We start from the raw sequence: 49,933 nt of genomic DNA, 5'->3' as shown, positions 1-49,933 counted from the left end.
GGGAGGTAAAAGACTTAACTGCGACTGGTCATAGGTCTTAAATACTGCTTTGGCTTTCATTACATGAAAATACTAAAAACCAGAAAATAATACAACAAAAAAGGCTGCCTTTTCAGACAGCCTCTTTGTTTTAAAGGTTGTTTGGTAAACTGTCGATTAATTTACTTCACTTTTTACAAGTCTTATAAATTCAGCTCTATAACCTTCTTTATCCTCTCCACGACCTTTTTCGGCGAGCTCCAAAATCAATTCAGTATTTTGATTTTCCACAAATTCTGAATCGGTTAATTTCATTCCATAAAGCGCAACGGCGGAGGCAAACTTAAAATCGGTACTGGCTTCTTCAAAATCTTTTTCTGTATCCTTTACCGTCTTTGTAATAAGCTTACTCTTTGAACCTTCAGGATTCTTATACCTGAATTTCACCGTAAATAACTCATTGCTATTATTTTTTATTTCGGTGTTAGTATACTTCAGTGAGTCTATTTCTTTCAGATATTCACTTTCAACTCCTACAGGAATTAGTTCATAAAGAGCTGTAACGGTATGGCCACTCCCGAGTTCTCCGGCATCCTTTTTATCATCATTAAAATCTTCAGCATTTAGTAATCGATTTTCATATCCAATTAAGCGGTAAGCCTGGATTTTTGCGGGATTGAATTCCACCTGGATTTTTACATCTTTGGCAATGGTGTGAAGTGTTCCGCCAAACTCGGTTCCCAGCACTCGTCTAGATTCCTGCATGCTATCTATATAAGCATGGTTGCCATTGCCGGCCTGGGAAATGCTTTCCAGTTTCGAATCCTTATAATTTCCCATTCCATAACCTAAAGCAGTTAAAAATACACCGCTTTCCCTTTTCTCTTCAATCAATTCTTTCATTGCGCTATCACTGCTGGCGCCAATATTAAAATCTCCATCTGTTGCGAGTATCACCCTGTTATTTCCGCCTTCAATAAAATTCTCTTTTGCAATTTTATATGCTAATTGTATGCCTTCACCCCCAGCAGTAGAGCCTCCGGTATTTAGATTATTAATCGCTTCCAGGATCTTTATTTTTTCACTGCCAGGTGTGGATTCTAAAACTACCCCAGCAGCACCTGCGTAAACCACTATGGCCACTCGATCTTTTTCTCGTAACTGGTTAACCAGAATTTTAAAAGATGATTTTAGTAAGGGTAATTTGTTAGGAGAACTCATAGAGCCTGATACATCTAGTAGAAATGTAAGATTAGATGCCGGGATATCTTCAGTAGGAATATTTTTCCCCTGTAACGCAATTTTCGCAATTTTTGTCTCTTGATTCCACGGAGATTTAGCTACTTCTGTATGTATGGCAAATGGATGTTCATCTTTAGGACCCGCATAGTCATAGTTGAAATAATTGACCATTTCTTCTATTTTAACGGCACCTTTTGGGATCTCCTGCCCATTGTTGATCATTCTCCTAATATTGCCGTAAGAAGCACGGTCTACATCTATAGAAAAGGTAGAAAGTGGTGCGGTCTTAACGCTCTTGAAGATATTCTCGTTTTTTTCTTTATAGGATTCGGTGTTATAAGCAGCTCCAGGCTTTAAACCTGAAGTTCCTCGAATTCTTATTGTTTCTGAATCCGCTATTGCTACTGCTACTACCTCGTTTAAAACATTATTATCCGGCTCCAAGGAGATATTGATTACCTTTTTATCTTTAACTTTAATCTCTTTGGTTTTATAACCAATAAAGCTGAATGTAAGAAGATCTCCTTTTTTAGCTTTAATGCTATAATTTCCGTCGTAGTCGGTTTGTGTCCCGGAATTAGTGCTCTTATTAATAATGTTAACCCCGGGAAGAGGTGTTGAATTTTCATTGCTTATCGTTCCGGTTATTGTTTGTGCCGAAATCGAGTTGCAGAGAAATAGGCTTAGAATAAATAGTAAATTATACTTCATAAATTGAATTTATAGGTGTAGTAGTAAGTTGATCTTTAATTTTGAACCTGAAAAATTATTGGTAGGGCATAGTTTACATTAACAGGTTTTCCGCGTTGCTTTCCGGGCTGCATTTGTGGTAAAGATTTAATGATATTTTTGGCTTCCTCTTCTAGCTTTGGATGTGGTGCTCGTGCCTGAATATTTACGATATCTCCTTCAGTATTTATTTGAAAAAGTATATTGATGCGGTTAATTCCTGAGAGCCCTAATTCCCTTCCAAGGTCCTTATTGAAGTTTTTGTTTACGTAAGCGGTGATTTTCTCGCTCATACAGGTTTTTCTCGCTGCATTATCCTCAAGCGCTTCACAACCCGGGAATATAGGTACATCTTCAATTAAAGTGAAAGGTATTGTTTCTACTTCTTCATCCGGCTTATGCTCAATTATTTCATCAGGTTCTACAATGTCGTCGAGGTTTGTCTCAGTAGACTCAATTTCGTTTTCTTTAACTTCCGGGTCATCTTTTACTACATCTATTACATCGGGAATTACAGGCGGTTTTGGTGGTGGAGTGGTTACTAACTCGGTAATAGGAATTACTTCTTCTTCAAAATCATCCAAATAGACCTGATCTTTTGAAAACTCTTCCTTATCATAAGTTTTCATTCTATTAAGAGCAAACTGGCTAGTAAGGCCATGATAAGTCCGAATGATAAAAACAAGTTTGATTTTTTCCGAAGATCGGCTTTGGCATTTTTCTTAGGTTTCATAAGATATTAGATTAATAGTTAGTGAATAAATAATAAGAAACTTAATAGAATGATTGGTATTTTAAATAGTTATCAATTAAAATGCCAAAAAACTGAATAATGATTTTAAATATTGAATTTTAGTTATATAATATAAAAATGCTTCAAACCTATGTCAAACTAAGAAGTACATTTAAGTTGCATTTTTATAGAAAATCCTATCTTTACTAAAAATTCACTTCTATGTATCCAACTGTACAATTCATACATTCTTATTGGGCTTATTTAGTACTTATTGTTTTATTCGTGGCTTCTATAAATGCAATTATAGGTTATGCTTCAAATAAAGAATATGGAGCGACTAATTTTAGGATTGCACTTTTCACCCTTATCACCTCGCATATTCAGCTTTTAATAGGAATTGTTTTATACTTTGTGTCTCCTTATTTTTCGGTACTTCTGGAAGAAGGAATGGGTACAGTAATGCCAGATTCAACGCTTAGACTTTATATTGTGGAACATCCCTTAATGATGATTATTGCTGTTGCACTAATAACCATTGGATATTCAAAACACAAAAGCAAACTCACTTCAAAACCTAAGTTTAAAACGCTTGCTATATTTTATACTTTAGGTTTATTGATTATGCTATCCCGAATTCCCTGGAGCGCTTGGTTCTAGAGTTTTCTAAATTTGAATTGAATTCTAATTCGCAAATTTGTGGATTACTCTCTGGCGTCAAGAGAGTTTGAAGAGACTTTTTTAATCAGGTAAATATATACCGGAAAATGGTCACTGTAGCCACCCTGATAACCGCTATAGCCATAACTTCGGAAGGGATAACCCTTGTATTGCCCGTTTTCAGTGATTAGATATTTCTTGTTAAATATTCCTGCTTTATAAAACTGAAAACTAGAATAGTCTTTCCCGGTTAAACCTCCTGAAACTAGAATCTGGTCAAATAAATTCCAGCCATCACGGTAGGCCAGCGTGCCCATTCCTTTTTTCAACATATTCTCCATAGGATTATATAATTGATGAAGATTTAAATCATTTTGTTCTGCCTCTGTTTTCAGTATTTCCTTGAAACTTTTATTGACAGGATCATCGTTAAAATCACCCATACTTATAACCTTTGCTAAAGGTTCCTGTTTAAAAATTGAATCGAGTATAGTTTTATTCAGGGCCGCTGCTTTTTCCCTCTTGTAACTACTCGCTGCTTCGCCGCCACTCCTGGACGGCCAATGATTCACTATAAAATGCAATTTCTCTCCATCAATTTCGCCGCTCACTACCAATTGGTCCCGGGTATACACACGCTTATCAGGTTCTTTGCTGTTATAGATCAATAACTCGTGAGAAACCGAATTTTCCAGTCTAAAAACATCTTTTCTATATAATAAAGCCGCATCAATACCACGGCGATCGGGCGAATCGTAATGTACTATACCATAGTTATATTTCTTCAGTTTGGGTTCGTTGATTAGATCCTCTAAAACTCGTCGGTTTTCAACTTCACAAATGCCGAGAATTGCCGGAGGCTGTTTTGTGATTTCAGCGCCTATTTCAGCCATAACTCCAGACAGTTTTTGCAATTTATCACGGTATTTTTCCTGGGTCCAAACATCATCACCTTCAGGGGTACGATCGTCATCAAAAGTGAACGGATTGTTTTCTGTATCAAAGAGATTTTCAACATTATAGAATGCAATACTCACAATTTTATAATCTTTTTTAGTCTGTGAGAAAACACTTTCAACCGAAAACAAGATTATAAGACAAATGCTAAAAAGGGGAAAAATACGGGTAATCATAAACTTACAAATTCTTTAAAATATTCACATAAAACACTGATCCTTTGTTTCTTATATCTAATTTATCTAAACTTATAATAAATATGGAAATAAAACCCAATGAAATTTTTCTTTTTTCTTCTCATTTTGGGACTGCGATTCTCAGCCTCATTTGCCCAGGAAATTTCCCTGAGAGGAAAATTGGTAGATGCACAAACCTATAAAGAATTGCCCGGGGCTAAATTACTTATAGAAGGAAGTGTTTTTGAAGCAATTTCAGATGAAAACGGTGATTTCTTATTTACGTCGGAAGAACTTCCCTTTGGAGAACAGGTTTTAAAAATTACCCTGTCCGATTATAAGGAACTCCGACTGCCGGTAGTTATTGAAGCTGAAACCAACAAAGATCTCGGTTTGATGCTGATGCAACCCATCCTTACTGATTATGCCAATCAAATAGGCACTATTAGTCTTTCTGATGCAGAGCTGGATGAAGATGAAGCGCATATTGATAATCTATCCGGGCTTTTACAAGCTTCCCGCGATGTTTTTCTTAATGCTGCGGCTTTCGATTTCAGTCAGACGTTCTTTCGTCCTCGAGGTTTGGACAGCGAACACGGCAAGGTTTTAATTAATGGCGTAGAAATGAATAAAATTTATACCGGACGGCCGCAGTGGAGCACTTGGGGCGGATTAAATGATGTGCAGCGCAACCAGGTTTTCTCTATGGGATTAAGTCCGTCCCAGGTGAGTTTTGGCGGACTGGCGGGGACAACAAATATTATAATGCGAGCTTCAAAATATGCTAAAGGCGGAAAAGCATCTATCGCCGCCGCCAACCGAAGTTACAACGGCCGATTAATGGCCACGTATGGTTCAGGAGAATTAAAAAATGGCTGGGCTTATGCAATTTCTGGGTCGCGGCGGTTTGCAAAAGAGGTCTATGTTGATGGCACTTTATACGATGCTAACGGATTTTTTATTTCTGTTGAAAAGACTTTTAATGAAAAACATAGTTTAAACTTTACCGGATTTTACACACCAAATATCCGCGGAAAATCTTCACCCAATACTGCTGAAGTTTTCGAATTAAAGGGAAGGAAGTATAATGCCTATTGGGGCTATCAGGATGGGGAAATGAGAAATTCCAGGATTAGGGAAATAAAAGAACCAATCTTGATGCTGAATCATTTCTGGAAGTTGTCAGAAAAAGTAAGTATCAGTAATAATTTTGCTTTTCAGTTTGGGAAAACCGGAAATTCCAGGATCGATTTTGGGGGCACCCGACTGGCTGAAATTAATGATCAGAGTAGTTATGTTGGTGGTGGCACAAATCCAGATCCTACCTATTACCAAAAGCTTCCCAGTTACTATTTACGCTTTGCCGACAATCCTAATTATGAAGCTGCATACCTAGCGCAGCAGGATTTTAAAGAAAACGGGCAGTTAAATTGGGAACAGCTTTACAATGCAAATAATGCTGCAGGTTATACGATTTACGCTTTAGCTGAAGACCGCAACGATGATCTTAAATTTGATATTAATTCCATAGTTTCAGCTAAAATTAATGACAATATAGATCTGGACGGAAAGCTGGCATTTTCTTATCTGGATTCCCATAATTTTGCTTCGATTAAGGCTATGCTGGGAGGCGAAACCTTTCTCGATGTCGATTTTTTTGCTGAAGGGGATGAGGAAACTTCCCTTGAAGAAAGAGCCCAAAGTGATCTCCAAAACCCAAACCGAAGTGTTTCAGAAGATCAACCTTATAAATATAATTTCAGGTTATACGCGAATACCGTAAAAGCTTTTGGCCAGGCAAATTTCGATTATGATCGGTTGGATTTCTATGTTGGACTTACGACTTCCCAAACTGCTTATCAAAGAGAAGGATTGTTTCAAAACGGAAATTTTCCCGATAATTCCCTGGGTAAAAGTGAGCAACTGAATTTCCCTGATTTTGGAGGAAAAATTGGAGCAAATTATAAACTCACCGCAAAACATTTATTTGCGGTTAACGCGGCCTGGTTTACCAAGCCTCCAAATTTACGCAATTCCTTCTCTAACTCACGCCAGAATAACGAGGTGGTAATTGGGCTTACGAGTGAGCAAATTCAGAATGTAGATTTTAGTTACAGGTATAGATCAACTAATATCAAAGCAAGACTTTCTGCCTATTATACCCAAATTAAAGATGCTACCGAAATTTCCTTTTACTACGCCGACGGACTTTCCGGATTGGGGAGAAATAGTACTACCGCATTTGTACAAGAGGTTTTAAGCGGAATTGACAAACAGCATTTAGGTCTGGAAATGGGAATTGAAGCGCAATTAACTTCAGCCATAAAATTAAAGGCTGCAGCAGCAATGGGACAATTTACCTATAACAATAACCCAGAACTCTATTTGACTTCAGACGATTTTAATGATATCGTAGATTACGGGACTTCTTATCTAAAAAATTACCGCATTGCCAGGGGTCCACAAAGAGCGGCTCAAATAGGTTTTGAATATCGGGATCCCGATTACTGGTGGTTTGGAACTACGGTCAACTTTTTCTCTCAGGCTTTTTTAGATATCAGTCCGTTAACGAGAACCTCAAATTTTCTAAACGATACCGATGGTTTGCCAATTCTTAATTATGAAGAAAATATTGCAGCAAATCTTCTTAAACAAGAACAGTTTAGCGATTATATGCTGGTAAATGCTATCGGCGGAAAATCCTGGTTGGTGAAAGGTAAGTTTATTGGTTTTTTTTGTTAGCCTGAATAATATTTTTGATAAGCTCTATAAAACCGGTGGTTTTGAACAGTCCCGAAACGCTAATTATCGTACCCTCAAACAAGACCGTGAGAGGGAAATCCCCATTTTTGGTCCTAAATACTGGTATGGCACCGGTGCTTCCTATTTTGCTATGATCTATGTTCGATTTTAAAACTATGGTTATGAAAAACTTTAATTTAATTGCAACTATTTTATTCATTTTTTCAGTTATTTCTTGCGTAAAAACCGACGATTTTCAGCTGCCGGAATCCAAAACTGAAGAGATGAATATTGAAGGAGATATCACAGGAATTTCGGCTGTAAAAAGCAATTTTAAACCTGAAACTGAAGATATCTATGTTTTTTCAGAAACTAATACTTTGATGGAAGCTTATGTGGTTTCCAGCGATGAGGGTGGGAACTTTTATAAAGAATTGGTGTTGCAGGATAAACCAGAAAACCCGATAGCGGGAATTTTACTTCTGGTTGATGATAATTCGCTTTTTGAAACCTATAATTTTGGTAGAAAAATTTATGTGAAACTAGACGGACTCGCTTTATGGTCTAACAATGGCGTACACCAATTGGGAATCCAGAATAGGGGAGATGTGTTGGCAATCCCTCCTTCCAGGATAGACGATCATATAATTAGGACAGAGGAAACGGCGGAGATTGTTCCGCTTAAGATTGAGATTTCAGAATTCACGGAAGTACACGAAAATTTATTTATTGAGATTGAGCATGTTCAGTTTAACCGAAACCTTCTCCGGGAACAACATCATTATACTTTTGCGGGGGAAGTAACCGATGAGTATGATGGGGAACGGCAGCTGGAAAGTTGCAGCACCGGAGCCAGCGCTATGTTAAGCACCAGCACCTTTTCGGGATTTAAGTCTTTGTATTTGCCAGAAAATTCCGGAAGCGTAAAAGGAATTTTAAGCCGAAATTTTTACGATGATTATTTTGTGATCGCGGTAAATTCTCCCGATGATTTTAGCTTCGAAGGAGACCGTTGCGACCCGGAATTTCTAAACTGTGAAAGTAATACTACTACAAGAAGTGAGATTTTCTTTGAGGAAAATTTCACCAACCTAAGCAGTCTTTCTGCATTGGAAAATAATGGATGGACTAACATAAATGTAAACGGAGGCAAAGCTTTTGAACCAGGAACATTTGATGGTAATCGGTATGTTCGGGTTTCTGCATTTAATACCGAAGAAACTCCTATGGAAGCCTGGCTGGTGAGTCCGCCAGTAGATTTAGAGAGTGTTTCAGGAGCACGTTTATCTTTTGAAATTATGTCTTCTTATGATAATGCAACCATTCTAAGTGTGCTTATCACAGAAGAATTTACCGGAAATGTACTAACCACACAATGGACACCTTTAGATGCGGTTATTCCAATTGGACCTACAAATCAGTATGGGAAGGGCTTTGTGAAAAGTGACATAGATATTTCCTGTTTAAAGGGAGCTATTAATTTTGCCTTTAGATATTTAGGTGCCGCGCCAGATAAAAGCACAACTTATGATATTGATAACATACGTATAAGCGGGAATTGAGTAAATTGTTTATCATTTTAAAATCGGAATATGAAGCAAACTTTACTCTTTCTGTTTTTACTTACTACCAATTTAGGATTCGCCCAGTTTTCCCAGGATTTTGCCGGTAATTGGTTTTGGGAGTCTCCAGATGGACAAAACACCATGGAATTAGAGCTGGAATATGAAAGTCAGGGAAGTATTAAAGGCAATCACTGTGTAATTTTCGCACAGGGAGAAAATACCGATTGTCAAAGAAAAAATGGAAATGCATTTACAATTAGTCTTATTAAAATTGCAGAAGGAGTTTACGATGGCACCATAGAAAGTGCTGTGAGTTATACTTCCGGGAAAATACGTTTACAATATATAGACAGCGAAAAAGCGATTCGGTTTTACCTAAAAGAAGTTCCTCAGGGCGAATTCTACATGCCAAAAGAGGCTTTCTTAGTGAGGTGATTTTGAATAATATTTTTGAAAGTTATTTCTGATAAGCCTCGCTGTATGGCGACCAGATTTCATAAATAGGATCTCCTTTAGAACTTTTTCCTTTGTGATGCCATTTGCCATTTTTCACTTCATATTGAAATTCTAAACTGGCACCTACACGACTGACATCTCTTGAGAAGAACTCAATATTTTCAATGTATTTTCCATCTTCGGCGGTATAGGTTCCTCCGCCGGTTCCGTTAAATTCTTTGGTAGCCGAGTTAAATGCGATCCATTGAAACCTGCCACCACTTAAGATCTTTACCGTACGCCTGTCGCCTGGAGTCATCGTGTTCATCTCGCCATCTCTTTCACGGCCGGTAATTACCCAAGTACCGGTTAGGGCATCGGTTTTATCTGCAACTCGTTCCCAAATTTTAGTGGTAATTCCGTCAGAGATTTCCATTTTATTATCTCCTTCCCAGAATATGTTATATTCGTGTTCTGCGCCAATTTTTTCAGGATCATAAGTGTCAAAATCCCTTTTTTCAGTAAGGGTTTCATCTTTGAGGCTGAGTTCCCCTCCGGCGGCACCCAAAAATTCATCATCACTAAGATTTTTAGATCCTAAGGCAAAATAACCATCCTGTATAATTTTAATCACTTCCCGATCATTAACAGCTTTACCGTCCTTTTCGATTAATTTCCAGGCACCATCCAATTCCTGAGCGGTCATTATTCCGAAGCAAAAAAGCAAGGCTAGTAAGATTAAATTTTTCATTGTAGTAAGTTATTGGTCTACTCTAATTTACTAAAAAAAACATATAATTTTTTAGAAGATTTTAAGTCGTAACCCTGAATTTATTTCAGGGTCTAAGGTTTTAGATATTGAAATCATATTAGAAGCTGAAACCCGTTCAGCTTGACGTCCCAAGTTTTTCACCCGAACTCTATTTTTCCTCTCCATATTTATCATATTCCGGATAGAGAAAATTATTATAAGGGAAACGGGTAATATGGATTTTACGAACCGCTTCATAAACTTTTCTGCGGAAATCCTCCATATTCTCATTGTTCAAAGCTGAAATAAACAAGACATTATCGCCCATTTTGTTCATCCAGGTTTGCTTCCATTCTTTAAGTGTGTAATGCTCCTTCGTTTTTTCAGTAATTAAATCGTCCTCTTCAATTTCTTCAGCTTCATATTGATCGATCTTATTAAAAACCATAATGGTTGGTTTGTCATTACTCTTAATCTCGCTCATGATCTGGTTAACAGACTCTATATGATCTTCAAAATTGGGATGTGAAATATCTACTACGTGCAGTAACAAATCGGATTCCCTAACTTCATCTAAGGTCGATTTAAAAGACTCTACCAGTTGCGTGGGAAGTTTCCTTATAAACCCAACCGTATCCGTTAAAAGGAATGGTAAATTGCGAATCACGACTTTTCTTACCGTAGTATCTAAAGTTGCGAAAAGCTTATTTTCTGCAAAAACCTCACTCTTGCTAATGGTATTCATTAAGGTAGATTTTCCAACGTTTGTGTAACCTACTAATGCCACCCTAACCAATTGACCGCGGTTACCGCGTTGCACTTCCATTTGCTTGTCTATAGTTTCCAGTTTCTTTTTTAAAAGCGCAATTTTATCCCGAACAATCCTACGGTCAGTCTCTATTTCTGTTTCCCCGGGTCCACGCATTCCAATACCACCACGCTGGCGTTCAAGGTGAGTCCACATACCGGCAAGTCTTGGTAGTAAATATTCATATTGTGCCAGTTCTACCTGTGTCCTCGCGTAGCTGGTTTGTGCCCGTTGGGCAAAAATATCGAGAATAAGCGTAGTTCTATCTAATACTTTACACTTTAAGATTTTTTCAATATTCTTTTGCTGTGCAGGAGAAAGTTCATCATCAAAAATAGCGGTACCTACATCATTTTCATCAACGAATTCTTTTAATTCATTCATTTTCCCTGTCCCAATAAATGTTTTGGGGTTGGGCTTGTCCATATTCTGGCTGAAACGCTTAATCACTTCCCCGCCGGCGGTATAGGTTAGGAACTCTAATTCGTCCAGATATTCTTTTAATTTATCGTGCCCCTGTTCTTTGGTTACAATACCAATTAGAACAGCTTTTTCGTGGGTTAGGTCGGTTTTTTCAATCATAAATACAAAGTTACACAATAGATTGCTACTGCGATTTTTGCGGAAATTATTTCAACATATATTTAACTAAAAAATCTAATAAAATAACAAACCTGCCGTATTAGGGCAGGTTGTTTTTAGTTTGTTTACAGTCACGCTGTTTATTTCAGCGTCTAAGTAGTTTCCAGATCAGGATAGATGCTGAAACGAGTTCAGCTTGACGTTACGGGCTAGTTTATTTGTAATATTTTAAAATCCATAGTTAAATCCTAAACCGAAAACCTCCCTGATTTGGAAGCCTTTTACAGCATTATCATCATAAATAGCCTGAAAAATAAGATTTGTAGAAAGGTAATCGTTAATCTTCATTTTCATGTTCATGGTATAATCGATATCTACGTTCTGCGGGTCTTCGAGGTAATTGGAATATAAGTTAAGTAGATTTTCCATCGTTACATTTTCAATAACATCAAATTTAGCGTATCCAGAAACCGAGGCGCCAAATTCAAAACGCATCGCTTTATTAGCATCTACTCCAAAATAATCGCCATCTGTATAATCTGGCCCCGAAGTGAAATCTTTATCAACAAAAACCATTCTACCGGTAGCCGGTGCAATATTTACATAGAAATTTTCACTTTTTTTCCACATCATCCCGGGGCCAAACTGAAGGTAGGCGGGTGATAAAAAGTTAGTATATTCTGTTCGGGTAGTTTCTCCGGTTTCGTCTTCACCAAATTTATAACCTTTGGTAATTTGTGTTCTAAAATTAAGAAAAAGTGAATAATACCAGTTGGAGTCCTGTACTTGCTTCCCTGCGATTGAGTTAAGTTCTAAACGGTCACTTGTTTTTCTTGCAAACTCATCACTACGTTGCTTGGTGATTCCATAGTCCAAAAGCAACCTATTGTCCCAGGTAAAATCGTCTTTTAGATAATTGAAATTATAATCAAAAAGTAAATTCCCTGCAAGGTTTGAAGTCCCCCCGCCAGTCCATTCTTCGTTAAAGGCCGATTGATTAAAAAGCAAGGAAATGTTTCCTTCTTTAGTCCATCCTTGTTTTTGTTCTTCTTCCTCTTCCTGAGCCGATAAATTAAAAATTCCGCCAAATAGGACGAAAGCAAGTATTAATTTTTTCATTTTCTTATAATTCTGAATGTCACCTGAACGCTAATACAGGAATATAACCACTTCCTGGTATTGTTAATTTTGCATCCAGCATCATACTGGTTCATCTTAATTTTTTGGTTTTTTATACAAGGGTACCGATGAGCAGGCCTCACCATACATTAAACTTTTAACTACGGGTTGTAGTTTTTCTATTAAAAGCAAATAAGCATTTTTAGGCACCGGTTTGTGGGAACAGCCTTTGATAATCACAGGTTTATCTGTAAGATCGTTAAGATCCATTTTCTGAATAACTTCCGTATATAGCACGGTTTCCAGTGTTTCCAGATTGCCGGTTATTACTTTTTTTGCGTAAGGCTGTAAATAGGTAGCCAATAACATAAATGCCCAGGCCGGGATAATCGCATCGCTGGAGCAGGTAAGTGCAATGAATTTGCCTTCGTACTGGCTCCAATCGTGGTTTTTAGCCTGTTGCCTAAACTCACCCTCGCGCAGTACAAAACCTTCCAGAAGCCAGTCTTTAACATCAAACAACACGCGTTCCCCTTCAGGATAATAATCCTCAAGATTAAACGTGATAAGTTTGCTATTGGCTATCCGGTTTACAATTTCTTCAGCCATAAATTAAAGTCGAATTTAATGATTAAAAATTATAGCTTATAAAAGTCCTAATTCCAGTTTTGCTTCTTCGCTAATAAGATCCTGGTTCCACGGCGGATCGAAAGTAATTTCTACCTCGGCATCTTTCACCGTATCGATAGAAGCTACCCTTTCCTTTACTTCCTGCGGTAAACTTTCGGCTACCGGGCAGTTAGGTGTGGTTAATGTCATTAAGATTTTTACTTCGTGATCGGTATTTACCATCACATCGTAAATAAGGCCTAATTCGTATATATCTACAGGGATTTCAGGGTCGTAAATGGTTTTTAAAACCTTTACGATTTTTTCTCCTAATTCCTCGGTGTTTATTTCTTGTTCCATCTTAATTGAGTTGTGTTTGGTATGCCACGGCATACATTTTAAGTTGTTTGATCATACTCACCAAACCATTGGCGCGGGTAGGAGACAAATGCTCTTTCAAGCCAATATCATCAATAAATTTCGTGTCGGCTTCAATAATTGCCGAAGGATGATGATTGGAAAAGGCCCTGATCAAAATAGCTACAATTCCTTTGGTGATTATAGCGTCGCTATCTGCGGTAAAAACCAGTTTTTCATCTTCCAGCTCGGCGTGAACCCACACTTTACTTTGGCAACCTTTAATAAGGTTTTCGTCAATTTTGTATTTTTCGTCAATTAAAGGAAGTGCTTTTCCAAGCTCTATCATATATTCATAACGCTGCATCCAGTCCTCGAACATCGCGAACTCGTCTACAATCTCTTCCTGTATTTCCTGTATCGTCTTACTCACTGTCTTCTGTTTTTTGCAGGTTTAAAAGCTCCTGATTTTCTCCAGATAAAAATATTAAATCTTTATCGCTAATTCTAACATTTCTAATTTCTGGGATTACTTCATTAAAAATCTCTTCATATTCCATCTGTCCTTCGCAGTACATTTTTGTTCCCATCGGAGGATTGAATTTAATAATGGAATCTTCAATTTTATAAGTCGCTACAAAATTATTGCAACCTGTTTTTCCCGAAAGTCTTTGTTCTTCTCCATTAAAATTTAAAATAAAACCTTCGGAAGAAATATCTTCCCCATCCATCTCCAACAATTCATAATCGCTATTAATGGATTTTAAATCTGCAGGATCTTCTGAAATCTTTTCTTCTGAATTTCCGCATGAAACTATTAAAAACACACTGATTAAGAATAAGATCTTTTTCATTCTTTATTAATTAAGAGAGCATTGATTTAGCTTTTTTAACCGCATCGATAAACCGGTCAATTTCTTCTTTTGTATTGTAAAACGAGAAAGAAGCCCTTACAGTGCCCGGAATTTTATAAAAATCCATAATAGGCTGGGCACAATGATGTCCCGTTCTTACCGCTATACCCATTTTGTCGACAAGCGTACCAATATCATACGGATGAAGCCCTTCAATATTAAAGGAAATCACGGCGGTTTTTTCTCTCGAAGTCCCGTAGAGTTCCATTCCTTCAATTTCCTGAAGTTTTAAAGTGGCATAATCCAGCAATTCCTCTTCGTAGTGGGCAATAGCTTCAAAACCGATAGCGTTCATATAATCTATGGCTGCGCCAAAAGCGATACCACCACATATATTGGGCGTGCCGGCTTCAAATTTATGCGGAAGTTCAGCATAGGTTGTTTTTTCAAAACTAACCGTTGCGATCATTTCGCCACCACCTTGATAGGGTGGAAGTTTATTGAGCCATTCTTCTTTCCCGTATAAAACGCCAACTCCGGTTGGACCGCACATTTTATGGGCAGAAACCACGTAGAAATCAACATCGAGTGCCTGCACATCTGCTTTGATATGCGGAGCAGCCTGCGCGCCATCTATTAGAACAGCGGCGCCTTTTTCGTGGGCTTTATCTATAATTTTTTTGATAGGATTAATGGTGCCCAAAGCGTTTGAAACGTGATTTAGGAAAACCACTTTAGTGTTTTCTGAAAGCAATTCTTCAAAAGATTCATAAATGAGTTCGCCCTGCTCGTTCATGGGTATTACCTTCAAGATTGCTCCCGTTTTTTCACAAAGCATTTGCCAGGGCACAATATTGGAATGGTGCTCTAGTGCTGAAACAAGGATTTCATCCCCCTTTTTGAGAATAGAAGCGAAACCACTTGCCACAAGATTAATCCCGTGAGTGGTTCCCGAAGTAAAAATAATTTCATGAGCTTTTTCAGCATTAAAATGTTGCTGAATTTTTATTCTTGCTCCTTCATATTTATCGGTTGCTTCCTGAGAAAGACTGTGCACGCCGCGATGAATATTGGCATTGTAGTTAGAATAATAATCTACAATAGCATCCATCACCTGTTTTGGAGTTTGCGAAGTTGCCGCATTATCCAGATAAACCAGGGGATAACCATTAACTTCCCTATTCAGAATAGGGAAGTCTTTTCTAATATCTTCAACGTTAAATGCTATATTATTAGTAGCAATGCTCATTTTTATACTGATTTGAGGATTCTTTTAAAGCTACTTTAGATAGCGATTTACAAGTTGAATCCTAATTCTACGCCCAGTTTAAGGGCTATAAGTTTATTGATTCTCTTTTTAATTTCCGGAATTTTTACACTTTCCAATACATTATTGGCAAAAGCGTACATTAAAAGTCCGCTGGCTTCTTTTCTTGGAATCCCACGAGACTGAAGATAAAATAAAGCATCTTCGTCTAACTGCCCAATAGTACAACCGTGGCTACATTTTACATCATCTGCAAAAATTTCCAGCTGAGGTTTTGAGTTTATGGTTGCTTTGTCGTTTAATAAAACATTGTTGTTAGACTGGTATGCGTTTGTTTTTTGCGCTTCTTTTTCAACCACTACTTTTCCGTTAAAAACACCAACCGATTTTTCATCAAAAATACCTTTGTAATCCTGGTGGGATTCACAGTTTGGTTCAATATGGTGTACCAAAGTGTTATGGTCTACGTGCTGTTTCCCTTCAATGATGGTTATACCTTTCATTGTAGAATCTATGCGCTCTCCTCTTTGATAGAAGTTAAGATTGTTTCGGGTTAATTTCCCGCCAAAGGAAAAAGTGTGTACCGAACAGAAACTTTCAGATTTTTGTTCGATGTAAGTATTGTCAATTAAAGAAGCCGAAAGTTTATCATTCTGAATCTTGTAGTAATCTACAATAGCACGTTTATCGGCAAATATTTCAGTAACCGAATTAGTAAGTACCGGTTGTTCGGTTAAACTCTGGTGACGCTCAATAATTTGGCAGTGTGAATTCTCGTCTACCACAATTAAATTACGAGGCTGCACCAATATAGAAGATTCATTTCCGGTAGAGAAATTTATGATCTGGATTGGCTTATCAGCCATTGTATTCTTATGAATATGAATAAACGCACCTTCTTTTGTAAAAGCCGTATTCAACGAGTTTAGTCCGTTTTTTGGAGCAATTTTGTTGAAATAATTATCAATTAATGGCTTGTAAAGATCTTTATTTAAAGCCGAAGACATTAAGCAAACGTCAATCTTATCGTGCGTAGTGCTGGATAAGTGCGATGAATAAATACCATCTATAAATACCAGGTCGTAAGTATCTATCTCGTGAATAAGGTATTTTTTAATGTCTTTGTATTCTATAGCGTTTTCCTTCTTCGGAAAAAGACTGTAATCTTCTTTTAAAACCGATTTAAGGGAAGTGTATTTATAATCTTCCTCCTTTCGGCTTGGGAAACCTATAGTTTCAAAGTCCTTAATCGCCTGATTTCTTATCTTATGAAGATCATCGTTAGCTCCTGTGTACTCTTCTTCAAAAGCCAGGAATGATGATACTAATTTTTCTTTCAATTCCATTATACTGTATTTTGTCTTTCCCGCCTAGGCGGGAAACTTTTAGCAGTCTTTAAAAGACTAAATAACTTTTTAAACTGCTTTTTCAGCTTTTACCCATTCGTAACCTCTTTCTTCCAGCTCGAGTGCTAGTTCCTTGCCGCCAGATTTTACGATTTTACCGTCTATCATTACGTGAACCACATCTGGTACAATATAGTTAAGCAAACGCTGATAGTGAGTAATTAACAATACCGCATTGTCTTTGCTTCTTAACTTGTTCACTCCGTCGGCAACAATTTTTAATGCATCGATATCCAAACCTGAATCGGTTTCATCAAGAATAGCTAATTTTGGTTCTAACATAGCCATTTGGAAGATCTCATTTCTTTTCTTCTCTCCTCCTGAAAACCCTGCATTTAAAGATCTTGATAAAAATTTACGATCTATTTCTAAAGCTGCAGATTTCTCGCGAATCTTTTTCAGCATTTCATTGGCCGGCATATCTTCCAGTCCGTTAGCTTTTCTATGAGCATTGATCGCAGTTCTCATAAAATTCGTAACTGAAACTCCCGGAATTTCCACCGGATATTGAAAAGAAAGAAAGATGCCTTTATGTGCTCTTTCTTCAGGATCCATTTCTGAAATCTCTGTGTTTTCAAAAAGTATTTCACCCTGGGTTTGTTCAAATTCCTCTTTCCCGGCAATTACCGAAGAAAGCGTGCTTTTTCCTGAACCGTTAGGCCCCATAATAGCGTGAACTTCTCCCGGATTAATTTCAAGATTAATTCCTTTTAGGATTTCCTTATCTTCTATACTCGCGTGTAAATTCTTTATTTTTAGCATAAATTCTCTGTATGCATCCCGAATAAACTCGGGATTGGATTATTATTTTTCTTCCTGTTCTTCCAGAACCTTTTCGGCATCCAGAATTTCAATAATTTCTCTTATTTCTATATTCTCGTCCCAACCTTCCTGTCGTGGTTTTGGAACGATTTTACCTTTTACTCTTACGGTAACCAAATCAAATTCTTCTTTTTGAAATGGTTGTATCTGCTCGGCCAGTGTTTTAGACATTGAATCTATAGTTACGCCGTAAACAAAATCGCTTCCTCTTAAAATCGCTGCATCTCCGGCATAGATAAATTCCCCGGTTAGCGTTTGAATACTGTCAGGAACTTTTTCTGTTTCATTTTGATTCATAAGATCCTGACGGCTTTCGTCCTGACAGGAAAAAGCTGTAATAGCTAGAGCAAGAATTAGCAAAAACTTCTTCATTTGTTCAATCATCATTTTCCCTATTTATCCTACAGATCCTTCAAGGGAAATTTCTAATAGTTTTTGTGCTTCCACTGCAAACTCCATAGGTAATTTGTTCAATACCTCTTTACTAAACCCATTTACAATAAGGGCAATAGCTTTTTCGGTATCAATACCACGTTGGTTACAGTAAAAAATCTGGTCTTCCCCAATTTTACTGGTGGTAGCTTCGTGTTCTACCTGCCCGGTTTTGTTTTTAACTTCAATATACGGGAAGGTATGCGCGCCACATTTATTCCCCATTAAAAGGGAATCACATTGTGAAAAGTTACGGGCGTTTTCTGCTCTACTGTTAATTTGAACTAATCCACGGTAGGAGTTTTGCGACTGTCCTGCCGAAATACCTTTAGAAATTATGGTACTCTTAGTATTTTTACCAAGGTGTACCATTTTTGTGCCGGTATCTGCCTGCTGGTGGTTATTGGTAACCGCGATAGAATAAAATTCACCAATAGAATTATCTCCTTTTAAAATACAGGAAGGATATTTCCAGGTTACTGCCGATCCAGTTTCAACCTGCGTCCAGGAAATCTTCGCTCCTTTTTCGCAAATTCCACGCTTAGTTACAAAATTGTAAACCCCGCCTTTTCCTTCTTTACTTCCTGGGAACCAGTTTTGAACTGTACTGTATTTAATTTCGGCGTCGTCCATTGCAACCAATTCTACCACCGCCGCATGTAATTGATTTTCATCACGGGTTGGGGCAGTACAACCTTCAAGGTAACTTACGTAACTTCCCGGTTCTGCAACTACTAGCGTACGCTCAAATTGCCCTGTACCAGCCTGGTTAATTCTAAAATACGTTGAAAGTTCCATTGGGCATCTAACGCCTTTTGGAATGTAGCAAAACGAGCCATCACTAAATACTGCGGAATTTAATGCCGCGTAAAAGTTATCTGTGGTAGGTACCACCGATCCGATGTATTTTTTTACAAGCTCAGGATGTTCCCTTATAGCTTCAGAAATAGAACAGAATATAATTCCTTTTTCAGCAAGCGTTTTTTTGAATGTAGTGGTTACTGAAACAGAGTCCATTACGATATCAACGGCAACACCGGCAAGTTTTTTCTGCTCATCTACAGAAATACCAAGTTTTTTAAAGGTTTCCAGCAATTCAGGATCTACTTCATCTAAACTTTCGTATTTCGGTTTTTTATTGGGAGCCGAATAGTAAGAAATATTCTGAAAATTAGGCTTCTCGTAATGTACATTAGCCCATTCAGGTTCTTTCATGGTTTTCCAGTGACGATATGCTTCCAGTCGCCACTCAGTCATCCATTCGGGTTCTTCTTTCTTTTTGGAGATCGCTCTAACAATATCTTCATTTAATCCCACGGGGAATGTATCCGATTCAATATCGGTGTAAAACCCATACTCATATTCTTTCGTTTCGAGCTCTTTTTTTAAATCATCTTCAGTATATGCCATCTCAATTTTTTCTAAAATTATTCAAGGTTCAAAGTTTAAAAATTCAAGGTTTAAGTCCTGTTTTTAAATTTGTTCCTTCTAAATCTATTACAGAGAAAAACTTTCTCCGCATCCACAGGTTCTTTGGGCGTTTGGATTGTTAAAAACAAATCCTTTGCCGTTTAATCCACCGGAAAATTCTAAAACGGTTCCCGCCAGGTATAAAACACTGCGTTTATCTACTACTATTTTTATATCGTTATCTTCAAAAAGTTTGTCGTCTTCGGCTTTAGATTTGTCAAAATTCAATTCGTAAGACAAACCGGAGCAGCCTCCGCTTTTTACACCTACTCGAACAAAGTCTTGCAAATTGTCAAAACCCTCTTCACTCATAAGTGCGGCAATCTTTTTTTTAGCGCTTTCGCTTACTTTTATCATAGCTTAAAAAGATTAATTCTAAATTGGGTACAAATATACTATAAAACAAGCGGTTTACCATAGCGCTGGTATATGTTTTAAGAATACATTGATAAGTCCTGCCAATTCTAATTTTTGAAAGGTTAATAGCATATAAATAACTGAAAACTAATGCGTTTTGCATTTAATTATCATTTTTTATTAAATAAGTAAACCGGCGTTTTTTTAATCTATGCCTATCTAAATAATGGCAGTTGAATAATATTCAGTTATTTTGCAAATTAAAATAATAAGTTATGTTTCAGGATAGTCAGGATATGCGTACAAACCTTTCAGAATTAGGTGAATTTGGATTAATAGATCACCTTACTAAAGGGTTTAGGCCCAAACTCTCTTCAACCGTAAAAGCAATAGGCGACGATGCTGCGGTATTGAATTTTGAAAATATGCAAACCGTGGTTACTACCGATCTTTTGGTTGAAGGTGTGCATTTTGACCTGGCGTATATGCCGCTGAAGCATCTGGGTTATAAAGCTGTAATGGTGAATTTATCTGATGTTTACGCGATGAATGCAAAAGCCACTCAAATTACCGTTTCTATAGCTGCTTCCAACCGGTTTCCGGTAGAAGCTTTGGAAGAATTATACTCCGGGATTGAGCTGGCTGCAAAATTATATAATATTGATGTGGTTGGTGGTGATACTACTTCTTCAACCTCTGGATTGTTAATTAGTATTACCGCAATTGGTGTAGCCGAAAAAGAAGATATTGTTTTCCGCAGCGGTGCGAAACCCAACGACCTTTTGGTGGTTACCGGCGATCTTGGTGCCGCCTATATGGGCTTGCAAATTCTGGAACGTGAGAAAGAAGTTTTTAAGGCTAATCCAAACGCTCAGCCAGATCTTGATCCTTATACTTATTTAATCGAAAGGCAATTAAAGCCGGAAGCTAGAAAAGATATTGCTCCTCTATTGAAGGAACTCGGTGTGAAACCAACTTCCATGATAGACATTAGCGACGGACTTTCTTCTGAAATTATCCATTTGTGCAAAAACTCTCAGGTTGGTGCGAATTTATTCGAAGAGAAAATTCCGCTAGATCCTGCCGTAATTTCGGTTTGTGAGGAATTTGATATTGACAGCACGACCATCGCGTTAAGCGGCGGAGAAGATTATGAATTGCTTTTTACTATTTCTCAGGACGATTATGATAAAATAAAGGCAAATCCCAATTTAACCGTTATTGGGCATATGGCAGAAGAAAAAGAAGGAATGCATTTAATAACCCGTGCTAATCAGAAATTACCACTAATTGCACGTGGCTGGAATTCGATGGATGATAAAAATGATAATTCTGAAAATAAGGAATAAGATTTCGAAAATTTAATTTCGAAATAGGATATTAAGAAGCGTGGGCAAAATGCTTGCGCTTTCTTTTTTGATGTATTTTCGAAATATAATTGTTGGTTTCTTTAAATTTTGGGGTTAAACGAGCCAAAAAACCATTTGCGGTATCGGTCATTTCCATACCGCATTTCTCGCATTTGTATTCGTGTACGTGGTCTGTAACATTTTTTGATACACGTAGCCTATGTCCGAAAATGCTGCAAAAAACTTTTCCGAACGAAAATCTTGTAGGGGTTCTTTCTTTCATAAAAGCTTGATTTTCTTGTTTCTGAAAGTCTAAAGTATAAAAAAAAGTTAAACTTTCGGCAAAAAGTTAAAATTAATCGATTAAATGCAAAATTCTTCGAACTTCTGTTTTGTTCTCCAAAAAGGACAAATGCCCATCTGGAAGATTTTCGAACTTAGAACCACAGCTTAAAGCTATGGTTTTTATCGTGTTAAAATCTAAAACAGGATCCTGCTTTCCTGCTACAACAATTTTTTGTCCTTTAAATTTTGCAAAAAGCCCGGCATGATCTGTACGAATTTTCATACCCTTTATGGCGGCGTAGATTCCTTGAGTAGAAAACTCCAGGGCGCGGTTTTTTATTAATTCAATTTGAGATTTGAATACCTTATTGTTTTCTGGCGTTAACAAATTTGAGATCGCCATACTCACAAAAGCCTTTTTGTTTTTTAGAACCAAAGCAGCCGCACGATCGCGATTGACTTTACGTTCTTCAGAATCTGCCTGCGGGGTAGAATTTACCAGCACCAGACTATTGCACATTGTAGGAAAAATATTTTGGATTTCCAAACTTGCATAACCACCCATAGAATGACCGGCGAAAGAAGCTTTTTCAATTTTGAGTTCATCTAGAACAGATTTTACTGCTTCGGCCATAACTGCCATTGTATGAATCTCGCAGATATTTCCGGATTCTCCGTGTCCGGGGAGATCTATGCAGATTATTTGTCGCTTTTTGGAAAATTCTTCGGCAAATTCTTTCCATATTTCTTTAGACTCTAAAAACCCGTGAAGTAGCACAAGCGGATTTCCGGTTCCCTGACTTGTAAAAGAGATAGGAGTATTTTTGTAGGTTGTTCTCATTGTTTTTAACAATACAAAAAGCCACGAATTTTCAAATAGATTCGTGGCTTTGGTTTTAATATTTTGATGAAATTGTAATTGGAAGGAGGTGACGACTGAAGCAATCTCTTCTTAAAACAGAACGAGCTTTTAAGTAGATCCATTTTCCAACAAAAGATTACCGCGCTCCTAACGTCGCTTGTAATGACCTTGAAAGTTTTGAAAACTAAGAATTCATAATCTCTTCAATTTCTTCAATTTCAATGGGGATATTACGCATCAGGTTAAAAGGCTCACCTTCTGGCTGAATTATCACATCGTCTTCCAAACGAATTCCAAAGCCTTCATCGGGTAAATAGATTCCCGGTTCTACGGTAAAAACCTGGTTAGGTTTCATAGGTTCGGTTAAAATCCCGTAATCGTGGGTGTCTAATCCGATATTATGCGCGGTACCGTGCATAAAATATTTTTTATAAGCTGGCCATTTTGGGTCTTCATTTTGGACATCGGCTTTATCCAGCAGGCCTAAATCTAATAATTCTGAAGTCATTAACTTACCAACTTCCTTGTGGTATTCTGCCCAAATAGTTCCTGGAACTAACCATTTTGTGGCTTCTTTCTTTACCTTGTTTACCGTATTGTAGATCTGTTTCTGGCGATCTGAAAACTTTCCTGAAACCGGAATAGTTCTGGTCATATCACTCGAATAATTAGCATATTCTGCACCGGTGTCTATAAGGATTAAATCTCCTTCTTTACATTGCTGGTTATTCTCAGTGTAATGTAGCACGTTAGCGTTATTTCCGCTGGCAATAATTGGCGTATAAGCGAATCCGCGGCTACGATTTCTAATCATTTCATGCCAGTATTCAGCTTCAATTTCGTGTTCCCAAACTCCGGGTTTTGTGAATTTCAAAGCTCTGCGGAAAGCCTTTTCGGTAATATCACAGGCTTTCTGCATCAAGTCTAGTTCGATGGGATCTTTTACCGAACGTAAACGCTGTAAAATAGGATTGCTTTTCGCAACCTGGTGCGCCGGATATTTCTCCTTGCACCATTTTATAAATCGATCGTCACGAGTTTCAGTCTGCACATTCGCACGATAATGTTCGTTGGTATTGAAATAAACCGTTTCGCATTGCGACATCACTTCAAAGAAAATCTTCTCAAAATCCTGAAGCCAGTAAACGGTTTCTACACCGCTAACTTCCAGTGCTTTTTTCTTGTCTAATTTCGCGCCTTCCCAAACTGCGATATGCGGATTGGTTTCTGTAAGAAATAAAATCTCACGATGTTCGGGTTTTGGAGCATCAGGAAAAAGTACTAAAATAACTTCTTCCTGGTCTACACCACTTAAATAAAAAAGGTCGCGGTTTTGCTGAAAAGGCATTGTGCTGTCGGCGCCAATTGGGAAAATATCGTTGGCATTAAAAACCGCAAGACTGTTGGCTTTCATTCCGGCCATAAAGCTTTTACGGTTTTTTATAAATAATTTACTGTCTATTTGATCGTATCTCATATTATTATATCTATTGTTTCTTTTTCTTATTTAATGCAGGTTTTATATTCCAGTAGTAGAAAAAAAGACCGACAAAAACTCCAATGAAAAGACTGTGGGGTATTGAGTCTAAGAATTCAGGGATATCGTCATTTATAAAATATTCCCATCCATAATCCCAAATTATAAAAAATATGGAAAACAAGAGTATACAGGTAAATGGGTTCTGAACCAATTTCGAGAAAGTTGTTTTCATTCTTTTTTCTAAACTGAAATCGGAAACCGAGTTAATTAAAAATTAGTTTCTTCGATTTGGTGCAAAGTTATCAATATCTAACAGAGTAAAAAGTTCTCACATTATTCATATAAGCCCAATCGGTTTTTAAGCTTGCGATTTTGCTTTTGCAGTTTTTTTACCTTTCCAATTAAATGTTGAATTGCTTCCAGGCCTTCTAGATTAATGTCCAGATCGTAATGCAATCGCCTTAACCTTTCAAATTCTGAAATGTCATCGCAATGCACATATTGAGTTTCTTCAATGGTCACGACTTCAATCAAACCGCTTTCGTACAAGGAGCTTACAAAAGTGCGTTCAACTTTATATCGAATACAAATCTCATCGGTGGGGATTAAATCTTCTAAATTCATGAGCGTAATTTTTGAAGTTCTCTAAATAATTCTTTTTCTCGGCTGCTTAAGTTGGTAGGCATTCTTATGTGGTAAGTGATAATTAAGTCCCCAAACTGATCTTCCTTTTTATATTTAGGGAAACCTTTCCCTTTTAATTTTACTTTCGTGTCGGGCTGGGTTTCGGGTTTCACGTTTAATTTTACTTTTCCGCTAAAAGTGTCTACGGTTATTTCTCCACCAAGCAATGCAGTATATAGATCGATGTCTATGGTAGCGAATAAATTCTCTTTTTCTCTTTTGAATTTTGTGTTGTTTATAATATTAAAAGTGATAAAAAGATCGCCTTTGGGGCCGCCCTGAACACCTGGGCCGCCATGACCCTTAATTTTAATGGTTTGCCCATTCTCAACTCCGGCGGGAATTGTAAGTCGAATATTCTTCCCATTTACCGTGAGTGTTTGTTTGTGGCTGGTGTAAACATCGCTTAAGTTTAGTTGAAACTCAGCATTAAAATCCTGCCCTTTAAAATGTCGGTCGCGACCCGAACCGTGAGCTCTTGCGCCACTGCCAAACATTTCCTCAAAAAAGTCTGAAAAAGTATCATCGTCAAAATTTCCTGAATAGGAATGACTGCTTTGGCCGCCACCAAAGCCCGAACCTCCATAGCCACCACCGGAATGGGCTCTTCCGCCTGAAGCTTGTTGTTGCTTTTTGGCTTCCTCGTAGGCATCTGCGTGTTGCCAGTCTTTCCCGTACTGGTCGTATTTTTTTCGTTTTTCAGGATCGCTCAACACTTCGTTGGCTTCATTTATTTGTTGAAACCTAAGCTGAGCTTCCTTGTTATTTGGGTTGAGATCTGGGTGATATTTCCTGGCCAGCTTCCGGTAGGCTTTTTTAATATCAGCCTGGCTGGCAGATTTATCTAATTCCAGCAGTTTGTAGTAGTCTATAAAATCCATGAAAACTTATGAATTAATGGTGAAATTCTATCTCCTGAAATTACTAAAAACCTGGCTTACTTCCCATTAAGTTTTTGCAAAATCGGAAAAATTCGACAAAAGTTGATTTTTGCAATTTTCAATTTTAGGAATAATATTTTTAATGCTTTCCAAAAATTTTACTGCTGAAATTAAATCGTAATTATTATTAAATTTAATTTTTAATATGGAGTTAATATGTAATTTTAAATTTTCATATGTAACCAAATATCCTATATTGGCTTTTTTTATGAAATATTAATTCAATATTTGTTTCAATATTAATACTTAAAATTTTAAAGCTGTGTGTGGAATTGTTTGTGCTTTCGATTTAAAAGAGAGGTCTGAAGACTTAAGACCTCAAATATTAGAAATGGCTAAATGTTTAAGACATCGTGGCCCAGACTGGAGTGGAATTTATAGTGATGAAAAAGCGATTTTGGCACATGAACGCCTGGCCATTGTAGATCCCATTTCTGGTGGACAACCATTATTGTCTGATGATAAACAACTTGTGCTTGCTGCAAATGGAGAAATCTATAATCATAATGAATTAAGAAGTCAGTTTCCAAATTATAACTTTCAAACAAAATCTGATTGTGAAGTTATCCTCGCGCTTTATAAAGAAAAAGGAGATAGCTTTTTAGATGAATTAAACGGGATTTTTGGTTTTGCTATTTATGATGTCGAAAATGATGAGTATTTTATTGCTCGCGATCATATGGGTATAATTCCTTTATATGTAGGCTGGGATCAAAATGGAACTTTTTATGTAGCTTCAGAACTTAAAGCTTTGGAAGGTAAATGTACTAAGATTGAATTATTTCCTCCCGGGCATTATTTATCTAGTAAAAAGGAAGGTTTCCAAAAATGGTATGAGCGCGACTGGATGGAATATGATGCCGTAAAGGATAATGAAACCAGTATCGAAGATTTAAAGGAAGCTCTTGAAAAAGCGGTACACCGGCAGTTGATGAGTGATGTGCCTTATGGTGTTTTACTTTCAGGTGGCTTAGATTCTTCAATTACTTCTGCAGTTGCCAAATTATATTCAGAAAAAAGAATAGAGAGTGACGATAAAGATGCGGCATGGTACCCAAGATTACACTCTTTTGCCATTGGGTTAGAGGGGTCGCCAGATCTTGCTGCTGCACAAAAAGTGGCCGATCATTTAGATACGGTGCATCACGAAATAAAATTCACCATACAGGAAGGGTTAGATGCGATTAAAGATGTGATTTATCATTTAGAAACTTATGATGTAACTACAATTAGGGCGTCTACTCCTATGTATTTAATGGCTAGAACTATCAAATCTTTGGGGATTAAAATGGTGCTTTCGGGTGAAGGTGCAGATGAATTATTTGGCGGGTATCTTTACTTTCATAAAGCTCCGAGTGCAAAAGATTTTCACGAGGAGACCGTTCGAAAATTAGATAAATTACATCAATATGATTGTTTACGAGCTAATAAATCTCTTTGTGCCTGGGGTATAGAGGGGCGTGTTCCTTTCCTGGATAAAGAATTTATGGATGTAGCTATGCGAATAAATCCTAAAGATAAAATGATTACCGGGGAACGTATTGAAAAATGGGTACTAAGAAAGGCATTTGAAGATTATTTGCCAGAAAGCGTAGCCTGGAGACAAAAAGAACAATTTTCGGATGGTGTTGGTTATAGTTGGATAGATACTCTAAAAGAATTGGTTAATGCAGAGGTGAGTGATGAGCAGCTTAAAAATGCACACTTTAAATTTCCAATTCAACCACCATCTAGTAAAGAAGAATATTACTACCGATCTATTTTTACCGATCATTTCCCAAGCGATGCGGCAGCAAAGTCAGTTCCATCTGTACCCTCTGTAGCTTGTAGTACCCCAACCGCTTTAGAGTGGGATGAGTCTTTTAAAAATATGAACGATCCATCGGGTAGAGCAGTGGCTAATGTTCATGCTGATAGTTATAAAAAAGATTAGAAAAACTAAACTCCATAAAAAAAAGCTACCTAAATCTATGGGTAGCTTTTTTTATGGAGTTTTCATTCTTAACCTGGTTTGTGAATTGTGTAACCGTAATTTATATAAATTTTCACCAGGAAAAATTGAAGTGCTTTAGAAGATAGCATTAGGTAAAGGTTTTAACCTTTAGCATTGTGTAGATTGGGAATAATGGTCTTCAACAAAATTATCGCTTACTTATATTTGTTCTAAATAGTCCTATAAACAGGCTTGAAAGTTTGTCCGTAAGTGATTTGGAGTGTATTTTTGCTGTTAAATTTCTATAAAATTATCAAACCAATGGGTGGATTTCTAAATTCAACCATAGCAAGAAAATTTGCTATGGCCTTATCGGGACTATTTCTGGTCTTATTTTTAGCTCAGCATTTCAGTATCAATTTTATTTCAGTATTCAGTAAAGACGTCTTTAATGAGGTTTCTCATTTTATGGGAACCAACTTTTTTGTGCAGGCTTTATTGCAACCGATTTTAATTTTTGGAGTGATTTTTCACTTTGTAATGGGTTTTATACTGGAAGCGAAAAACCGTGGAGCAAGAGACATAAAGTATGTGAAGTTTGCCGGAAATGAAAATTCAAGCTGGGTGTCAAGAAATATGATTTACTCCGGACTTGTAATTTTAGCTTTTTTAGGGCTTCACTTTTACGATTTCTGGTTTCCGGAAATGATTCATAAATATATTGAATCGCATCCCGAAGACGCTGCTCGTTATTATGACGAGTTAGTGGCGAAATTCCAAAGCCCGGTTAGAACAATATTATACGTGGTTTCATTTGTATTTTTGGCCCTTCACCTTTATCACGGCTTTTCTTCTTCTTTCCAATCTGTTGGATGGAGAAATAAGTACGCCAAAGGACTTAGAGGATTCACCAAGGCTTATGCGATCATCATACCGCTAGGATTTATTTTTATAGCCCTTTTTCACTATATTAATAACCTTTAATACGTAAGATTTATGTCAGTTTTAGATTCAAAAATACCTAAAGGGCCTCTAAAAGAAAAGTGGACCAATCATAAAAATAATATCAATCTTGTTAATCCTGCCAACAAACGTAATATAGACGTTATTGTAATAGGAACAGGACTTGCCGGGGGTAGTGCAGCTGCAACTCTTGCCGAATTAGGTTATAATGTGAAAACATTTTGTTACCAGGATTCTCCAAGACGTGCCCACTCTATCGCCGCTCAGGGAGGTATTAACGCTTCAAAAAATTACCAGGGAGACGGTGATTCAGATTATCGCTTATTTTACGATACTGTAAAAGGTGGGGATTATCGTTCTCGCGAAGGGAACGTTTATCGTCTTGCTGAGGTTTCTGGAAATATTATAGATCAATGTGTGGCACAGGGAGTTCCTTTTGCCCGTGAATATGGAGGTTATTTAGATAACCGTTCTTTTGGTGGGGTATTAGTATCCCGTACTTTTTATGCTAAAGGACAAACGGGACAGCAGTTGTTGCTTGGAGCTTATTCAGCAATGAACCGTCAGATTAACCGTGGAAAGATCAAGCCTTACAACCGTCACGAAATGATGGATTTAGTATTAGTAGATGGTAAAGCCCGGGGAATTATTGCCAGAAATATGATTACTGGCGAAATTGAACGCCACTCTGCTCACGCTGTGGTGTTGGCTTCCGGTGGTTATGGTAATGTTTTCTTCCTTTCAACTAACGCGATGGGAAGTAATGTGACGGCCGCCTGGAGAGCGCATCGTAGAGGTGCATATTTTGCCAACCCTTGCTATACACAAATTCACCCAACTTGTATACCGGTTTCTGGAGATCATCAGTCTAAACTTACGTTGATGTCTGAATCCCTTCGGAATGATGGAAGAATCTGGGTGCCGAAGAAAAAAGAAGATGCTGAAGCTATAAGAGCCGGCAAGAAGAAACCAACAGAACTTTCAGAAGAAGATAGAGATTATTACCTGGAGCGTCGTTATCCTGCATTTGGTAACCTTGTGCCACGTGATGTAGCTTCCAGAGCTGCCAAAGAGCGTTGTGATGCCGGTTTTGGAGTAAATAAAACAGGACAGGCTGTATATCTTGATTTTGCCAGTGCAATAGAGCGTTACGGAAAAGAGAAAGCCTTTACTTCAGGAAATAAAAATGCTTCAAAAGAAGAAATAATAAAACTAGGGAAAGAAGTAGTAGCTTCTAAATACGGAAACCTCTTCGATATGTATCAGAAGATCGTAGACCAGAATCCGTATGAAACCCCAATGATGATATATCCTGCCGTTCACTATACAATGGGTGGACTTTGGGTAGATTATAATTTACAGACTACCATTCCGGGTTGTTACGCTGCCGGAGAAGCTAACTTCTCAGATCACGGTGCTAACAGGCTTGGGGCTTCTGCATTAATGCAGGGATTAGCAGATGGTTATTTTGTATTGCCTTACACGATTGGTAATTATTTATCGAATGATATTCGTACTGGTGCAATTTCTACAGATTCTCCTGAATTTGAAGAAACTGAAAATGCGGTGAAAGAGCGAATGGATAAATTGATGAATGCCAATGGAAACAAATCGGTAGATTCCTATCACAAGGAATTAGGCTTGATTATGTGGAACAAATGCGGAATGGCACGTAATGCAGAAGGCTTAAAAGAGGCGATTGAAGAAATTGCAGCTTTAAGAGAAGATTTCTGGAAAAACGTAAAAGTTCCGGGAACTGCAACCTCTAAAAATGCCGAGCTTGAAAAAGCCGGTCGTGTGGCAGATTTCCTTGAACTTGGAGAATTATTCGCTAAGGATGCTTTACATAGAAATGAATCTTGTGGAGGGCATTTTAGAGAAGAATACCAAACCGAAGAAGGTGAAGCCTTGAGGGATGACGAAAACTTTAGATACGTTGCCGCCTGGGAACATAAAGGAAAACCCGCCGATGCTGTTCTTCACAAAGAAGAACTAGTATTTGAAAATATAGAATTGAAAACAAGAAGTTATAAATAGAATTGAGATTTCAGTATTGAGTATTAAGAGCTCAATACTAAATACTCACTACTCAATACTTTTAAGATATGAAGCTTAACTTAAAAATATGGCGTCAGGAAAATGCCACTGCTAAAGGAAAAATGGTAGATTATCCTGTAGATGGGATAGATGGAGATATGTCTTTTCTTGAGATGCTGGATATCCTTAACGAGCAGTTGGTAGAAAAGGGAGAAGATACCATTCAATTTGATCACGATTGTCGTGAGGGAATTTGTGGTTCCTGTTCTTTGCAAATCAACGGTGAGCCACACGGCCCCGATAAACTTATTGCTACCTGTCAGTTACATATGCGTTCTTTTAAAGATGGTGATACTATTTATATAGAGCCATTTAGAGCAAAAGCGTTTCCAGTTATAAAAGACCTTATTGTAGATCGTACTGCTTTTGACAGGATTCAGCAAGCCTGGGGATATGTTTCGGTAAATACTTCGGGGAATACCGTAGATGCGAATACTATTCCTATAGAAAAAGAAAAGGCCGATGAATCTTTTAATGCGGCAACCTGTATTGGTTGTGGAGCTTGTGTAGCGGCTTGTAAAAATGCAAGTGCTATGTTGTTTACTTCAGCTAAAGTTTCTCAATATGCTTTGCTTCCACAAGGACGTGTAGAAGCTACCGAGCGTGTTCAGGCAATGGTTAGACAAATGGATGAAGAAGGGTTTGGAAACTGTAGTAATACAGGTGCCTGCGAAATAGAATGTCCTAAAGGAATTTCTTTAGAGAATATCGCTCGTATGAACCGCGAATATCTTGCAGCTAGCGTAAAAGGATAAAACTTCCTTAAATACAAATAAATTGATCCCAAATTCTTTTTGAATTTGGGATTTTTTATGCAACTTAATCAACTACGTCGAGAAAAACACAGGAGTTATTTAAAGAGAGAAAATTCACCCGATTACGATGTAGCACATCGTTTAATAAAACCCATTTAAGGGGATTTAAAAATACAACAATGCCAGATTTTCAAAATCTTCCTTCCAAACTTCCCGCTGGGAAAACCAGTATATTTTCTGTAATGAGTGGGTTGGCCACAAAACACGATGCAATAGATCTTTCCCAGGGTTTTCCGAATTTTGAAACCGATAATCATTTGAAAGAGCTGGTTTGTAAAGCGATGAAAGATGGCTACAATCAGTATCCACCAATGAATGGTATTCCCGAATTAAGGGAACAAATAGTTGCTAAAATTGGAACTCTCTACGGGAAAGAATATAATGAAGCTTCTGAAATCATTTTTACTGCGGGCGCTACTCAAGCATTATATTGCGCGATAAGCGCGTTTGTTCATCCCGGCGATGAAGTTATTGTCTTTAAACCGGCTTACGATTCTTATGAACCCGATATTAAACTGGCCGGAGGCAAACCCGTTTTGATAGAATTAAAAGGGAAAGACTTTACAATCGACTGGCAGGAAGTGGAAGAAAAAATCACTTCTAAAACCAGGATGATCGTCATTAATACGCCGCATAATCCAACCGGAACAATCCTTTCTAAAAATGATATGCAGCGACTGGAGAAATTATTGAAGAATACCAATATTATTCTTTTAAGCGATGAGGTTTATGAACATTTAATTTTTGATAAGGAAGAACACCAAAGCGCCTCCAAATTTCCCGGATTAGCCGAGCGGGCGATCGTTTGCGCCTCTTTCGGGAAAACTTTTCACAATACCGGTTGGAAAATGGGGTACTGTGTAGCTCCTGAAGTTTTAATGAAAGAGATTATTAAATTTCATCAAGCCACGGTTTTTTGTGTAAATCACCCAATGCAAAGGGCCTTCGCTGAATACCTAAAAAATCCGGATCACTATTTGAGCCTGGGAAATTTCTATCAGCAAAAACGCGATAAATTCCTTGAGCTGTTGCAAGGTTCAAAGTTTAAAGGCATACCCTCAAAAGGAACCTACTTTCAGGTGATGGACTATTCTGAAATAACCGATGAACACGATGTGGATTTTGCAAAAAGATTAATTACCGAAAAAGGGATAGCAACCATCCCGGTTTCTGTATTTCATAAGGATGGAAAAGACCACAAACAGCTGCGTTTCTGCTTCGCCAAAACCGATGAAACCTTAGAAAAAGCAGCAGAGATTTTGCATAAGCTGTAATTGAATTGCAACGTCATCTTGAATTTGATTCAGGACCTAACATTAAATGAAATAAAACTTATTTTTAAAAGCAGAGTGTTTCAGAAGAACGTCATTACGAACGCAGTGAAGTAATCTCAAGCTTTAATACTATAATTTACTAATTGCTTCGTGCCTCGCAATGACGAAGTTTTTTAGTTGTTCTAAATTCCTATGACCATAAATCTCCAAAACCAAACTTTTGAATTACATCCCAGCGGTGCCGCTTTCTGGAAGGAAAAAGAAATTCTTTTAATTAGTGATGTGCATCTGGGAAAAATATCCCATTTCAGGAAGTTTGGAAGCGCTGTGCCTCATAAAGCAATCAATGCCAATTTTTTAAGGCTGAGTGAAGTAGTAGGAAAGTTTCAGCCTAAAATCGTCTGTTTTCTTGGCGATCTTTTTCATAGTGATCTTAATAGTGAGTGGAAATTATTCGAAAACTGGCTCAGTTTTGTAGAAGCCGAAGTAGTTTTAATAGCAGGAAATCACGATATAATTTCTCCCTTAAGATATGAAGAGCTGGGTGTCAAAATTCATTCAGAATGGCAGCTTAATGGTTTTTTACTTACCCACCATCCAGAAAACAAGGCAGATTTCTTTAACCTTTCCGGTCATATTCATCCTGGGTACCGATTAAATGGAAAAGGAAAACAAAGCCTTAAATTGCCTTGTTTTTTCAGAAGAAAAGATCAGTTAATTTTTCCTGCTTTTGGAGAATTCACCGGGAATTATATGATGAAGCTAAATGAAGGCGAAAAAGCATACGCGATTACCCAAAATGAAGTAATTTTAATAAAAAACAGCTAAAATGGAAAAGCGTCTCGCAGTTTTGAATTTTATTTCTGTAATATTAATCATTGCCGTAAGCTATATTTCCCAAACGGGAATAATTAACGGGAATACTATGGGTAGCCTTAGCGCCGAGTATTATAATCTTTTTACCCCTGCAGGTTATGCTTTTGCTATCTGGGGAATAATTTTTCTTTCGCTTTTAGTCTTTTCTGGCTATCAACTTTTCCAGGCATTTTCAGCGAAAAATGAGTTAGAGTTTTTAAGAAATTCGGGTTACTGGTTTTTAACAGCTAACCTGGCCAATGCTGCCTGGGTAATTTTTTGGCTGTATGAGTTTACGGGAGTTTCAGTATTGCTCATGTTTTTAATTCTTTTCTCTCTTATAAAAATAATTCTGAATACCAATATGGAACGATGGGATGCGCCTTTAAAAATCCTTGCGTTTAGCTGGTGGCCTATTTGCCTGTATTCAGGTTGGATTGCCGTTGCGGCTATCGCCAATGTCTCGGCTTACCTTGCAAAAATTGAGTGGACCGCACCTTTTTTCGGGGAAGAACTCTGGACGGTGATTATGATTGCAGTCGCTGTTTTTCTAAATATCGCTATCATTTGGCGAAGAAATATGAGGGAATTCGCCGCTATTGGAGTTTGGGCTTTAATCGCTATTTATTTCAGACATTTTGGAAAAATTCCACTTATCGCTTATTCAGCTTTAATAGGTGCAATTGCCATTTTTTCAAATATTATTTATCACGGTTGGATGAATAAGGAAACAAACCCGATGTATAGATTCCTTGAAAGCAAAAAGAAATCCAGTAATCAATAAAAATGACAAGGGTTTAAACCATTCCTTTAATATCACTTGCCCAACTGGGATAAGTGAAAATCATCTTTTTTAAGGTTTCGCAATCCAGCTTTCCACACATCGCCATTACGAACATATTAATAATTTCTGAAGCTTCCGGACCAACTAAATGAGCCCCAAGCACGAGTCCGGTTTTTTTATCTACTAAGGTCTTATAAGCATATATTTTTTCATTGATATGCTTAGCATTAAACCAATCTGTAACCAGTTTATGTTCTAAAGTATAATCGTATCCCTGTTCCTTAGCTTCTTTTTCTGAAAGTCCTACCGAAGCCAATTTTGGCAAAGTAAAGACTACCGTAGGTTGCGGCGGATAATCTGCTTTCTTAGGCGCTTTGCTATTTAAGAGATTTGCTGAAACGACCTTTGATTCCTGGGAAGAAAGCGGGGTTAAGGGCAAGCCTTCACTATCCGAAACATCGCCGCAGGCAAATACATTTTTATTCGTGGTATTTTGCAGAAATTCATTTACCGTAATCCCTTTATTAGAAAAAGATACATTTCCTTTTTTCAGGTCTAAATCTTCTATTGAAGGAACTCTACCGGCAGTATTAAAAATCATTTCTGCTTTTGCTGAAATCTCTTTTCCATCCTGCATTCCTTTTACTCTAAAATTCTTCTGAAGTTTCTCAATCTCATTTACTTCTAAATTAAATATGAATTCAATACCCAGGTCTTCTTCAGAAACCTGTTGTATATATTTTACCACATCTTCATCAAAATTGAAAAGTGGGCGGGAAACCATATCTACCATAGTGACCTTCACTCCAAAACGAGCGGCGATATGGGCAAATTCCATCCCAATATATCCGGCACCTATGAAAATCATTGTTTCCGGTAGTTCTTTTAGATCAAGAAAATCTTCACTAAATAAAGCGTGTTCTTCGCCGGGAATTCTCAATGGCATAGGTTTATTACCTGTAGCGATCACAATTTTATCTGCGGTTACCGTTTTGCCTTCAACAGAAAGTGTATTCTCATCCAAAAATTTCGGAGATTGGTGATACATTTTGATGTCCAGGGCAGCCAGATCTTTTTCGGTTGCTGCAGGAATGGCATTTACAAATGTTTCTTTAAAAGTCATAAGATCACTCCAATTTATCTCCAGCATTTTGGTAATCCCCTTGCCCTGCATTTTAGTGGCACGATCTATAATTTCGGTAAACCCAACTAAAACTTTTTTAGGATCACAGCCGCGATTTGGGCAGGTACCGCCATACTCTCTGTTATCGGCTATCGCAACTTTCCATCCTGCTTTAGCGCAGTCTTTGGCTACACCTTTTCCGGCGGTCCCGGTTCCTATTACAAATACATCAAAATGCTCAAATCCCATAACTTTAGTTTCTTAAGGGAAATTAACCAACTTCAGTTGTTTTTGCTGTTATGAAAATGGTAAAAGTGGAATGGAAAAGAAATTCTTTGGTAGTAAGAAAGTATGAATTAACTAACGTTAAAAAAATGTTGAGAGGTTGCGGGACAATATTTCTGCAATTATCTTTGCGCCAATGAGTAAAACTATTATCGCCCAAAGCTTTGCACAATCCCCGCAACAGCAGGAATTGCAGGATTCCCTTGTCTCTTCTGAAAAAAATCGCACTAAAATTCAACTAAAAGGACTTGTTGGTTCTGCCTTTTCTTTTGTTGTAGCCAATGCTTTTAAAGAAGCAGAAAAACCCTTTTTACTGATTTTTAACGATAAAGAGGAAGCTGCTTATTATTTAAACGATCTCGAGCAACTGGTAGGAGAAAAAAATGTGCTTTTTTATCCAGGCAGTTACCGCCGTCCATACCAAATTGAGGAAACAGATAATGCAAATGTGTTATTACGGGCCGAAGTTTTAAACCGAATCAACTCGCGCAAAAAACCGGCGATAATTGTTACCTATCCCGATGCTCTTTTTGAAAAAGTAGTTACCCGAAAAGAACTGGATAGAAGCACGCTAAAAATTTCGGTGGAAGATGAACTTTCTATAGATTTTGTGAACGAGGTTTTATTCGAATATAAATTTAAACGGGTAGATTTTGTAACCGAACCGGGCGAATTTTCAGTGCGTGGCGGAATTATAGATGTTTTTTCCTTTAGTAACGATGAGCCTTACCGTATCGAGTTTTTTGGCGATGAAGTAGACAGCATTCGGAGTTTTGATGTGGAAACCCAGCTTTCTACAGATAAAGTGAAGAAAATTTCGGTGATGCCGAATGTGGAAAACAAGCACCTGGACGAAATAAGGGAAAGTTTTCTAAGATATATTTCAGAAAAAACGGTGGTTTTTGTGAAAAATCTCGATTTACTTACAGCCCAGGCCGATAAACTTTTCAGTAAAGCAGAAGAAGCTTTTCAGAAACTTTCAGAAGAAGTAAAACACAGTGAACCAAATGAACTGTTTTGTAATGGGCAGTTAATTAAAAGTCAGCTGGAGCTTTTTTCAGTTGTTGAACTGAGCAACCAATCTTACTTTCGTCATCCTGAATTTATTTCAGGATCTAAGTCGAATGAGACCCTGAAACAAGTTCAGGGTGACGGCGGGGTAAAAAGTATAGAATTTCAAACAAAACCCCAGCCTTCCTTCAATAAGCAATTCGATTTACTGATTGATAACTTAATTGAAAATCAGGAAAATGGGTATACCAATTATATTTTCTGTGTTAGCGAACAGCAAGCCAAACGTTTTCACGATATTTTTGACGATCAGGAACAAAAAGTAAAATACCAAACGATAACTTTAGCTCTTTTCCAGGGCTTTATAGATGAAACCGGGAAAAATATTTGCTATACCGATCACCAGATCTTTGAGCGTTATCATAAGTTTCATCTTAAGAATGGTTATGCTAAAAAACAGGCAATTACGCTTAAGGAACTCGGTAATCTTGAAGTTGGCGATTATGTAACACATATTGACCACGGAATAGGGAAATTTGGCGGACTTCAGAAAATTGATGTTGAAGGAAAAAAGCAGGAAGCCATTAAGCTTTTCTACGGCGAGCGAGATATTCTATATGTCAGCATACATTCGCTTCATAAAATTTCAAAATATAACGGGAAAGATGGCAAGGAGCCCAAGATCTTTAAATTGGGAAGCAACGCCTGGAAGAAATTAAAGCAAAAAACCAAGGCCCGGGTTAAGCATATTGCCTATAATTTAATTGAACTTTACGCAAAACGTCGCTTACAAAAGGGTTTTGCCTTTGGCCCAGATTCTTACTTGCAACACGAGTTGGAAGCCTCTTTTATGTATGAAGACACGCCAGATCAAAGTACCGCGACCCAGGCGGTAAAAGAAGATATGGAGAACGAGCGCCCTATGGATAGGTTGGTTTGTGGTGATGTCGGTTTCGGAAAAACAGAGGTTGCTATTCGGGCAGCTTTTAAAGCGGTAGATAACGGCAAGCAGGTTGCTGTTCTAGTGCCAACCACTATTTTGGCGTTTCAACATCATGAAACTTTCACTGAACGTTTAAAAGATTTCCCGGTAACAGTAGATTATTTAAATAGGTTTAGAACCGCTAAAGAACGCCGTGAAACCTTAGCCGATCTGGAGAATGGAAAAGTTGATATTGTGATTGGTACGCACCAATTGGTTAATAAAGCGGTGAAATTTAAAGATCTTGGATTACTGATCGTAGATGAAGAGCAAAAATTTGGAGTTTCGGTAAAGGATAAACTGAAAACTATCAAGGAAAATGTAGATACACTTACATTAACGGCAACGCCTATTCCAAGAACGCTTCAGTTTAGTTTAATGGCCGCGCGAGACTTATCTACCATTACTACACCGCCACCAAATAGGTACCCTATAGAAACCAACGTAATTCGTTTTTCCGAAGAAACAATACGGGATGCGGTGTCCTATGAAATTCAGCGTGGTGGGCAGGTTTTCTTTATTCATAATCGGATTGAAAACATTAAAGAAGTCGCGGGGATGATTCAGCGTGTTGTTCCAGATGCCAAAATTGGTATAGGTCACGGGCAAATGGAAGGTAAGAAGCTGGAAAAACTGATGCTGAGTTTTATAAATGGCGAGTTTGATGTTCTGGTTTCAACAACAATCGTGGAAAGCGGACTTGATGTTACCAATGCGAACACTATTTTCATTAATAATGCGAATAATTTTGGGGTTTCAGATCTTCACCAGATGCGAGGTAGAGTAGGCCGAAGCAACAAAAAAGCTTTCTGTTACTTTATAACGCCGCCATATTCTGTAATGACCGAAGATGCGCGTAAACGAATTAGCGCTTTAGAGCAGTTTTCTGAATTAGGAAGCGGAATAAATATCGCAATGAAAGATCTGGAAATTCGTGGTGCCGGGGATTTACTGGGTGGTGAACAAAGCGGATTTATCAATGAAATAGGTTTTGATACTTATCAAAAGATCCTAAATGAAGCAATTGAGGAATTAAAGGAAAATGAATTTCAGGAGCTTTATAATGAATCTGAAAATATAGAGGATAAAACCTTTGTAAAAGATGCGCAGATCGATACCGATTTTGAAATTCTTTTCCCCGATGATTATATCAATAATATTACTGAAAGGCTGAATTTATATACACAGTTAAATAAAATTACTTCAGAAGAAGAATTGCAAAAGTTTGAAGCAGAGCTTGTAGACCGTTTTGGAGAATTACCAACCCAGGCGGTAGATTTGCTAAATAGTGTACGTATAAAATGGATCGCGGCGAGTATAGGTCTTGAAAAGATCATATTAAAACAAGGTAAATTGATAGGCTATTTTATTTCCGATCAGCAATCCAGGTTTTACCAAACCAATACGTTTACCAAAGTGCTGCAATATGTACAAACGCATAAGCATAAATGTACAATGAAAGAGAAGAAAACCAGGAATGGTTTGCGTTTGCTTTTAACTTTTGAAAAGATTAATTCGATAGAAAGCGCTTTAAAAGTTTTGCAGCCCCTGGATTTTAGGGTGAGGGAAGAAGAAGTCGAAAAAGCTTCCTAAAAGTTTCCTCTTTTTTAAAGAGGGGTGGCCGAAAGGCCGGAGTGGTTGAACCCTTCCGTCATTCCAGCGGAATAGGACCTTCCTTTGAAAGCGAAGGAGCTTGAATATATTAGACCTCACAGGTTTCAAAAACCTGTGAGGTCTCTTTTTTACGTCATTCTGAAACTGGTTTCAGAATCTAAGCTATTAAATAATTCCCTCAAGCAATTTTGAGAAATTCAATTTAAAGCCTAAACATTATGGTTTTTCCAATGTTTTCGCAAATAAAAACTATGTTTGTAGTTTATAACATAAACTATCTAACAAAATGATTAAAAATTTCTTTTTAGTTTTCTTCCTTTTCCTGGGATTGAATTCCTTTGCTCAAAATGTAGATTTGGGTATACAGGCCGGATATACAAATGTTGAAGTAGAAGCTAATGCCGAGGGTGGTACCCAGGTTTCTGAAGACGGTTCCGGTTTTTATGTAGGATTTTTAGCCGATTATCAATTCAATGAAAATTGGCATCTACAACCTTCTGTAAATTATTTTAATGCAGAAGAAACCGATTTCTTATCTATTCCGGTTCTCGTACAATACTATATTGAAAATTCCGGTTTTTACTTACAAGCGGGTCCTCAGGCAACTATTGTATTAGAAGATGTGCCCACTACCAACGAATTTGGTTTAGATGCGGCATTTGGTGTAGGGTATCATATCACCGAGGATTTCTTTATTGAGGCACGCTACGGTATTGAACTAACCAATAGATACACTGACGAATCTATAGAGTTTGCCGAACAATACGATACAGATATTAAAAGTGGAGTAAATACCTTGATGGTAGGAGTAGGTTATAAGTTCTAACCAAACCACAAGTTTGCTAAAACGAAGTGAAAGAAATAACTTTCTTCACTATAGACCTTACAGGTTTTTAAAATCTGTGAGGTTTTTTATTTACGTCATCCTCAGCCTGGTTCAGAGGGTCTCTAGATTTCCTGCTCAAATTGATAATCCAAAACCTCTTTTAAATTAACCGAACTTATTTTCTTGCCTTTAGAAAGCCCATTCTCGTCAAAATCAGGAATATTTAAATTCTTTTCTTTTGCAGTTTTAGTATAGTAATCTTCTTTGGTGGGATGATGAGGGTAGGCGGCGTTAAAAGTCTTTCCCCAGGCTTCTTTCTTGATGATCTGATTGATGATTTTTATACAATCTTCCTGCTGAATAAGGTTTACCGGGGCTTTCGGATTTTTAATTCCGGTTTTTTTAGCGAGGTAATTTACCGGGTGTCTACCCGGACCAATTAATCCACCGTACCGAATAACTGTGGTTTGAAAATGTTCATTTTTCAATAACATTTTTTCTGAAGAAATAAGTTGTTTAGCGGCTTCTGAAGTTCCGTTAGCTTCGTTTTCTTCGGTGTATTCGGGGAAGGTTTCTTCGTCTTTATAGACTGAAGTAGAACTCACAAAAATCACTTTTCCTACAGATGATTTTTCTATATAATCTATAATTCTGCCTATTTTTCCTACAAAATCCGCTGCGGAATCGCCGCGTAATCCTGGCGGAATATCTATAATTAGCAATTCAGAATGCGCCAGGAAAGAAGTAAGATCGCCCTGAACACCTTCGGTGAAAATTTTAATCTGGTATGGTGCAATGCCGGCCTCACGTAATGGCTGCATTTTTTCCTGACTGGTTACAGAGCCTTTTATAATGTGCTCTTCTTTCAACTTTTTTGCCAGTGGCAATCCCAGCCAGCCAGTTCCTAATATAGATATATTCATAATTTTGTGAATGATGTTCAGTAGTACCTAATTGCGTCAAGCTGAACTTGTTTCAGCTTCTAATATGAGAGCATTTTTTATCAAGTTAGATCCTGAAACAAGTTCAGGATGACGAACAATCAGCTCAAAGCTACAAAACCAAAGCCTACTCGGGGCTTATGGTTTTCTTAAATATTACAGCATCATTTAGTACAAAAGGTCGCGGAATCATTGTTTCAGGTCTTGACGGCACATTTAAGGCCTCATTTTCCAGTAAATCATAACTTGACTCATAAATGGTGAATTCTGGTTTTTTATCACTTTTCAAACTAAATTCCAATCTGAGCGTATCCCTGCTAGAGGCGTGATAAGTTAGTAATCTTTCGTGCCAACGGCGGGTGTGAATGTGAAATTTATCCTGTCCAAGATACACGCTGTCAGCTGTTTTATCATTGACTTTAAAAGTTTCAAAATCGGTTCCCCGGTCGGCAAAAAGTTCAATTCGGTTAATATTCCGGTTTGGCGCGATCTTTAGAAGATAGGAATTTACAGTTTCAGAAGAATCTGTTTTCTTCCAAATAATAGAGGGGGCTTTTAAATCGATTTCCGGAGCATTGGTTTTCCAGGTAAACTTTGATCCATACTTGCTGCTAAGAGTGTTAATTTCCGAAGGTGCAATAAGCGGTTCTTCACCAAAATATGCTTCGGTCCAGTCATCAACCATATTATCGTAAGAATACCAATTGGTAGTATTTTTATCGGCATCAAAAAGATACACAAGTGAATTTGGTTTCGGGTGTTCTTCCGTGAAATCAGCTTTAAAATGGGCGGTAATTAAAAGGATATTGAAAATTAGAAAGAAGAATACCGCGATTTTTTTATTGCTTTTAAAATAAGCAAAAACAGGTAATAGCAGTTGAAATAATAAAACGGTAAGTAAAGCTGAAACAAACAATATTTTTAAGCCTAAAGCTACCGGAAACATCTTTATAAATGGCACTAAAATAAAGACCGCCGGAAGGCTTAAAAATGCCATTAGCAGAGTATTTGGATTTTCCTGCCTTATCATTACAAAAAGCTGCAGTAGCGCAAAAAAGGCCGGAATAATAAAATAGGCCGCACCTTTTAAGAAAAACGATAGTATCGTGCAAAGCAACAACCAGAAAAATAACGGCACTACGAACAGGTTAGCCTTATTTTCTATATGTCTAAAACGATAATAAGTAAAAAAAACAATTAATAAACTTAGTGCAATAAATGCAGCGATGTAATAGTAGCCGTTATAGATGAAACCCTGTTCCATTTCTGAATATTCGGCGTAGCTGAAAAGAAGGAATTTCCAAAGTAGAAAAACCAATATGCCGGAAAAGGCTAAGCTAACTGTGAACGGAATAATGCTTTTTAAAATTGGCTTGAGTTGAAGCCGGTTTTGTGTAAATCCGTAGCCCAGAATTATAAAAAATAATATAAAAGCAATGATAAGCATCGGGAAAATCCAGGAAAAGGGATAGCTAATAATTTCCCCGCCGGGAATATTAAAAAACAATACTTCTTCTTCGGCTTTAGCTTCGCTTAAATCGGCATCCTTAAAATAATCAAGCAACGGCATTAAATAACTGCCCTGATGCGCAAGGGTTTGTTTATCTAAATTCTCTGGGGTGTCCGTGGCTGTGTGGTAATCAAAATGATCGTCTATAAACGCAAAATTATAACCGGGAATATCGCCCTGTTCGCGTAAAACGGTAAGATCGGTATCATTGGGTAGCATTTTATAAACGCTGTAAACGAGCGAATTTGTAACAGGAAATTCAGGATTTGCTTCTTTAAATGAATTGATGAGTCCAGCGTTTCCGGAATTTGTTTCCAAAAACATAAACGAATCGCCGTCGCTGCCAAGGGCTTCAAAATTTAGCGCAAGTTTTGTGTCCTTTGCCCAGGGATGGCCTTTTATAAATAGCTCTGCGCCGTTTAAACCAAGTTCTTCGGCATCGGTAAATAAGATGATTATATCGTTCTGGTGCTCTTTATTGTCAGCTAAAAAAGCACGAATTCCTTCTAAAATAGTCCCTACACCGCTGCCCGCGTCACTAGCACCCAAAGACGAATGTGGATTGCTGTCGTAATGTGTCATAATTACAAGGGCTTCTCCGTTTCCATTTCCTTCTAAACGGGCTAAAATATTTTGAGGGCGAACTAAATTTCCATTTTTGGTAAGGCTGTAATCTTCGTGGGTTTGAGCCTGTAAACCCATTTTTTGCAGCTCACCAACAATATAATTTCTTACCCTGCTATGCGCTTCAGTCCCCACATAATGTGGTTTTTGTGCAATTGCTTCAACGTGGTTAAAAGCGCGTTGGGTAGAAAAAGTAGTTTCAGCCGCGCCTTCGTCTTCAATAGTTTTTGGCTGGCTGCTGTAAAAACTGAACCAAACGGCAATGGCAATAAAAATAAGTGAGAAAAAGCGAGGTATATTTTTCAGCATAATTCAGAAAAAAACAAAAGGTTTACAGGATTTAAAGATACTTAAGATTTTAGGGAATTGTAATACAGGAAAGCAAGCTTTCAGAATAATTAAATTTTACCTATATTTAAGTTATTAGTAATCAAAAAATTAAGTTATGGGTATTAAAAGTTTTCAGGGAAAAAGGGCAGAACCGGAGAAGCCGAAGAGTGCACCCATGTTGGTTAGAGATTATATGAGTACCTCACTGGTTACTTTTAAGGAGCACGAAAATATTTTAGATGTTGCCGAAAAACTTACCAAACACAAAATTTCCGGTGGGTGTGTGGTAGACGATAATAATAAATTGATAGGGCTTATTTCTGAAGGGGATTGTATGAAACAAATTTCAGATAGCCAATATTACAATATGCCGTTAGAAGATTCTACAGTTGGCAAGCGGATGACTTGTGATGTGGAAACTATAGACGGAAATATGAATGTGATGGATGCTGCAAAACTCTTTATCGAAAAACGGTTTAGGAGATTCCCGATAGTTGAACACGGCAAACTTATAGGGCAAATTAGTCAGAGTGATGTGCTAAGGGCAGCTGTACGTTTAAAAAGTAATAATTGGGGAGATTAATTGCGTTTAACCAAAGCGTAAATTCCATTTTCTAAAGGAAGATATCCCTGATCGTATACAAAATAGTAGACTTTACCGGTTTTGGTTGTATAGATGCTGGTAAAATATTCAAAATTGAAACCACGTGCCAGTAATTTATTTTTACTAATCGTGGTTTTTTCCTTTGGATTGAATTCTTCTAAAATCCGGTAATTTTTGCGAAGCAGGTTATTTACATTTCTAACCAGGTTTTTCCTGTCTTTGTTTAGGTTGTTGTGGTGTGCATTGCGGCAGTAATCGCTGCAGAATTTTTTATCTACACGACCCACAATTTTATCGCCACATTCCAAACAGGATTTTTCCATTCTACTCGATAATTGAGATTTAGATACTCCAGGACTTACCTCGAAATTGATTCTTATTATTTATAACACCTTGCGAGCTTATTTTAGGGCAGTTTGCTTGCTTTTACAATAAATATAAAGAAAATCCTGAATAATTGCTGAATTTCAGGTTTTTATACTGTTTGTGGAGTTATCTGTTTTTCCGCATTTCTGCTTGCCGCATGGGCATACTATCTATGGTGTTGAATAGTTTTTCTACGGAAAGGACTTTTGTTTGATCCAGTTTTTCTCCACCGTCCAAACCAATAAGTATTATCCTGAAATCGCTTTCTTCAGCTTTATATTTTTTATAAAATTGAGCTGAATTTTTCCAGTTTTTATCTTGAAAAGCGATCTTATATTTTTTAGGTAGAATTCGGTAAATAACCAGTTTTCGATCTTTTAATCCTTTTTGGTGCTTTTGGAGTTGCGTAAGTTGCTGCTGAAATTTTTCGTTGTTTTCATCTTCAGCAATAATCAAAATCAGGCGGTCCTTCCATTGGTGTTTCGTAAGATCTTGTGCATTTAAACCCATAGTACTTAATAGAATTAATAGAAAAAAGCTTACAAATTTTAGCATACAGTAAAATACAAAAAATCTCTTACACCTTTAATCTTAGCATTTCAGCGCGAGACATAAAGGAATCTTTTAGGCGTTCAATTTTAGGATTCATCGTGGAGGCGAAAACCAGATATTGGCATTTGGTGATATGCTGCGGTATTCTAATTAAATCGTTATAATCGCTGTTTTTGGTTAGAAATTCTGCGTCTTCTACCGCAAGGATTTTTAACTTACTTACATTAATACCGGTGATTTTAAAAAGCTTGAATAACTTTTTTGGCGTGGCGATTACGATATCTACGCCATCGTAAATTTCAATTTTTTGTTTTTCTATATCGGGAGCGTCAAAGGCGCTAAAGATTCGCAAATCCATATACCTGGTGAATTTGTTGAATTCCTCTTCCAGAGCCAGGGCGGCTTCTTTGTCCTGAACATAAATAAGTGCCCTGGGAGCATCTTCAAAAGCAGCACTTTCCAGTTTTTGAATGGTGCTAATTACAAGTGCTGTGGTTTTTCCAGTTCCTTCTGGGGCTACTATAAAAAGATCTCTTCCGCTTTTTATTTTGGGTAAAATTTGTTTCTGAAAAGGAAGTGGTGTTTCAATTTCCAGTCTTTCCAGGGCTTCTTTAAGCGGAATATTCAGTTTTTTAAACGACATAAGATTTATTATTAGAGCTTTTGATTTTTTTAATCGTTGAACAAGGGACCAAAAGCTTCTGAAGTTTGCAAAGATAGCTTTCCCTATACTTAAGAGCTACAATTTATGGATAAAGCTTAATAATCAGATCCAATCTAGATTTTCTACACTACGATTATCTTTTACATCACCCGTATGTTTAGTAGTGGCCGGTTCAAAAAGCAATATCCAGGCTTCTTCTGATGCTACTGGGTTGTGCTCAACTCCTTTTGGAACGATATACATTTCGCCTTCACTTAGATTAATGGTCTTGTCACGAAATTCAATCTTCAGGCTTCCTTTGATAACCAGGAACATTTCATCTTCGTCTTTGTGATCGTGCCAGACAAATTCACCTTTCAGTTTTGCTAATTTCACCTGTTGCCCATTAAGTTCGCCAATAATTTTAGGCGTCCAATGTTCATTAAAAAGCTCGAATTTATCTTCTAGATTTACTTTTTCCGATTTCATAGTTTTTTAATTTTATGGCAATTAGGATTTAATTAGTTGGGATATTTCAGCTTCAATGGGGAAACCTTTAATGCCTTCTTTTGTCTTTAAATAAGTTTCAATTTCAGCATCACTCAAATTATAGGTTTCTTTTAAACCATCAATGATGATTTTTAGATAAAATTCGTGCGGTGGATTTATTTCATCTTTTAAATAATCTTCATTGGTAAAAGTGAAGATAGGGCAGTTGTCATCTTCGCCCAGGTAGATAATTTTCCCGTACCAGGAATTATTTTTCATATCTAAACTACGGTTTTTTATCACCTGTTCGAGGTCTATATCAAAATCACCTTCAAATTTTATTTCCTGTTGCACCAGGTCTATAAATTGTTGACGGGTGATGAGGTACATCCTGCCCAGGGTTTTGGTGTTCTTATCAAAATCAGATTTTATAAATCCGGCGCCACCGCCACTCCAGGTCTTTGAAGATTTAGCGAAATAAAGTTCGCCATTGATGATTATTCCTTTAGATTTTTCGGGTTGGGTTTTGTTGGTGCAACCAGGATAAACTCTTTTCGCGTTTGCCGGCCGGCCGCCACCAATATAACAGCTAAAGCGTTCTTTTAATAAATTGGAACCATAACAGGCATACCAGACTTTGGGTTCTTCCTTTTGCATCTTTTTTCTACAAGAAAAGCTTTCTTCTAGAGAAAAACAACTTCCAGTTGTTTGAGGAATTTCTTTCCGGCCTGGATTAAGGGTGATTAACTATTCAGAATATTTCTTAATTAATCTTATAAGTAATTCATTTAAAAATTCTACTTTATATTCACCTATGGAGGGCTCAATATGATCATTGCCAATGCCACTGTGATCGGTTATAAATACATAAGTGCTATTAGTAGCCATTGAAAAATAGCGCATAAGGAATTCAGTTTCTTTATCTATGCCGCTTGCGGTAACAGGTATAAGTTTAATTCCTTTTTCAGCTGCGTTTTTAATTGAATTTTGAATGTCAGAAATAACCTGTTGGTTATGATGCGGTGGTGCATCTAATATTAAAAAAGCCAAACGTGTACGTGCGTTAGAAGACCACTGTAACTCGTTTAATGCTCTATTTAGGGCTGTGTGAACTGCTTCAGGAAAATCGCCGCCACCGTTTGCAGATTGATTATTAATGAAATCTAAAGTGGTATTTATATCACTTGAAAAACCTGAATGTCTAACAACGTATTCGTCTTCAACGTCACGATAGAAGACCGATGAAGTTAAAATATCAAGATTTGAATTTGAATTTTCTACTTTCTGAATAATATTTTTCAAATCGTCTTTTAAAAATTCCAGCTCGTCTGACATAGAGCCTGTAGCATCAACAATAAATGCTATTTCAACATTATTTGGAGCTACATTCGTATTTTTAATTTGAAGCTCATTTACGCCCTGATCAATTCCTTTCAAACTTGTATTAATCTTTTCGTCATTTATCCAAAGCGAATAATCGTTTATATCGAAACTAGAGGAAGATTCAAAAGGATTTATCCATAACTCGGCCTTTCCTTTATTATCTGATTTTGCAGACCATACTGTAGCATCCTGTTTATTTTTTAATTCTATAATTGCATCTATAACAGGCAAGGCACTCATATTTTTTACGGACACAGAAACCCGGTTATTAAAATAAAATTCCCAATGGTATATTTTTTCAGCAAAATCCTGATTATTATTTAAATCAAGCCAAAAATTCCAGTTTTCAAGGTCGTTCCATTCTCCGGCGGTAATTAGTCCCGATGAATCAGGATCGCCATTGCCGTTATTAGGATTTTCAGCCGAAGGCTCTCCGGAACCGTCTCCAGAAGCCTCTCCGTAAGAATCTCTTAACGCCTCTGGTCCTTCATCTGATCCATTTATGGCATCTTCACTACATCCAATGACGATGAAAAGTATAAACAGTAAAAATACTTTAATGACTTTTTCCATTTTATTTCAATTTAGTAGTCCTTTCTTTAATTAGATGCGAAAAAGATAAAAAGGTTGCGTGGTGATGAGAGCTAATTTTACAACTAATCATTTCCAAACGTTTACAAACGTCTTTAAACGTAAACAAATAATTACCAACCGATTACTGCAGAATTTCTGGTCTATGTTTGTCCTGTTGAAATGAACTAACGATTTTCAGCTTTTTAAATTAATACGTTATGAGCACTATTAGAAACAAAGTACAGTTGATCGGGAATGTGGGAAGAGAGCCTGAGATCGTAAACCTGGAGTCTGGTAAAAAACTGGCGAAATTTTCGGTAGCTACCAATGAGAATTACAAGAATGGAAACGGCGAGCGTGTAACCGATACTCAATGGCATAATATTGTGGCCTGGGGCAAAACCGCAGAGCTGGTAGAGAAATATGTGAATAAAGGTAAAGAAGTTGGAGTAGAAGGAAAGCTTACCAGCCGAAGTTGGGATGATAAAGACGGAACAAAGCGTTATATCACCGAAGTTGTATGTAACGAATTGTTGTTAATGGGTCAAAAATAGATTTCGCGAGCCAGTCGATATGTATTGGCGTGGGCTTCTATAATCACTCTTATCTCTTTAGAATATCCGCCGCCCATACTACATTGTACGGGAATGTTTAGATCGTGACAGGTTTGCAAAACAAACCTGTCTCTTTCTTTACAGCCATTAACCGTGCAGGAAAGTCGGCCCAGTTTATCGGTTTCTAAAATATCCACTCCACTCAGGTAAAAGATAAAATCGGGTTTCTGTTTTTCAATTAGATCGGGTAAAGTTTCTTTTAGGAGTTTTAAATACTGGTCATCACCACTGCCATCAGGTACTTCCATATCGAGGTCTGACTTTTCTTTTTTGAAGGGATAGTTTCCTTTACCGTGCATAGAAAAGGTGAAAACCGAAGAATCTTCCTGAAAAATCTCAGCGGTACCATTTCCCTGATGAACGTCCAGGTCTACGATAAGGATCTTTTCGACTAATTTTTTTTGCTGAAGATACCTGGCAGCAATCGCCTGGTCATTGAGCAAGCAAAAAGCTTCTGCACGATTGGTATATGCGTGATGCGTGCCACCGGCAATATTAAAAGAAATCCCATTTTCCAGGGAATAATGTACGGCTTTCATCGTACCATCGGCAATAATCATTTCTCGTTTTACCAAAGCTTCAGAAAGTGGAAATCCACTTCTTCTAATTTCTTTTTTGCTGAGTTTTAAATCGCGTAATCGTTCAAAATAACCAGCATCGTGAACATTGAGAATGTGTTTTTCATCTGGAAAGTCTGGTTCAAAAAAATTGTCTTCACTACAAGTTCCTTCATGAAGTAATTGCCTGGGTAGAAGCTCATATTTCTCCATCGGGAAACGGTGACCTTCGGGTAAAGGATGTTTATAGATGGGATGGTAAGCGATTTTGAGCATTTTGAGATTTTACGAGACTGCGCGAAAAGTTAAATTTTCGTCAAGCTGAACTTGTTTCAGCTTCTAACAGGTCCTACCCTCGAACTTAGATCCTGAAATAAATTACCATTGACGTATTTTTCAAGTTGTTGTTTTATAGCTGATTACCATGTTCATTTCTTTTGCCATTTTGAATAAGCTTTTTTGTTTATTAAGTAGTATTTTTTCTTGGTAAGCTTTGATACCTTCTTCTACATAGTTTAAACCTTTTACAAAT

Annotated in this window: 48 protein-coding genes; 17 read left to right on the top strand and 31 right to left on the bottom strand. The window is 37.4% G+C overall.

The window, feature by feature from the left end; translation table 11 throughout:
- Positions 1-156: 156 nt before the first annotated feature.
- Together LB465_RS16240 and LB465_RS16235 are read right to left on the bottom strand one after the other, a co-directional pair.
- On the bottom strand, positions 157-1,932 hold the full coding sequence (locus tag LB465_RS16240; RefSeq protein WP_224470974.1) for a vWA domain-containing protein: 1,776 nt from the start codon (positions 1,930-1,932) through the stop codon (positions 157-159).
- A gap of 35 nt (positions 1,933-1,967) precedes the next feature.
- Positions 1,968-2,579 carry an energy transducer TonB gene (locus LB465_RS16235; RefSeq protein WP_317198447.1) on the bottom strand — a complete coding sequence of 204 codons (612 nt, stop codon included), beginning with the start codon at positions 2,577-2,579 and terminating at the stop codon, positions 1,968-1,970.
- Between the two features lie 326 nt (positions 2,580-2,905).
- On the opposite strand from LB465_RS16235, the gene LB465_RS16230 reads away from it, so the two are divergent.
- On the top strand, positions 2,906-3,343 hold the full coding sequence (locus tag LB465_RS16230; protein ID WP_224470973.1) for a hypothetical protein: 438 nt from the start codon (positions 2,906-2,908) through the stop codon (positions 3,341-3,343).
- Positions 3,344-3,387: 44 nt separating this feature from the next.
- Here the strand turns inward: LB465_RS16230 and LB465_RS16225 are convergent, their stop codons facing one another.
- Positions 3,388-4,476 (bottom strand): endonuclease/exonuclease/phosphatase family protein, encoded by a 1,089-nt coding sequence (locus LB465_RS16225; protein WP_224470972.1) that lies wholly within the window; start codon positions 4,474-4,476, stop codon positions 3,388-3,390.
- 99 nt (positions 4,477-4,575) lie between these two features.
- Between LB465_RS16225 and LB465_RS16220 the strand changes: the two genes are divergently transcribed.
- Genes LB465_RS16220 through LB465_RS16210 form a run of 4 tightly spaced genes read left to right on the top strand, consistent with a single transcriptional unit; the run spans position 4,576 to position 9,218 of the window.
- Positions 4,576-7,218, top strand: coding sequence for a carboxypeptidase-like regulatory domain-containing protein (locus tag LB465_RS16220; protein ID WP_317198446.1), 2,643 nt, complete (start codon positions 4,576-4,578; stop codon positions 7,216-7,218).
- On the top strand, positions 7,202-7,390 hold the full coding sequence (locus tag LB465_RS18435; RefSeq protein WP_317198445.1) for a hypothetical protein: 189 nt from the start codon (positions 7,202-7,204) through the stop codon (positions 7,388-7,390). Before LB465_RS16220 ends, LB465_RS18435 begins: the two co-directional genes overlap by 17 nt.
- 10 nt (positions 7,391-7,400) lie before the next feature.
- A complete protein-coding gene (locus LB465_RS16215) occupies positions 7,401-8,780 on the top strand; it encodes a DUF5689 domain-containing protein (protein WP_224470971.1) in 1,380 nt (459 codons plus the stop codon).
- Between the two features lie 30 nt (positions 8,781-8,810).
- A complete protein-coding gene (locus LB465_RS16210) occupies positions 8,811-9,218 on the top strand; it encodes a hypothetical protein (RefSeq protein WP_224470970.1) in 408 nt (135 codons plus the stop codon).
- A gap of 22 nt (positions 9,219-9,240) precedes the next feature.
- Here LB465_RS16210 and LB465_RS16205 read toward each other — a convergent pair whose 3' ends face one another.
- From LB465_RS16205 to LB465_RS16145, 13 genes are all read right to left on the bottom strand, one after another.
- Positions 9,241-9,969, bottom strand: a complete 729-nt coding sequence (locus tag LB465_RS16205; RefSeq protein WP_224470969.1) for a hypothetical protein — start codon at positions 9,967-9,969, stop codon at positions 9,241-9,243.
- A gap of 169 nt (positions 9,970-10,138) precedes the next feature.
- Positions 10,139-11,359: a GTPase HflX gene (gene hflX, locus LB465_RS16200; RefSeq protein ID WP_224470968.1), complete on the bottom strand. Its 1,221-nt coding sequence runs from the start codon at positions 11,357-11,359 to the stop codon at positions 10,139-10,141.
- 228 nt (positions 11,360-11,587) lie between these two features.
- Positions 11,588-12,478 carry a DUF3078 domain-containing protein gene (locus tag LB465_RS16195; protein ID WP_224470967.1) on the bottom strand — a complete coding sequence of 297 codons (891 nt, stop codon included), beginning with the start codon at positions 12,476-12,478 and terminating at the stop codon, positions 11,588-11,590.
- 96 nt (positions 12,479-12,574) lie between these two features.
- The gene (locus LB465_RS16190; protein ID WP_224470966.1) at positions 12,575-13,087 is read right to left on the bottom strand and encodes a DUF2480 family protein; all 513 of its coding nucleotides are present in this window, start codon (positions 13,085-13,087) and stop codon (positions 12,575-12,577) included.
- 36 nt (positions 13,088-13,123) lie between these two features.
- Positions 13,124-13,447, bottom strand: a complete 324-nt coding sequence (locus LB465_RS16185; RefSeq protein ID WP_224470965.1) for an iron-sulfur cluster assembly protein — start codon at positions 13,445-13,447, stop codon at positions 13,124-13,126.
- 1 nt (position 13,448) lies between these two features.
- Entirely contained in the window at positions 13,449-13,826 is a 378-nt protein-coding gene (locus LB465_RS16180) for a SufE family protein (RefSeq protein ID WP_224470976.1), read from the bottom strand.
- 43 nt (positions 13,827-13,869) lie between these two features.
- Complete coding sequence (locus LB465_RS16175) at positions 13,870-14,298, bottom strand: META domain-containing protein (RefSeq protein ID WP_224470964.1); 429 nt, start codon at positions 14,296-14,298, stop codon at positions 13,870-13,872.
- A 10-nt stretch (positions 14,299-14,308) separates the two neighbouring features.
- On the bottom strand, positions 14,309-15,547 hold the full coding sequence (locus LB465_RS16170) for an aminotransferase class V-fold PLP-dependent enzyme (protein ID WP_224470963.1): 1,239 nt from the start codon (positions 15,545-15,547) through the stop codon (positions 14,309-14,311).
- Between the two features lie 47 nt (positions 15,548-15,594).
- Positions 15,595-16,911, bottom strand: coding sequence for a Fe-S cluster assembly protein SufD (gene sufD, locus LB465_RS16165; RefSeq protein ID WP_224470962.1), 1,317 nt, complete (start codon positions 16,909-16,911; stop codon positions 15,595-15,597).
- A gap of 69 nt (positions 16,912-16,980) precedes the next feature.
- On the bottom strand, positions 16,981-17,733 hold the full coding sequence (gene sufC, locus LB465_RS16160) for a Fe-S cluster assembly ATPase SufC (RefSeq protein WP_224470961.1): 753 nt from the start codon (positions 17,731-17,733) through the stop codon (positions 16,981-16,983).
- Between the two features lie 42 nt (positions 17,734-17,775).
- Positions 17,776-18,180 carry a hypothetical protein gene (locus LB465_RS16155; protein ID WP_224470960.1) on the bottom strand — a complete coding sequence of 135 codons (405 nt, stop codon included), beginning with the start codon at positions 18,178-18,180 and terminating at the stop codon, positions 17,776-17,778.
- Positions 18,181-18,189: 9 nt separating this feature from the next.
- Positions 18,190-19,635 (bottom strand): Fe-S cluster assembly protein SufB, encoded by a 1,446-nt coding sequence (gene sufB, locus LB465_RS16150; RefSeq protein WP_224470959.1) that lies wholly within the window; start codon positions 19,633-19,635, stop codon positions 18,190-18,192.
- 87 nt (positions 19,636-19,722) lie between these two features.
- Positions 19,723-20,052: a HesB/IscA family protein gene (locus tag LB465_RS16145; protein ID WP_079711690.1), complete on the bottom strand. Its 330-nt coding sequence runs from the start codon at positions 20,050-20,052 to the stop codon at positions 19,723-19,725.
- 275 nt (positions 20,053-20,327) lie between these two features.
- Between LB465_RS16145 and thiL the strand changes: the two genes are divergently transcribed.
- On the top strand, positions 20,328-21,401 hold the full coding sequence (thiL, locus tag LB465_RS16140; RefSeq protein ID WP_224470958.1) for a thiamine-phosphate kinase: 1,074 nt from the start codon (positions 20,328-20,330) through the stop codon (positions 21,399-21,401).
- A gap of 31 nt (positions 21,402-21,432) precedes the next feature.
- On the opposite strand, the gene LB465_RS16135 is transcribed toward thiL, so the two are convergent.
- The 5 genes from LB465_RS16135 to LB465_RS16115 all read right to left on the bottom strand — a co-directional run bounded on the left by LB465_RS16135 (position 21,433) and on the right by LB465_RS16115 (position 25,593).
- The gene (locus LB465_RS16135) at positions 21,433-21,684 is read right to left on the bottom strand and encodes a hypothetical protein (RefSeq protein ID WP_224470957.1); all 252 of its coding nucleotides are present in this window, start codon (positions 21,682-21,684) and stop codon (positions 21,433-21,435) included.
- 72 nt (positions 21,685-21,756) lie between these two features.
- Positions 21,757-22,527 carry an alpha/beta fold hydrolase gene (locus LB465_RS16130; protein ID WP_224470956.1) on the bottom strand — a complete coding sequence of 257 codons (771 nt, stop codon included), beginning with the start codon at positions 22,525-22,527 and terminating at the stop codon, positions 21,757-21,759.
- Positions 22,528-22,732: 205 nt separating this feature from the next.
- Positions 22,733-24,025: an aminopeptidase P family protein gene (locus LB465_RS16125; RefSeq protein WP_224470955.1), complete on the bottom strand. Its 1,293-nt coding sequence runs from the start codon at positions 24,023-24,025 to the stop codon at positions 22,733-22,735.
- Between the two features lie 336 nt (positions 24,026-24,361).
- A complete protein-coding gene (locus LB465_RS16120; protein WP_224470954.1) occupies positions 24,362-24,652 on the bottom strand; it encodes a chaperone modulator CbpM in 291 nt (96 codons plus the stop codon).
- Positions 24,649-25,593 (bottom strand): DnaJ C-terminal domain-containing protein, encoded by a 945-nt coding sequence (locus tag LB465_RS16115; protein WP_224470953.1) that lies wholly within the window; start codon positions 25,591-25,593, stop codon positions 24,649-24,651. Before LB465_RS16115 ends, LB465_RS16120 begins: the two co-directional genes overlap by 4 nt.
- 322 nt (positions 25,594-25,915) lie before the next feature.
- Between LB465_RS16115 and asnB the strand changes: the two genes are divergently transcribed.
- The 7 genes from asnB to LB465_RS16080 all read left to right on the top strand — a co-directional run bounded on the left by asnB (position 25,916) and on the right by LB465_RS16080 (position 34,374).
- Entirely contained in the window at positions 25,916-27,586 is a 1,671-nt protein-coding gene (gene asnB, locus LB465_RS16110) for an asparagine synthase B (protein WP_224470952.1), read from the top strand.
- A 321-nt stretch (positions 27,587-27,907) separates the two neighbouring features.
- The gene (locus LB465_RS16105) at positions 27,908-28,570 is read left to right on the top strand and encodes a succinate dehydrogenase cytochrome b subunit (RefSeq protein WP_224470951.1); all 663 of its coding nucleotides are present in this window, start codon (positions 27,908-27,910) and stop codon (positions 28,568-28,570) included.
- 12 nt (positions 28,571-28,582) lie between these two features.
- Positions 28,583-30,586, top strand: coding sequence for a fumarate reductase/succinate dehydrogenase flavoprotein subunit (locus LB465_RS16100; protein WP_224470950.1), 2,004 nt, complete (start codon positions 28,583-28,585; stop codon positions 30,584-30,586).
- 68 nt (positions 30,587-30,654) lie between these two features.
- Positions 30,655-31,401, top strand: a complete 747-nt coding sequence (locus LB465_RS16095) for a succinate dehydrogenase/fumarate reductase iron-sulfur subunit (protein ID WP_070052954.1) — start codon at positions 30,655-30,657, stop codon at positions 31,399-31,401.
- A 179-nt stretch (positions 31,402-31,580) separates the two neighbouring features.
- Positions 31,581-32,735 carry a methionine aminotransferase gene (locus LB465_RS16090; RefSeq protein ID WP_224470949.1) on the top strand — a complete coding sequence of 385 codons (1,155 nt, stop codon included), beginning with the start codon at positions 31,581-31,583 and terminating at the stop codon, positions 32,733-32,735.
- A 192-nt stretch (positions 32,736-32,927) separates the two neighbouring features.
- Positions 32,928-33,563, top strand: a complete 636-nt coding sequence (pdeM, locus tag LB465_RS16085; protein ID WP_237690543.1) for a ligase-associated DNA damage response endonuclease PdeM — start codon at positions 32,928-32,930, stop codon at positions 33,561-33,563.
- A gap of 1 nt (position 33,564) precedes the next feature.
- Positions 33,565-34,374 carry a tryptophan-rich sensory protein gene (locus LB465_RS16080; protein ID WP_224470948.1) on the top strand — a complete coding sequence of 270 codons (810 nt, stop codon included), beginning with the start codon at positions 33,565-33,567 and terminating at the stop codon, positions 34,372-34,374.
- 13 nt (positions 34,375-34,387) lie between these two features.
- On the opposite strand, the gene LB465_RS16075 is transcribed toward LB465_RS16080, so the two are convergent.
- Positions 34,388-35,746 carry a dihydrolipoyl dehydrogenase family protein gene (locus LB465_RS16075; protein WP_224470947.1) on the bottom strand — a complete coding sequence of 453 codons (1,359 nt, stop codon included), beginning with the start codon at positions 35,744-35,746 and terminating at the stop codon, positions 34,388-34,390.
- A 172-nt stretch (positions 35,747-35,918) separates the two neighbouring features.
- On the opposite strand from LB465_RS16075, the gene mfd reads away from it, so the two are divergent.
- A complete protein-coding gene (mfd, locus tag LB465_RS16070) occupies positions 35,919-39,368 on the top strand; it encodes a transcription-repair coupling factor (RefSeq protein ID WP_224470946.1) in 3,450 nt (1,149 codons plus the stop codon).
- Between the two features lie 307 nt (positions 39,369-39,675).
- Entirely contained in the window at positions 39,676-40,215 is a 540-nt protein-coding gene (locus tag LB465_RS16065; protein WP_224470945.1) for an outer membrane beta-barrel protein, read from the top strand.
- A 122-nt stretch (positions 40,216-40,337) separates the two neighbouring features.
- On the opposite strand, the gene LB465_RS16060 is transcribed toward LB465_RS16065, so the two are convergent.
- The gene (locus LB465_RS16060) at positions 40,338-41,138 is read right to left on the bottom strand and encodes a Rossmann-fold NAD(P)-binding domain-containing protein (RefSeq protein ID WP_224470944.1); all 801 of its coding nucleotides are present in this window, start codon (positions 41,136-41,138) and stop codon (positions 40,338-40,340) included.
- A gap of 145 nt (positions 41,139-41,283) precedes the next feature.
- A complete protein-coding gene (locus LB465_RS16055; protein WP_224470943.1) occupies positions 41,284-43,599 on the bottom strand; it encodes a M28 family peptidase in 2,316 nt (771 codons plus the stop codon).
- Between the two features lie 136 nt (positions 43,600-43,735).
- On the opposite strand from LB465_RS16055, the gene LB465_RS16050 reads away from it, so the two are divergent.
- Positions 43,736-44,203, top strand: a complete 468-nt coding sequence (locus tag LB465_RS16050; RefSeq protein ID WP_224470942.1) for a CBS domain-containing protein — start codon at positions 43,736-43,738, stop codon at positions 44,201-44,203.
- On the opposite strand, the gene LB465_RS16045 is transcribed toward LB465_RS16050, so the two are convergent.
- From LB465_RS16045 to LB465_RS16020, 6 genes are all read right to left on the bottom strand, one after another.
- The gene (locus LB465_RS16045) at positions 44,200-44,547 is read right to left on the bottom strand and encodes a hypothetical protein (RefSeq protein WP_224470941.1); all 348 of its coding nucleotides are present in this window, start codon (positions 44,545-44,547) and stop codon (positions 44,200-44,202) included. The two genes, LB465_RS16050 and LB465_RS16045, sit on opposite strands and share 4 nt — an antisense overlap.
- A gap of 169 nt (positions 44,548-44,716) precedes the next feature.
- Positions 44,717-45,145, bottom strand: a complete 429-nt coding sequence (locus LB465_RS16040) for a DUF4174 domain-containing protein (protein WP_224470940.1) — start codon at positions 45,143-45,145, stop codon at positions 44,717-44,719.
- Positions 45,146-45,167: 22 nt separating this feature from the next.
- Entirely contained in the window at positions 45,168-45,785 is a 618-nt protein-coding gene (locus tag LB465_RS16035; RefSeq protein ID WP_224470939.1) for a DEAD/DEAH box helicase, read from the bottom strand.
- A 123-nt stretch (positions 45,786-45,908) separates the two neighbouring features.
- The gene (locus tag LB465_RS16030; protein WP_224470938.1) at positions 45,909-46,274 is read right to left on the bottom strand and encodes a cupin domain-containing protein; all 366 of its coding nucleotides are present in this window, start codon (positions 46,272-46,274) and stop codon (positions 45,909-45,911) included.
- 21 nt (positions 46,275-46,295) lie between these two features.
- On the bottom strand, positions 46,296-46,931 hold the full coding sequence (locus tag LB465_RS16025; RefSeq protein ID WP_224470937.1) for a hypothetical protein: 636 nt from the start codon (positions 46,929-46,931) through the stop codon (positions 46,296-46,298).
- Between the two features lie 90 nt (positions 46,932-47,021).
- Positions 47,022-48,230 (bottom strand): vWA domain-containing protein, encoded by a 1,209-nt coding sequence (locus tag LB465_RS16020; RefSeq protein WP_224470936.1) that lies wholly within the window; start codon positions 48,228-48,230, stop codon positions 47,022-47,024.
- A 218-nt stretch (positions 48,231-48,448) separates the two neighbouring features.
- Between LB465_RS16020 and LB465_RS16015 the strand changes: the two genes are divergently transcribed.
- Complete coding sequence (locus LB465_RS16015; protein WP_224470935.1) at positions 48,449-48,784, top strand: single-stranded DNA-binding protein; 336 nt, start codon at positions 48,449-48,451, stop codon at positions 48,782-48,784.
- On the opposite strand, the gene LB465_RS16010 is transcribed toward LB465_RS16015, so the two are convergent.
- Complete coding sequence (locus LB465_RS16010) at positions 48,775-49,677, bottom strand: histone deacetylase family protein (RefSeq protein ID WP_224470934.1); 903 nt, start codon at positions 49,675-49,677, stop codon at positions 48,775-48,777. The genes LB465_RS16015 and LB465_RS16010 overlap by 10 nt on opposite strands.
- Between the last annotated feature and the right edge of the window lie 256 nt (positions 49,678-49,933).

The sequence above is a fragment of the Salegentibacter lacus genome (assembly GCF_020164555.1).
GTDB lineage: Bacteria > Bacteroidota > Bacteroidia > Flavobacteriales > Flavobacteriaceae > Salegentibacter > Salegentibacter lacus.
Note: the sequence above shows the minus strand (reverse complement) of the source record. Positions and strands in the feature narration are given on the sequence as shown.

What these genes read in the sequence shown, in the direction of transcription:
- LB465_RS16060 (WP_224470944.1), bottom strand. Translation starts at nt 41,138, where the DNA reads ATGAATATATCTATATTAGGAACTGGCTGGCTGGGATTGCCACTGGCA.
- LB465_RS16170 (WP_224470963.1), bottom strand. Translation starts at nt 15,547, where the DNA reads ATGAGCATTGCTACTAATAATATAGCATTTAACGTTGAAGATATTAGA.
- LB465_RS16215 (WP_224470971.1), top strand. Translation starts at nt 7,401, where the DNA reads ATGAAAAACTTTAATTTAATTGCAACTATTTTATTCATTTTTTCAGTT.
- LB465_RS16035 (WP_224470939.1), bottom strand. Translation starts at nt 45,785, where the DNA reads ATGTCGTTTAAAAAACTGAATATTCCGCTTAAAGAAGCCCTGGAAAGA.
- LB465_RS16025 (WP_224470937.1), bottom strand. Translation starts at nt 46,931, where the DNA reads ATGCAAAAGGAAGAACCCAAAGTCTGGTATGCCTGTTATGGTTCCAAT.
- LB465_RS16130 (WP_224470956.1), bottom strand. Translation starts at nt 22,527, where the DNA reads ATGAGAACAACCTACAAAAATACTCCTATCTCTTTTACAAGTCAGGGA.
- LB465_RS16045 (WP_224470941.1), bottom strand. Translation starts at nt 44,547, where the DNA reads ATGGAAAAATCCTGTTTGGAATGTGGCGATAAAATTGTGGGTCGTGTA.
- LB465_RS16015 (WP_224470935.1), top strand. Translation starts at nt 48,449, where the DNA reads ATGAGCACTATTAGAAACAAAGTACAGTTGATCGGGAATGTGGGAAGA.
- thiL (WP_224470958.1), top strand. Translation starts at nt 20,328, where the DNA reads ATGTTTCAGGATAGTCAGGATATGCGTACAAACCTTTCAGAATTAGGT.
- pdeM (WP_237690543.1), top strand. Translation starts at nt 32,928, where the DNA reads ATGACCATAAATCTCCAAAACCAAACTTTTGAATTACATCCCAGCGGT.
- LB465_RS16180 (WP_224470976.1), bottom strand. Translation starts at nt 13,826, where the DNA reads ATGTTCGAGGACTGGATGCAGCGTTATGAATATATGATAGAGCTTGGA.
- LB465_RS16055 (WP_224470943.1), bottom strand. Translation starts at nt 43,599, where the DNA reads ATGCTGAAAAATATACCTCGCTTTTTCTCACTTATTTTTATTGCCATT.
- LB465_RS16105 (WP_224470951.1), top strand. Translation starts at nt 27,908, where the DNA reads ATGGGTGGATTTCTAAATTCAACCATAGCAAGAAAATTTGCTATGGCC.
- LB465_RS16100 (WP_224470950.1), top strand. Translation starts at nt 28,583, where the DNA reads ATGTCAGTTTTAGATTCAAAAATACCTAAAGGGCCTCTAAAAGAAAAG.
- hflX (WP_224470968.1), bottom strand. Translation starts at nt 11,359, where the DNA reads ATGATTGAAAAAACCGACCTAACCCACGAAAAAGCTGTTCTAATTGGT.
- LB465_RS16230 (WP_224470973.1), top strand. Translation starts at nt 2,906, where the DNA reads ATGTATCCAACTGTACAATTCATACATTCTTATTGGGCTTATTTAGTA.
- LB465_RS16195 (WP_224470967.1), bottom strand. Translation starts at nt 12,478, where the DNA reads ATGAAAAAATTAATACTTGCTTTCGTCCTATTTGGCGGAATTTTTAAT.
- LB465_RS16030 (WP_224470938.1), bottom strand. Translation starts at nt 46,274, where the DNA reads ATGAAATCGGAAAAAGTAAATCTAGAAGATAAATTCGAGCTTTTTAAT.
- LB465_RS16065 (WP_224470945.1), top strand. Translation starts at nt 39,676, where the DNA reads ATGATTAAAAATTTCTTTTTAGTTTTCTTCCTTTTCCTGGGATTGAAT.
- LB465_RS16175 (WP_224470964.1), bottom strand. Translation starts at nt 14,298, where the DNA reads ATGAAAAAGATCTTATTCTTAATCAGTGTGTTTTTAATAGTTTCATGC.
- LB465_RS16235 (WP_317198447.1), bottom strand. Translation starts at nt 2,579, where the DNA reads ATGAAAACTTATGATAAGGAAGAGTTTTCAAAAGATCAGGTCTATTTG.
- LB465_RS16120 (WP_224470954.1), bottom strand. Translation starts at nt 24,652, where the DNA reads ATGAATTTAGAAGATTTAATCCCCACCGATGAGATTTGTATTCGATAT.
- LB465_RS16080 (WP_224470948.1), top strand. Translation starts at nt 33,565, where the DNA reads ATGGAAAAGCGTCTCGCAGTTTTGAATTTTATTTCTGTAATATTAATC.
- LB465_RS16210 (WP_224470970.1), top strand. Translation starts at nt 8,811, where the DNA reads ATGAAGCAAACTTTACTCTTTCTGTTTTTACTTACTACCAATTTAGGA.
- LB465_RS16220 (WP_317198446.1), top strand. Translation starts at nt 4,576, where the DNA reads ATGAAATTTTTCTTTTTTCTTCTCATTTTGGGACTGCGATTCTCAGCC.
- LB465_RS16095 (WP_070052954.1), top strand. Translation starts at nt 30,655, where the DNA reads ATGAAGCTTAACTTAAAAATATGGCGTCAGGAAAATGCCACTGCTAAA.
- mfd (WP_224470946.1), top strand. Translation starts at nt 35,919, where the DNA reads ATGAGTAAAACTATTATCGCCCAAAGCTTTGCACAATCCCCGCAACAG.
- sufD (WP_224470962.1), bottom strand. Translation starts at nt 16,911, where the DNA reads ATGGAATTGAAAGAAAAATTAGTATCATCATTCCTGGCTTTTGAAGAA.
- LB465_RS16125 (WP_224470955.1), bottom strand. Translation starts at nt 24,025, where the DNA reads ATGAGATACGATCAAATAGACAGTAAATTATTTATAAAAAACCGTAAA.
- LB465_RS16135 (WP_224470957.1), bottom strand. Translation starts at nt 21,684, where the DNA reads ATGAAAGAAAGAACCCCTACAAGATTTTCGTTCGGAAAAGTTTTTTGC.
- LB465_RS16075 (WP_224470947.1), bottom strand. Translation starts at nt 35,746, where the DNA reads ATGGGATTTGAGCATTTTGATGTATTTGTAATAGGAACCGGGACCGCC.
- LB465_RS16155 (WP_224470960.1), bottom strand. Translation starts at nt 18,180, where the DNA reads ATGATGATTGAACAAATGAAGAAGTTTTTGCTAATTCTTGCTCTAGCT.
- LB465_RS16090 (WP_224470949.1), top strand. Translation starts at nt 31,581, where the DNA reads ATGCCAGATTTTCAAAATCTTCCTTCCAAACTTCCCGCTGGGAAAACC.
- LB465_RS16225 (WP_224470972.1), bottom strand. Translation starts at nt 4,476, where the DNA reads ATGATTACCCGTATTTTTCCCCTTTTTAGCATTTGTCTTATAATCTTG.
- LB465_RS16190 (WP_224470966.1), bottom strand. Translation starts at nt 13,087, where the DNA reads ATGGCTGAAGAAATTGTAAACCGGATAGCCAATAGCAAACTTATCACG.
- LB465_RS16115 (WP_224470953.1), bottom strand. Translation starts at nt 25,593, where the DNA reads ATGGATTTTATAGACTACTACAAACTGCTGGAATTAGATAAATCTGCC.
- LB465_RS16040 (WP_224470940.1), bottom strand. Translation starts at nt 45,145, where the DNA reads ATGCTAAAATTTGTAAGCTTTTTTCTATTAATTCTATTAAGTACTATG.
- LB465_RS16240 (WP_224470974.1), bottom strand. Translation starts at nt 1,932, where the DNA reads ATGAAGTATAATTTACTATTTATTCTAAGCCTATTTCTCTGCAACTCG.
- LB465_RS16145 (WP_079711690.1), bottom strand. Translation starts at nt 20,052, where the DNA reads ATGATAAAAGTAAGCGAAAGCGCTAAAAAAAAGATTGCCGCACTTATG.
- LB465_RS16185 (WP_224470965.1), bottom strand. Translation starts at nt 13,447, where the DNA reads ATGGAACAAGAAATAAACACCGAGGAATTAGGAGAAAAAATCGTAAAG.
- LB465_RS16050 (WP_224470942.1), top strand. Translation starts at nt 43,736, where the DNA reads ATGGGTATTAAAAGTTTTCAGGGAAAAAGGGCAGAACCGGAGAAGCCG.
- LB465_RS16010 (WP_224470934.1), bottom strand. Translation starts at nt 49,677, where the DNA reads ATGCTCAAAATCGCTTACCATCCCATCTATAAACATCCTTTACCCGAA.
- sufC (WP_224470961.1), bottom strand. Translation starts at nt 17,733, where the DNA reads ATGCTAAAAATAAAGAATTTACACGCGAGTATAGAAGATAAGGAAATC.
- LB465_RS16205 (WP_224470969.1), bottom strand. Translation starts at nt 9,969, where the DNA reads ATGAAAAATTTAATCTTACTAGCCTTGCTTTTTTGCTTCGGAATAATG.
- LB465_RS16020 (WP_224470936.1), bottom strand. Translation starts at nt 48,230, where the DNA reads ATGGAAAAAGTCATTAAAGTATTTTTACTGTTTATACTTTTCATCGTC.
- sufB (WP_224470959.1), bottom strand. Translation starts at nt 19,635, where the DNA reads ATGGCATATACTGAAGATGATTTAAAAAAAGAGCTCGAAACGAAAGAA.